The following is a 57671-nucleotide window of genomic DNA, read 5'->3' as shown; positions in this document are numbered from 1 at the left end:
TATACACAAATAAACATTGCTTTATGTTAAAATTAATTTTAAGTATATATTCAATTTAAAGATTATTACTAAGATATTAGTGAGGTTATATAAATATGAGAGAATTAAATTATAATAAATTGACTGGAGATGTAGTTCTTCAAAGTCATAAAGATTATAAGGAACATACATTAGCTTGGAATAGAGCTATTGAGAAATCACCTTTAGTTATTGTTTATTGTCACAATACAGTAGATGTGAGTAATGCAATAATGTGGTCAAAAGAAAATTCTATTCCTTTTAAGATAAGATCAGGTAGACATCATTATGAAGGGTTTTCAACTGGTGATGGGGTACTTGTTATAGATGTTAGTAAAATGAATAAGATATTTTTAGATAAAGATAAAAATATAGCAAGAATTGAAGGTGGAGTAAGAAATAGAGAACTATATGAAGCTTTAAATTCTAATAATTATCCATTTCCAGGTGGAGGTTGTCCAACAGTTGGTGCAGTAGGATATACTCTTGGTGGGGGCTGGGGGTATTCAGCAAGATATTTTGGTCTTGGATGTGATTATTTAATTGAAGCTGAAATTGTTGATGGGCAAGGTAACATAATAATTGCAAATGAAAAAATTAATAGTGATTTATTATGGGCTTTAAAAGGTGGAGGAGGAGGTAACTTTGGTGTAGTTACTTCAATGATATTTAAATTATTAGATAAAATAGAGAACGGAACTTTAGTAAGTATAGAATATAAGAATACTACAAAAGAAGAAATGATTAGTATTTTTGATATGGTTCAAAAGAATTTAAAGAAGCTTGATAGAAGATTAAATATTAAAATAGCTTTTTATAATTCAAAGATAAAAGGTATAGGAGCTTTAGTAACAGGTATCTTTTATGGTTCAAAAGAAGAAGCAGAAAATGTATTAGCTCCATTTAAGAATTTATCAAAAGAGATAAACTTTAATTTAAAATATATGAGCGTATTTGATATAAATAAAAAAATTCAAGATGATCATCCTGATTATGAAAAATATAAATCTACAGGAAGATTTATTGATAGAGAATATAATAAAGATGAAATTAGAACAATACTTGATATATTACATGAAGTAGCAGAAGGTTCAGAATATACAGCTTTTACTTTATATGGACTTGGTGGAGCAATAAAGGATAAAGCTAAGGATGAAACAGCATTTTATTATAGAGATGCAGAATTTATCTTAGGAATGCAATCAGTGTGGGAAGATTCACAATATGCAAATGAAAATAAAAAATGGATTGTAGATAAGTTTAAAATTATAAAAGAAATGACAATAGGTTCATTTATAGCTTTCCCAATAGCTGAATTAGAAAGTTATGAAACAGAATATTATGGGGAAAATATATCAAGACTTAGAGAAATTAAAAAGAAATATGATCCTAATAATATATTTAAATTTGAGCAATCAATAAAAATAGATTAAAAAATAGCTGTCTTTTTAAGGCAGCTATTTTTTTGATTTTCTTTTTATATGATTTTCTCCCCAATCATATAATGCATCAAATATAGGTTCAAGTGTACCTCCATATTCAGTTAATGAATATTCAACTCTTGGTGGCACTTCTGGATAAACAGTTCTACAAATTAAGTTATCTTTTTCTAGTTCTCTAAGTTGATTAGTAAGCATCTTTTGAGATATATCAGGAATTAATTTTCTTAATTCATTAAATCTTCTTGTTCTTTCTGTTATATGCCAAAGAATTAGAACTTTCCACTTACCTCCAATTACTCCTATAGCTTCATTAACATTTAGATAACAGTCAGTTTCTATTTCTTTTAAAAGATCATCATCATTTATATGTTTCATGGTATTTGCTCCTTTCTTTTATTAATTTTATATATAAACTATCACCCTGAGCTGGCTTAAATACATATTAGTATATAAAAGGTTACTAGGTGAAAAAAAAGTGCCTTCTTTTATTATATAACTTATTTAAATATAATTAGTTTAAGAAATAGAGACGAAGTATTGAGATAAACAAAGGAGAAATAGATATGAATTATAAGATAACAAATTTAAAAGATAAAGTAGTAGTAGTTGCAGGTGGAGCTAAAAATCTTGGAGGATTAATATCAAGAACATTTGGAGAAGAAGGAGCTAAAGTAGTAGTTCATTATAATAGCTCATCAACAAGGGAAGCAGCAGATAAGACAGTAGAGTATATTAATTCTAATGGTGGAAAAGCTTTTTCAATTCAATTAGATTTAAGCAATATAAATAATATAAAGAAGTTATTTGAAGAAGCAGAAAATAAATTTGGTAAAGTAGATATAGCTGTAAATACAGTAGGAAAAATAGTTAAAAAGCCTATTGATCAATTAACTGAAAATGAATATGATGATTTATTTAATATAAATTCAAAGATTGGATTCTTCTTTATTCAAGAATCAGCGAGACATATGAATAAGGGCGGAAAGATAATAAATGTATTAACATCACTTTTAGCAGGATTTACAGGATATTATTCATTATATGCAGGAGCAAAAGCTCCAATAGAACATTTTACACGTGCTGCTGCTAAAGAATTTGCACCTATGGGAATATCAGTTAATAGTGTGGCTCCAGGACCAATGGATACACCTTTCTTCTATGAACAAGAAACAGATGAAACAGTAGCTTATTTAAAGGCACAAAGCTTTAATGGAGAATTAACAAAAATTGAAGATATAGCTCCAATAGTTAAGTTCTTAGCAACAGAAGGTTGGTTCATTAATGGTCAAACAATATTAGCTAATGGAGGATTTACTACTCGTTAATAAGAGAATTAGCTAGTTAAATTAAGAAAGCCTTGTAGATATATAATTTCTACAAGGCTCTTTTTTATCTAAATTTAATTTCTTATATGATGTCCTATCATAAATATAGCAAAGTTAACAATAAAGTATAATAATATTATTGATATATAGAAGAAGTTTAAGTTTATCTTTTCATTTAAAGATTTCTTGAACTTTGTTTGTTCTTCTATAGCATTATCTTCTGTTGCCTTTTTCAATTGAAGGCTTGTAACAATTAAGTCGGATGCAGTAAGCATATATAACCCAATCAATATAAGGACTGTTTGGGTAACTGGGTGTAAAGCTGCCATAATATTTTATAACTCTCCTTAAAAAAATAACATATCTATATTATATCATTAAAAATAAACTTGAAAAAAATATTAAATAAATTATTTTAAATAAATAAATTATTCATTTTAAAATTTATAAAATATCATTTATATTTTTTACTCGCATAATATTAATAGCTAATATTTTTGATATTTTACTAAAGATAATTCAAATTTAGATTAAAGTTATGTAATTTAAAGGTAAAAATGTTCTAAGACTATACAAAGTATAATTGTTATATCTAGTAAGGAAATAATTATAGAGAAGTAAAAATTTAGAGTAATAAAAAGCTGTGTTAAAATTTCTTTTAACACAGCTTTTTATTATAATTTTAGATTATTAATTATTTGCTAAATCATTTATTAATGATTGATTAAGGTAATGAGTATTAAATTCTGTTATTTTATATTTTTGTATTCCATGAACTTTAAATGGTTCACTAGCTAAGTAAGTTTCTATTTTTTCACTAGATTCTGCTCTCATAATAAATAACCCACCGCTCATATCTGATTTTAATCCAGACATTAATATTAATCCATTATCCATAGCTTTTTGAGAATAAGCCATATGTTGTTTCATTATGTCATCATTTATTAAATCAGGATTTGTTAATATGCCTTCAACTATAAAATTCTTCATTTTAGTTCTCCTTTAAAAATATATATAAATAAAATTTTGTATATTTTTTATTTTAAAATTATGTTTATTTAATTTTATTATAGCATTTTTCGAATTTATGGTAATATATTATCTTAAATATAAATATTTAGTATTTAGGAAGAGGGGACAATGAGTATAATTTCAATTTTAGATTATATAAATTAGAAATATAGGTTTTACTACATAATTTTTTATATATAAAAGGACTAAATTTCTAAAAATTACTAAAATTTTAAAATAAAATCTCTACGAATGTCTAAAGACATTCGTAGAGAGAAATATATTAATATCTAAATCTAAATAAAAAGTAACTTCCCTAAGTTAACTTTCTAAAATTCAATATTAAACTCCACTACATTAGGAATATTCCAAAATCTAATAGGAAGACCTGTACTACCTATCCCTGTATTAACATAAAGCTTAATCTTATCTTGATTATTATCTCCAATAGAATGAAAACCTCTATCATATTTAACAGCACACTCAGTATTTAATATTGTTCCATACAAAGGAACATAAATTTGCCCACCATGGCTATGTCCAGCAACTGCTAAATCTATAGGTTGCCCCTTAAATTTATCTATTAAATCAGGTTCATGAAGCATTAAAAGATTAAAATCATTTTTATCTATATCTTTTGTTGTACTGTCTATGTTAATTTTACCTTGAAAAATATCATCAAGTCCCATTAAGTTGAGAGTTTTTGAACCTATTTTTATTTTTTTATTTTCATTTATAAGTAATGTAAAATTAGAATTTTTTATTATCTTAGCATAACTATGTCTATTCCCTGGATAAGCATCATGATTCCCGTATATAGCAAAATTTCCAAGCGTACTATTTATTTTAGATAAGACTTTAGGAATTTCTTCTTTATGTTGATAAAATTTCATTTTATCAACTAAATCTCCTGTAAGAACAACTATATCAGGATTTAATGAATTTATTTTATCCACAACTTTTTCTAAATCTTTTAAACTAAAGTATCTTCCAAGATGGACATCAGTAAATTGAACTACTTTTATTTTAGTATTGATATTTTGTATATTTTCTTTTTTTATATTAAATTTTTTACTTATTAAAAGCTTTCTTTCTATAAAAGTAGAATATATAATTCCACATAATATAAATGAAAAAAATATTATATCCTTCATTCAAATATTCTCCTAATTTTTTATATTTACTATTATATACATTAATTTAAACTTATAAGTTAAAAATTATTTTTTTATTGTTAAATTTATATTATTTTATAGTTAAATAAAAAAAGAGTATCTCAAAATAAAATTTCATTTTGAGATACTCTTTTTTTATTCTTTTTCGAAATCATCCTTACCAACGCCACATAGAGGACAAACCCATGTATCAGGTAAGTCTTCAAAAGATGTTCCTGGAGCTATTTCTTGTGTATCATCACCTATTTCAGGATCATAAATATAACCACATATTAAGCATACATACTTATCCATATAAACTTAGCCTCCTTAAATAATTAATATTTTTAAACTAGCTTTCCTTCATAAATATAATATTATTCAATATAGTTAAAAATACATTTTGGGGAGATTATTTTTTTATAATTTAAAGATATTTTTTTAAAGAAGAAAATTAGTCTAAGTAACTATCTATAACCACTTGATAAAATTGGATTATAATAATAATATTTCAAATTTAATAACTAGTTATTAGAAAATATACATAATTTAAGCTTATTGATTTTACCTTCTCATAATATTTGAATTACTAATATTTAATTATATTAATAAAATTAAAGGAATTTTAGCAAAGTCATTAAATTTTCTCAATTGACATAAAAAAATATAAAGTACACATTATATTAACAATTTGAAAATATAATATGTGTATACTTTGAAAAGCCGAATTAATAATATATATTAAGAGGATTTTTTAAAAATTTTAAAAAATTCTTTTTAATTAAGTAATAATTAATTTGGTGTAGAGAAAAATAAGATTAACTTAATTTTATTTGCCTCTATTTCAAAAAGGAGGGCTATACAAATGATGAAAAAAATAATAGGAATAACAGCTAATTTAGTAACTAGCGATAATATTCCATATTTTGATGACTGTAAAAAGATAAGATTATATACAGATTATCATGAATCAATTATTGATGCAGGGGCAGTACCAATAATTATTCCAGTCACAACTAATCAGGAGGTTTTAGATCAATATATAGAAATGATTGATGCTCTTGTTATTACAGGAGGATATGATATTGATCCACTTAGATATAATGAGGAACCTCATGAAAAATTAAGTGATATCTCACCAGAACGAGATGAATATGAATTTTATCTTGTAGAAAAAGCAATGGAGAGCAAATTACCTATACTGGGGATTTGTAGAGGTCATCAAGTTCTTAATGTTGCAAATGGAGGAACACTTTATCAAGATATTTCTCTTGCAGAAAATACTACTGGAGTAGTAGTAAAGCATATTCAACAAGCTTTATGTAAATATCCGACCCATAAATTAGATATTGAAGAAAATACAATGCTTTACGAAATTTTTGGTAAAGAAGTTTTAGTAAATTCATTCCATCACCTTGCAGTCAAGGATGTAGCACCAGGCTTTAAAGTAAGTGCTAGAGCCAAAGATGGAATAATTGAAGCAATAGAAAGTAAGGAAGGTCCATTTATGATGGGAGTTCAATGGCATCCAGAGGCTTTAAGTAAAACAAGAAAAGAAATGGCGAGATTCTTTGATTATTTTATAAAAAGAGTATAATTGAAAAATTTAATATAGAGAATATATAAAGTTAAGGGAATGTTTTAAGTTAGTATAGCTATTTTGTGGAATGGGAGATTATTTTAAACAAAAGAAAACCACAGGAGGTTATAGAACAACAATGGAAAAAAGTAAAAAAGCTAAAATAGGTTTTTGGAGTATAGTACTTCTTGGCTTTAATGCTATAGTAGGTTCAGGAATATTTCTATTACCTAACAAAGCAATGAAGCTTATGGGACCTGCAAGTATAGGAGTTATCATATTTGATGCAATTCTTGTAATTACAGTTGCCTTATCATTTGCAGAAGCAGGAAGTATTTTTAGTAAAAATGGAGGAGCATATGTCTATACCAAAAAGGCATTTGGAGAATTTGCAGCATTTGAAGTTGGAATAATGACATATGCTATCTGTTTAATTGCAGCTGCTACTATGGCAGTTGGGTTTACAACAGCATTATCAGTATTTTATCCAGCCGCAGCGACTGGTATGACAAAAGATATAATAGTAGTTTCAATTATTATAATATTAGCAATAATTAATTTACTTGGAGTTAATTTTACAAAGATAATTTTAAATATAGCGACAGTAGGAAAAATAATTCCTATAGCAATATTTATATTAATAGGTGTTTTCTTTATAAAAGCACATAACTTTACACCTGTTTTCCCACATGGAGTTTATACACCAGGTTCATTTGGTAAAGCAGCACTTTTAATCTTCTTCTCATTTACAGGATTTGAAAGTTTAGCACTTGGTGCAGAAGATATGGAAAATCCACAAAAGAATATACCAAAAGCAATAGTAACAGTTATGATAATAGTTGCATTTGTATATACACTTATTCAAGTAGTATCAATAGGAATGCTTGGACCAGGTCTTGCAAATGACTTAACACCAGTAAGTACAGCATCAGGTAAATTCCTTGGTTCATATGGAGCAGCATTTATAAGTCTTGGAATACTTGTTTCAATTACAGGAATAAATGTAGCTCAATCATTCTTTACACCAAGAATAGCAACAGCTTTATCAGATGATAGATTACTACCAAAGGTAATGTCAAAGAGAACTGAAAAAGGAGTTCCTTATGTAGCAATAATTGTTAGCACAATAATTATAATACCAATTGCATTATCAGGATCATTTACAGAACTTGCAGTAATCAGTTCAATATCAAGATTTACTCAATACTTACCAACTTGTCTATCAATTCTTGTTTTCAGAAGAAATCCAGAATTAAAAGGAACATTTAGAATTCCTTTCGGACCAGTTATACCAATAGTAGCAGCAGTAGTAAGCATCTGGTTACTTACACAATCAAGCCTTAAAGATATAATATGGGGACTTGGAGGACTTGTAATAGCAGTACCTCTTTACTTTATTATGAAATATAGTAATAGAAAAGAAGATGAAAAAGCAAGTTAACATAAATTTTGAAAAGAAAAACTGTCTCATATGAGGCAGTTTTTTTCGATGTGAGTAATTTTTATTATATGAAAAAAGGTTGTATCTATTGATACAGCCTTTTAAAAATAAAAAATAAAATATGATTGCTTATTATAAAAAATTAATTAAAAAATAAAATTAGTTTTCGAATGATTGTTCATAGAAATCTACTTTTTCACCACTTGGAATTGCGAATGATACTAATGCAACTACTCCTACTACTAATGCTCCTGTTACTAATGCTAACATAATAAATACCTCCCCTAATTTTTATGAATTTATTAATTTGATTTTTCTATATATATTAAAAGTTTTTGTTTTATTTATTAATTAGATTATAAACCATAAAGATTACAAAAAAGTAACTTTTAAATTAAATATTAATTTTATTTTTGAATATTATGTTGCCCTTAAACCGCTTTATGACTGGATAACCGTTTTCACAGGACTCTTTTATTTAATTGTACATAAAGTTTAAAAAAAGTTTACAATTACATTTTTTTAATGGATTAAAAGAAAAAAGTAGGATAAAATTTCCTACTTTTTATAAATTATTAATTTATTAATAAAATAATGGATTATTTATCATTTTGCGAAATGGAGATAGCTTTATCATCAACATTTACAGAATTAAGTGATTGTCCATTAATTTCAAGTAATTTAGAAGTTTTTAGGTTTGATGATGTCATATATATATTATTAGAAGTAGTCTTATAAATTATATAATCTTTATGTGTTATGAACTCTAAAACATCTTTTGCGATTAGTTCATTTTTGTAATGTAACTCTTTATTAGTATTTAGATAAACTAATTCATTATTAATAACTTCAGTATTAAATGGTGTTATATCTTTTGCAATTACTTCTTTATCAGAAGGATCGTTTAAACTTAATCTTAAAAGCTCTCCATTTGAAACAAAAGCAATTTTATCTTTATAAAGGTGATAGTCAACTATTTCACCTTCAGTATGCATTTCTGTTATTTTTTCATCTTTAAAGTTTAAATAATATAGATTTTTATCTTCAAAAACTATTCCTTTAGAATCATCACTTATTGAATATAGAGTTTTAAAATCAAAAGGTATAGTCTTTAAAAGCTTTGGCTCAGTATCTCCAACTTTTCTATATATATCAATATTTTCTGGATTATTATCAGAGTAGGTTGAGAAAACTATACTAGCATCTTTTAAGAACTCAGCAGTATATAATCTAGGATTATCTGATAATTTAACTTCATTATTTTTCTTTCTATTTATATAGTAAAGATATATACCATCTTCTTTAGGATATATAATCTTATTTTCTTGTCTATTAATTTTTATATTATCTTCAAAGGAAGCTGATAATTTAGTATCTACAGATAGAAACTCTCTACCATAAATCATAAATTTTAATTTATTATCTTCTGTTAAATAATAGAAGATGTCATCTTGAGAATTTATATTTAAAACTTTTTGATCAATAAAATCTGTTTCTTTATTCTTAAGATTATATTTATATAGTTCCGATTTTGAATTTAAATAATATATTGTATTTTGGATAACTTTAAAATCAATAATATTGTCTGCTATAAATCTTGTATTACCATTATTGTAAATTAGATTAAGTTCATTAGAATCAGGTGAGATTGCAAGATATCCTTTGAGACTATCATAATATTCAATCATATTTGGATAAATATCTTTTCCAAGTGATTTTATTTCTTTGTTATTTAAAACAAAGACTTCATTGTTCTCAGGATTTTCATTAGATACGATTTTACTTAAGTAAACTTTACTTTTAAAGTTACCATCAGTAAGTGAGGAATTAGCTTTAGTATTTTGATATAAAATGCTAAGTGAAGTTGTAGCTAAAACAACAGCAAATATTATTTTAATTTTTTTATTCAAGTTTATCACCCCTTAGTTTCATTATATAAGCCAAGTAAAAACAGGGTTTTAAATACTTGTTAAAATTTTATATTATAAGAAATTTTGGAAGATTAATTATTAAGAAATAATTAACATGTTTAAGAATTGATTGACAGAGTTAATAGAAAGAATTAAACTTAATTAGTCGACTAATTAAAGCGGGAGGGATTAATTATTTTGGATGAAAAAATTGATGATGAACTTTATCGTGAATTTCATAAAACTATGAAGTGTCATTTTAGATGTAGCCAAAAAATATTAGAAAAAGAAGGTCTATATGCAGGTCAACCTCCTTTATTGTTTGCTCTTAAACATGAAGATGGACAAAGACAAAAAGATATAGCAGAGAAGTTAAATATACAGCCTGCTACTGTTAATGTAATGGCTAAAAGGCTTGAAAAAGGCGGATTTATCGAAAAGAGGGAAGACTCAGAAGATAAGAGGGTATCAAGATTATATTTAACTGATAAAGGAAGAAAAACTTGTGAAAATGCAAAACTTGCAATGTTGAGTGTCAATAAAGAACTCTTTGATATACTCACAAATGAAGAAAAAGAAAATTTTAAAAATATCTTAAAAAAGATAAATGAAAATTTACATAGTTGTAATTTAAAAAAATAAGTTAAAACTATATGTATCTATAATATAGGAGGTTATTAAATGCTAAAGTTATATAAACACTTAAAGCCATACACAGTAACTCTTATTGGTATAGTAATCTTATTATTTATACAAGCAATAGCTAATTTATATTTACCAGATCTTATGTCTGACATAGTAGATAAAGGTGTTATAAATGGAGATAATGCTTATATATTAAAGGTTGGCGTATACATGATAGGTGTTACACTACTAGGTACGGCTGCAATGATAGCAGCAACGTATTTAATATCTAAGGTAAGTCTAGCTTTTGCTAGAGATTTAAGATCAAAAATATTTAATAGAGTTGAAAGCTTTTCACAAGCTGATATAGATAAGGTTGGTACATCATCTCTTATAACAAGAACAACAAATGATGTTACTCAAGTTCAAAATGTTACAGTTAGTGTGATGAAGCTTATGATTACAGCACCACTTATGATGATTGGTGGAGTTATCATGGCTATTAATAAAAATTCAAAATTATCTATGGTGCTTTTAGTTTCAGTTCCATTAATTATTATTGCAATTAGTATTATTGGAAAAATGGGAATACCATTATTTAAATCAATGCAAGGTAAACTTGATAGAATAAACCTTGTAATGAGAGAAAGATTAAATGGGATTAGAGTTATAAGAGCTTTTAATAAAAGTGAATTTGAAAGCGTAAAGTTTGAAGGTGCAAATGGAGATTTAACTTCTACAGCAATAAGAGTTAATAAAATTACAGCACTTCTTTCACCTCTTATGATGCTTATTATGAATTTAACAACAGTGGCTCTTGTTTGGCTTGGAGCAGTAGAAATAAATAATGGAAGTATGCAAGTTGGAGATCTTATGGCTGTTATGCAATATGCTATGCAAATAATGTTCTCACTTTTAATGATGGCAATGATGTTCATCCTTATTCCAAGAGCTGCAGCTTCAGCAGCAAGAATTAATGAGGTTTTAGCAATAGAACCTTCAATTAATGATAAAGAAAATACTAAAGAAAAATCAGAAGGTAAAGGAATGATTGAATTTAAACATGTTTCATTTGCCTATGCTGGAGCAGAAGAACCAGTTATAAAGGATATTTCTTTTGTAACAAGACCAGGAGAAGTTACTTCTATAATAGGAGGAACAGGTAGTGGTAAATCTACACTTGTAAGTCTTATTCCTAGATTTTACGATACAACAGAAGGAGAAATCTTATTAAATGGGGTTAATATAAAAGATATGACTCAAGAATCTCTTAGAGAAAAAATAGGATTTGTCCCACAAAAAGCTGTTTTATTTAGTGGAACTATAGAAGAAAATATTAGATATGGTAAAGAGGATGCTACAGATGAAGAAGTAAGACATGCTGCTAGCATAGCTCAAGCTACTGAATTTATAGAAAATATGGAAGATAAGTATAAACATCCAATATCACAAGGTGGTAATAATGTATCTGGTGGTCAAAAACAAAGATTATCTATTGCTAGAGCTTTAGTTAGAAAACCAGAAGTATATGTATTTGATGATAGTTTCTCAGCTTTAGACTTTAAAACAGATGCAAAGCTTAGAGCAGCTCTAAAAGATGAAACTAAAGAAAGTGCAGTTATAGTTGTTAGCCAAAGAATTAGTGCTGTTAAGGATTCAGATAGAATTATTGTTCTTGATGAAGGTAGAGCAGTTGGAATTGGTACACATTATGACTTAATAAGAAATTGTGATCTATATAAAGAAATTGCCTTATCTCAACTGTCAGAGGAGGAAATTGAAAATGAGCTCAAATAATAATTCTAATAAAGCTGGTATGGGTAGAGGCCCAATGGGTGGAAAAGGACATTTTGTTGCTACTACAAAGTCTAAAGACTTTAAAGGAACAATAAAAAGACTTTTCAAATATATGGCTCCTTATAAATACAGACTTATAGTTATTGTTTGTATGGCAGTACTTGGAGCATTATTCTCAGTTCTTACTCCTAAAGTATTAGGTCTTGGAATTACTAAAATAGCTGATGGAATGATAGCAAAATTTAGAGGAGTTCCAGGAGCTTCAATAGATTTTAACTATTTAACAAAGATAGTAATCTTCCTTGTTCTTTTATATGTATTTAGTGCATTCTTCACTTATCTACAACAATTCTTAATGGCAGGAGTTGCACAAAATACTATTTATAAAATAAGAAAAGAAGTAGATTATAAGTTAAATAAATTACCTTTAAAATATTTTGATTCTAACTCAAAGGGTGATATTTTAAGTAGAGTTACAAATGACCTTGATAATGTAAGTTCAACACTTCAACAAAGTTTAAATGAGCTTATAACATCAGTAGTTACTATTATAGGAGTTACTATAATGATGCTTACTATAAATGTTTGGTTAACTCTTATTTGCTTAGTAGTTTTACCAGTTGGTGTATTTTGTACAAGACCAATAATTAAAAAATCTCAAAAGTTCTTTGGAAGTCAACAAAAAGAGCTTGGTAAGATGAATGGTCATGTTGAAGAAGTTTATTCAGGTCATAAAATTATAAAAGCTTTTAATAGAGAAAAAAATTCAATAGAAGAATTCGAAGAAATAAATAAAAGACTTTATAATGCTGGATGGAAAGCACAATTTGTTTCAGGTATTATAATGCCTTTAATGCAATTTATAAATAATGTTGCCTATGTTGCAATAGCAGTTGCAGGTGGATTATTTGTTACTGGTGGAACAATAACTATTGGTGATATACAAGCATTTACAAGATATATAAGACAATTTACTCAACCAATAAGTCAGGTTGCTAACATTGTAAATATACTTCAATCAACAGCTGCATCAGCTGAAAGAGTTTTTGAACTTTTAGATGAAAATGAAGAAGTTAAGGAATCAGAAAATCCAATAAGTCTTGATAAGGTTAAAGGTCATGTTACTTTTGAAAATGTTAAGTTTGGATATTCAGATGATAATATTCTTATTACAGATATGAATATAGAAGCAAAACCTGGTGAAACTGTTGCAATTGTTGGTCCAACAGGTGCTGGTAAAACAACTCTTATAAATCTTCTTATGAGATTCTATGATGTAAATTCTGGAGCTATTAAGATAGATGATGTAGATATAAGAGAAATGACAAGAAAAGAATTAAGAAATACTTTTGGAATGGTTCTTCAAGATACATGGCTATTTAATGGAAGTATTAGAGATAATATAGCTTATGGTGTTGAAAATGCTACATTTGAAGAAGTAGTTGAAGCAGCTAAAGCAGCAAATGCTGATCACTTTATAAGAACATTACCAGAAGGTTACGATACAATTCTTAATGAAGAGGCCTCAAATATTTCACAAGGTCAAAAGCAACTTTTAACAATTGCTAGAGCAATACTTTCAAATCCATCAATACTTATCTTAGATGAGGCTACAAGTAGTGTTGATACAAGAACAGAAGTATTTATACAAAAAGCAATGAATAAGTTAATGGAAGGTAGAACAAGCTTTGTTATAGCACATAGACTTTCTACTATAAAAGATGCTGATTTAATTCTTGTTATGAAACAAGGAAATGTAATAGAAAAGGGTAATCATAAAGAGCTTCTAGAAGCAAACGGATTCTATGCAGATCTTTATAATAGCCAATTCGCAGAAGATGGGGAAGCTGTTTAAAATATAAATAAAAAAGGAACCTATATTATAGATATTGAAAGAGAGTCTATTTATATAGGTTCTTTTTTATATTTTATTTTCATAATTTATCCCCCTTAATAAATATTATAAAATTTATATAATTATACAATAAATAGATAAATTATGTGTAAATAAACTATGTATAATAAGTATGGTTTAAATATAAATTATTATAAAAATAAATAAAATTTATAGTTTATAAAACTTTATGATTCAAAATTAAATTTTTAAAGAAATAATAAGATTTTAAATTAAATTATATTATAATTTAGATAATATAATTTAAGGGGGATATTAATGAAGATTAAGAAATTTAAAAATTTTAAATATATAGTGTATGTCTTATTAGTAGTGATTAGTATTTTAATTTTTATTAATAATTTTATTTTTTATAAAAAAGATTCTTATACTTATACTGGTAAGACTTTAGAATGTTTCAATGAGTATAATGGGGATTTTAAAACAAGAAAAGATGATTGGTTTATAGATTTCACTATATTAAATTCTCATGAAGCTAAGATTATATTAAAATATAAAGGGAAAGCAAGATTTTTAGTAGAAACTAGAAGTCCTTTAGAGACTGCGCAGGAAGTAAATATTGATATTAATGATGGAAGTAATAGTTTATTAAAGATTGTAAGTAATAATTATAAAGAAACAGATAAGACTATTGAAATTAAAATAGGCTCAAAAGATGATTTATATGAAATATTTAATCCTAAAAAAGTGAGAAATTTAAATGTGAATTTAACTTTAAAGTTTAATAAGAGTATTTTCTTCCCTGAAGATAGAGATGTAGAAGAACGATATTGGGGAGTTATTTCTATAGCACCTATTAATATATTTAATTTTGAATATTTAGAGAAGCGTTATATAGAAGGAAATAAATTCTTTGAAAATAAGAGGGGTATATAAATAATAAGATGATATCTATGTTAATATCCCCTTATTTTAGAGTTAGGACATTATACTCTATTTAATCCTACTGTATGTAACTGCTGGAAACATAAAACCATAAATAGCTATACGGTCATCAATACTTTCTCCTTTAATAGACCATACCTTAAATGAGGAATTTTCTCCTTGAATCTTACCTATTTTCTTTTCTAATTTTAAATCTACTGAACTATCGAGTGATTCACCTTTATATTGTTTTTCTCCTAATGTTAATATTTCATTATCAGTATCCCATGTATAAGTATCAAGGTTTAAGTACCTTGCGTAGAAAAATACAGTAATTGATATAATGATTAATAATATTATAGATATTATTTTTAAGGCCTTTTTCATATCGTATTCCTTTCTAGGTATTACATTCAGATAATAATATAAGTGTTTTATTTTACTTATTGATATTTTACTATATATTTGAAATTTGAGAAATATTATATTATCTAATTTGGGTGAACTTCTTTTTAAAAGTGAAAACAATAGATATCTATGTGAGTTTTAAATAGTTTGAGTAATTTATATACTTTTAGATATAATACTCTTCTTATTTTTATATAAGTATCAGAAATATATAGTAATTTATGAGCTTTTAGTAATTTTTGATATGTATTTGTATTCTATTAGTTAATTAAATTAATTTATTAAAAGATTCATTATGTTTATACTATATAGATAGAACAAAAGATAAATAAAATGAAAGGAAGTGTACTAATGAATAAAAAGAGCATTATAAAAGTAGTTGTAATGTTTATTGTAATTGTAGCATTTATGAAGCTTGCAGGAATGGTACTTGGTAAAGAAAATGCTATTATGGGAATACTTATTGTGTTATCAACACTTATGCTTTTAGGTAAGGATTTAACTGCAACACCTTTTAAGAATTTTATAAAGCTGGCCTGTATAGGAATTATTAATGTAGTTTGTGCATATTTATCTGCCCTTAATCCATTTTTAAGTATAGTTGTTAATGGAATTTGGGTATTTATTTTAATATTTACAACAACATTTAACCTTAAAAAGCCTATGTATATTGGGTTTTTAATAACATATCTTATGCTTTTAACTTTCCATACAACAGCAAATGAGATTATTCCAAGATCCTTAGCTCTTGTATTTGGAGCATTTTTAGTAATTGTAATCCAATTAATAATTAGAGCTACTAAGATGAAAAAATATAAATATCCTAATGCCACAAAGTCAATAAATTCACTTGTTAGTGAGATAGCTAATATAGTAGATAAAAAAGACTTTAAAAAAGAGCAAAAAGCTTTTAGAGATAGTATAAAAACATGGAATTCTAGTATTTTAGAGAGAAAAGAAAATAATTTCTATTTTACTCATTCAGAAAATAGACAAATAGGACTTATAGTTCTTTTAGAAATATTAGAAAAACAAGTCTTAGAAATTAATGAGTTATATTTAAAAGATGAGGGGTATAAAAATATTCTTTCAGATATAAATGAAATGTTAAAGATATTTTCTAAGGAGCTAGTAGAGGGAGAGGATATAAAAGTTTTAGAGCAAAAGCTTGGAGAAATAGCTGAATCTAATAAAGAATTATCAAATAATTACTATGTATCTGGTGCTTTAAAGACTCTAACTGATTTAATTAAGGGATTTAAGGAAAAAGGATTAGATATAGAAGAAGAGGTTAACATAATAACTGAAAAACCAAGTTTATTTAAAATTTTAAAACATAGTTTTAGAAGAGATTCTTTAAGATTTACTTTTGCTGTTAGAATGAGTATTTTAGTTACTGTAATATACTTTATAGTTTCTTACTTTAATATACCAAATGGAAAGTGGATTCTATTTACTATAATGTCAGTTGCTCAACCTTATGTTGAAAATACTAAGAAGGCTGGAGTAGGTAGAATTTATGGAACTATAATAGGAGCAGTAATATTCTTTGTATTATTTGCTTTACTTCCTCAAGTACCTATAAGAATGGGTATTTTAGCTATTGGATTCTTTGTAATGCTTAATGCTAAAGATCCTATATATAAGGCAGCAGGTATTACTGTATTTTCACTTGGAATGGCAGCGATATCTATTGTAGGTATAAAGGATGAAAGTACTCTTATAATGTACAGAATAGGCTATACAATACTTGGGTATATATTAGCATATCTAGCTGGAATGTTTATATTTAAGTATGATTTAAATATAGAAACTAAATCTCTTATAAATAGATATTATGATATTAGTAGAAATAATATTAAGAGTATTATGGAAGCAAAAGATTTAAATAATATAATTCATAGAATAAATTCTTCTTTATTAATAACAAAGAGTATGGAAAATAAGATAATGATAAATAATACAGCTTTAAAAAATGAAGAGATAGATAATTTTATAGAATATACAAGAGAATTTACAGTTAATATGTATATAGCACTAGAAAGAGTTAATAGCCTTGGTAGTGACGAAGATTTAGAGCATATAAAGGGAAGATTAAAAGATATTTATAAGGATATTTATAATATTCCTGAAAGATCTGTAAAAGATAGATTAAAAGAAAACTTTGATTTAAATAAAAGAAGAATTGCATATATTTCTTTAGCAGAGCTTATTGAATCAATGATAGATGTAAATAACTCTAAAAAGAAAATAGATGAGGCATTAGCCTAAAATATAAAAAAAGGGTGGTCCCAGTTGGAGACTACCCTTTTAATGTATAGTATTTTGTATTTTACTTTCCCAATCTTTTGGTGGAACTACTTCCCAGTAAGTAACTACATATTCTTTAATAATATTTTTATCCTTATTACAATAGATATCTATTATTTGAGCTCTATTATAAACAAGTTTATTTAACCATTTTTCAATATCTATAGAATTTTTAATTTGTACTCCATCTTCTGCTATATCTCTTACTCTCATAAGAGTTCTATACATACCAGGGTTTCTTATTTCATCTAATGTAGCTTTTCTCATAAATCTTTTTAGCTTTTTTCTTCTTTCTTCTTCAGCTAATTTATCTTTATCAATTTCTTCTTTATTATCTTTAGAACCAAATATTTTTGTTAACATCTTTCCTCCTAATATCATGTTTTTAAATAATTTATTATATAAGTTTATTATTATTTTTTCATTTGTGATAAATTTCTAATTTAATTTAAATTATATTATAAATAAATCATCATTATTTATAATACAATTATAGCACTAAAATTATTCTCTAAAGTATATCTTTATTCTTACAATTAATAAACTTAATTTTAACTATTTGTAAAGATATATTACTTATTAGATATTTAATATATTTATTAGTTAGTTATGTAAAAATGGAACTATCCCTTTTGGGATAGTTCCATTTTATTAAGCTTCTAATTGAGCTTTTTTATTTAATTTTCTCCATGTTATAAATCCGTAGATTGCATTTGATGTGAATTGAATCCACATAACTGCTCCTGAGAATGCTCCTACTGTGAAGCTTCCTGATTCTACAATTTTAATTATAAATAATATTATTCCTATTGAATCTGATATCATCCACATATACCATTGTTCAACAAATCTGTTTGTTGCTAATATAACTGCTGAAACAGTTAAAGTAGCTGTTAGAGAATCTATCATGAATTGGTTATCCATTGGAATTGAAATTCCGAATAATGCATCTAGTATATTTGGTAAGTGATATACATATGTTGCATATAGTCCCCAGAATACACATACAAATATAGCAAACATAATCCAGTGTTTCGCTTTCATTGTCTTAGCTTTAACTTCATTACCATTAAGGTTCTTCTTCCATGAGTAGAATCCTACTATTTGCATTGGTAACATGTAAAGTAAGTAAAGTGAAACTTCACCATATAAATGTTGTGAGTATGAAACTATAATATATGTAGATACATTAAAAAATCCCCATACATAAGCTAGAACTTGTCCTCTTGCAGTGTAGATAGCTGCTAGTAGTCCAGTTAATGTTGAGATTAATGGTATAACTGAGCTCCATGTGAAAAGTTCACCAATACTTTCTTTTGATCCTGTGAAAGTTGGACTAAAGAATATTATAAGATTTAAAATTAAAAATGATACAAAATAAATCTTATGGAACTTAGAATAAGATTTGAAAAAATTCATGAGAATAATTCTCCTTTCATTTGGCTTTATCTTTTGTTTTTTGGTTTGGTTTTGTACTGAAGTACTTAATAAAATATTAATTAAAAGTTTATATCAAAACAATGTCATATGCAATGGGAATTTTAAATATATTGCAATAATTAAGAATTTTCTAATAAATATTTAAAAAAATTGTGAAATTTTTAATAAAAATACTACATTAAATTATCCAAAAAATAAAAAAGATAGAAATTTAGGAAATTACTATCTTTTTTTATGATATATTAAATTTTAAATAGAGTATGCTATATATTTCTAAAAAATTATTGTTTTTTATTGAGCCTTCTCCATACATAATATCCGTATATTGCATTAGTTGTAAATTGAATCCACATAATAGCACCAGATATTGCACTTATTGTTATGCTTCCAGATTCTATTATAGAAATTATAAATAATACTATCCCAATAGAGTCAGATATGATCCACATATACCATTGTTCAACGAACCTGTTTGTTGCCAGTATAACAGCTGAGATGGTAAGTGTAGCTGTTAATGAATCTATTAAGAAAGTTTTATCTGGTGGAATTACTATACCAAATATTGAGTATAAGATATTTGGTAAATGATAAACAAAAGTAGCATAAAGTCCCCAGATAATTATGAATAATATTACAAATATTCCCCAAGTTTTTACTGTCATTCTTTTAGCTTTAACATGACCACTTTTACTTTCTTTAGCACTTTTATACCAAGTATAATATCCTACAAATTGCATTGGTAGCATATATAGAGTATACAATATAACTTCGCCATAAAAATGTCTAGAATATGACACAAATATATATGAAACTACGTTAAAAAATCCCCAAACATATGCTGTGACTTCGCCTCTAGCAGTATAAATAGCAGCAAAAATTCCAGTGAGTGTTGATATTAGTGCAACTATTGATAATGGGGTTAAAGCACTACTCATAGGTGTTGTGTTATATATATTTCCAACAAATAAAATTATATTAAAAGTAAAGAATACTAAAAAATATATTTTATGAAATTTAGAAAATCTGTTGAAAAAACTCATGTACATCCCTCCTTTAGATAGAGATTTATCTTTCGTAAGTTTATGAATAAACCTTTTAATAGAAGTTTGCACATATAAGAAATTTTTATCAATAAATCTTAGTGGAAATAAATTCATAAAAGTATATTAAGTTGAACATAATAGATGTTTTTAAAGGATATATACATCTTAAAAAGAATATAGATTTATATAAAAAAAGTAAATTCATAGGGGGAATAAAAGTGGGGATTACAGGCTTTATAACTAAAATACTTAAAAGAGATTATAAGCAAACTAGCTACCTTATAATTTCACTAACTATAAGTTATATTATTGTTTTTAATATATTCAATATCTGCACTATAGATATTATGCAAGCTAATAATATACAAGAAAATATAGTGCTTGGAATGATTATATTATCTGTAACAGCAGTATCCATGTTTTTAGGATGTTATTTAAACCAAGTTTTTTTAGAACGTAGAAGAAGTGAAATGGCTATGCAAATGGTATGTGGAGTTTCTGTTGGACAAGTTTTAGGAGGCGTATTATTTCAAACTCTTATAATATCAGGAATATCTATAATACTAGGATTTGGTATAGGATTTTTGATATCTCCTATCTTTAATAATTTGGTTTATTCTATGTTGGGAGTTGCAGGAAGTCCCTATTTTATCTCAATAAAAGGCTTAGTAGTTTCTTTAGTAATCATTTTTATGTAAACAATAGTAATTATAATGATTAATATCAGTATTTGCTATAGAAATGAATTAGTTAATTTAGTTAAGTATTCTGGGAATAATTATATTCCAAAAAGAAAAATAAATAGGTTTCTATCTATTTTGACTATTATTTTTCTTCTTGCTCCAATAATAGTATTTTTTATTAGAGATAATAAAAGTAAAGATGAGATGTTCACTATACTTACATTTTTAAGTCAATATACATCAATAGCTTTAGTATTAGTCATAGGTTTTACTATTCCATGGATAATAGATATTCTATCAAAATCTAGGCTTGGAGTGAATAAAACATGTGTGGTTGTTGTAAGAAATTTTAGTTATATGCTAGAGAAAAGTGTTCCCATAGTAATAGCATATATTTTAATAGTTCAAGGTTATTTTGTTGTAGCTATTTCAAAGCAAGCAGATCCTAAAGCAGCTGTAATGGGACAAATTGGTTTTGGATTAGTACTTATATTATTAGCAATTAGTCTAGGATTTAAAGTAGTATATGAGGCTATAAGAAGAAAATCTAGTTTTAAAAATTTATATCTTTTAGGATATAAGAAATCTGAAATAATGAAGTTAATAAATATGGAAATGATATTATATTATTTACTTTTAATAATATTACCAACAGTTGAGTATGGAAGTATTATGATTAATTATATAAAACTAGGTTTTTTAAATGGGAGTTCAATGGTAGTATTTTTATCAGCTTATGTACTTCTTGGAACAGGAGTTATTCTAATATCAACAATTTTATATAGAAATATTATTAAAAAGCTTATGGATTAATATAGGGGGAGAGAAGATGAGTTCAGTTATAGTAGCTAAAAATTTAACTAAAGAATATTCTCAATATGTGAAAGGAGATTTATTTAAAATAGATGCAATTGTAAGGAAAAAATCATCAACTTTTGCTGTTGATTCAATTAACTTATCTATAGATGAAGGAGATTTTATTGCAGTAATGGGTCCATCAGGAGCTGGTAAGTCTACACTTATAAATATGCTTTCAACTTTAGATACACCTACAAAAGGGAGCGTATCTATATATGGGAAGTCTTTGAATACATTAAGAGAGAAGGATATTGCTGAGATTAGATATAAAACAATAGGATTTGTTTTTCAAGATTTTAATTTATTAGAATTACTTACATGTAGAGAAAATATAGCTATGCCACTTACCTTAAAAAAAGAATCAAAGAAAGAAGTAGATAAGAAAGTGGATGAAATAGCTAAGATTCTTGGAGTAGAAGATTTATTAGATAAATATCCAGCTCAGTGTTCAGGTGGAGAAAAGCAAAGAATTGCTACTGCAAGAGCATTAGTAGCAGGACCTAAGATTTTAGTAGCTGATGAGCCAACAGGAAATTTAGATAGTAAAAATTCCAAGGCTGTAATGAATTTCTTTAAAAATATAAATAATGAGAAAAATATAACTATTATTATGGTAACTCATGATGCAACTGTTGCTTCATATGCAAGAAAAGTATTATATATAAAAGATGGAAGGATAGGTAATGAAATAGATAAAGAAAATAAAACTCAAAAAGAGTTTTTTAAAGAAATACTTGATTTAGTTTCGGAAGAAAAAGAGTTTTAAAGCAATAAAATACTATATGATATAATTTAGATAATATAAGATTATACTGAAGATAAGGAGTGGTGATTAATGAATAAAATTATAATAGTTGAGGATTCAGAAACTATTAGATTAGAATTAAAAGAATTTTTAGAGAAATATGGTTATGAAGTTACTGCACCAGATGATTTTAATAATATAGTAGATGTAATTAATAAAGAAAATGGTGATCTAATTCTTTTAGATATAAATTTACCTGTTTATGATGGTTATTATATATGTAGAGAAATTAGAAAGATTTCTTCTGTACCTATTATTATAGTTACTAGTAGAAATAGTGAAATAGATGAACTTATGAGTATGAATATTGGAGCTGATGATTTTGTAACTAAGCCATATAATACTCAAATTCTTCTTGCAAGAATAGAAGCTATTTTAAAAAGAACTTATGGAAATAGAAGTACTAATGATGATAATTTAGAGCACAATGGATTAAAGCTCAATCTTTCAACTGGATTTATAGAAAATATTAAAAGTGGAAAGAAAGAGGAAATAACTAAGAATGAAATGAAGATTCTTTCATATTTAATGAAGAATAAAGAGAAAATAGTTTCAAGAGAAGACCTTATGAATTATTTATGGTCAACTGATTTCTTTGTTGATGATAATACTCTTTCTGTAAATATAACAAGACTTAGAAAAAAACTAGAGTTAATTGAAATTTATGATGCTATAGAAACTAGAAGAGGTCTTGGTTATATAATGCCATAGATTTATTTAACTTAAGATGAAAGGAGACTGCCGGTTGAGATTCGGAGCTTATATAAAAGAAAGATTATTCTTTATTATAATCAATTTAGTTACATTTTTATTATTTGCAGCTGTTATGGGGATTGCAAAATTTAGTTTAACAATAACTCTATGGATATTTATTATATGGTTTGCTCCTCTTTGTATTTATATATTATATGAATATTTTAAAGTAAAAAGATATTATTCAGATGTAGAGTCTGTTATTGATGGACTTGATCAAAAGTTTCTTATTTCAGAAGTTATAAAGGAACCTAATTTTTTAGAGGGAAAAATCTTACATGAAGTTCTTAGAGAAGCTAATAGATCGATGAATGAGAATGTTAAAAAATATAGACTTGATAGTGAAGAGTATAAAGAGTACATAGAAACTTGGGTTCATGAAATAAAAACTCCAATAGCTTCTGCAAAATTAGTTATAGAAAATCACAATGATGAAGTTACTAGAAAAATAGATGCTGAGCTTGATAAGGTTGATGGTTTTATAGAGCAGGTTTTATATTATTCAAGAAGTAAAGATGTAAGTAAAGATTATGTGGTTAAAAAAGTTCCTTTAAAACCTATAGTTATGAAGGTTGTTAAATCCAATGCAAGAGATTTTATAAATAAGAGAATAAGTCTTAGTCTTGGAGATTTAGATGAAGAGGTATTTACAGATGAAAAATGGCTTGGATTTATTATAAATCAGATAATCCAGAATGCTATTAAATATTCAAAATCTGAAGGAGCAAAAATAGAAATAAATTCTGAAAAGCAAAAAGAATTTATACGTCTTACTATTAAAGACAATGGAGTTGGTATATCAAAAAGAGATATAGATAGAGTGTTTGAAAAAGGTTTTACTGGTGATAACGGAAGAATTTTTGGTAAATCAACAGGAATAGGATTATATCTTTGTAAAAAGTTATGTGTAAAACTTAATTTAGGTTTAGATATAAGATCTACAGTAGGTGAAGGGACTGAATTAGAAATAAGGATACCTTTAGGGGGAACAACTAATATTTAGATATTTTATTGAGTATATCTTACGAAGTTGTAAGATATATGAAAGTTAAATCGATATTAGAACATATAAAAAAGGGGTAAACTATCTTTAGAGTAATAAGTATTTTATTAAAATGGAGGGGTTTATCATTGACGATATTAGAAATTAATAATATAGAAAAAAATTATATTAATAAGGGACTTGTTAAAGAAGATAAATCAACAGGTGAATTTTCTAGTGAAATAATAGAAGTTGTTACTCTATGCGGAGGGAATAGAGATGTACTTTAAGATTGCAAAAAATAATGTAGTTAAAAGTTTTAAAGACTATACAATTTATTTCTTAACATTAAGTTTTGCAGTTTGTATATTTTATGCCTTTAATTCAATAGGGGCACAACAAGCTATGCTTGATTTATCAAGGTCACAAAAGGAATATATTGAACTTATTCAAATGGTAATGTCTTATCTTTCAATATTCGTATCAATTATACTTGGTTGTTTAATTATATATGCAAATAATTTTCTTATTAAAAAGAGAAAAAAGGAACTAGCCGTTTATATGATATTAGGTATGGGGAAAACAAAAGTTTCAAGAATATTATTATTAGAAACTATCTTTATTGGCTTATTATCACTTGTTATAGGTATTGTTATAGGGATTTTTGTTTCACAAGGCTTATCAATAATCACATCAAATTTATTTGAAGTATCAATGAGTAGGTTTGAATTTATAATTTCAGGAGAAGCAATATTAAAAACTATAATATACTTTGCAGTAATATATTTACTAGTTATGATCTTTAATGTAGTGGTAGTTTCCAAATATAAACTTCTAGATCTACTTACAGCTGAGAGAAAAAATGAAAGTATAAAAATTAAGAATACAATAATTTCATTTATAGTATTTATTTTAGGAGTTGGAGCTCTAGTATCGGCTTATATAATGATAAGTCTTGATAGATTAGAGTCTGCATCTATATTTGGTTTAAGTATATTACTTGGTTTTGTTGGAACATTTTTATTTTTCTTTGGTTTATCTGGTTTCTTAGTATTTATCGCTAAAAGAAATAAAAAATTTTATTATAAGCGTTTAAATTCATTTGTTGTTAGACAAATAAACAATAGGATTAATACTAATTTTGTATCAATGTCATTAATATCACTTATGTTATTTATAACAATAGTGGCTCTATCAACAGGAGTGAGTTTTAAAAATTCTTTAGAACAAAGTTTAAAAAGATCTACTCCATTTGATGTAAGTTTATATGCATTTAATAATTCAGATAGTAAAATGATAACTGATACTAATACTATAAAATCTACATTAGAAAAAAAGCATTTTAAAGTAATGCCAGGAGATAAATATGAATATTTTACCGTATATAGAGCACCTATAGAGTTTGCTAATGAACAAGTTAAATTATCTTCATTTGGTGGAAGTGATATAGATGTTATGAGTCTTACAGATTACAATAAGATTAGAGAATTAGAAGGTAAATCTCCTGTAACTCTTGAAAATCAACAGGCAATATTATTATGTAATTTTGATCAAAATATAAAAATATTTAATAATGCTTTAGCAAAAACAAAGCAAGTAGAAGTTGGAAATAAAAAATATACTATAAAGAATGATAAAATTATTGATGAAGCGTTAATGTCAACACAGATGTCAATGAATACTGGAACTATAATAGTTCCTGATGCAGATACTAAGGACTTAGAATATAGTATGTCTGGTATTAACATAAATTATAGTTCCTCTGATATGCAAAAAGATGAAGAATATTATTCTAATTTTTTAGAGCATGTTAATGATAAGATAAATGGACAATATATTGAGGGAACAACTAGACAAATGGCTTATTCAGAAAACCAAGGTATAATAATGACTATTCTTTATATAGTTATCTATCTTGGAATTATTTTCTTAATAACATCAGCAGCAGTGCTTGCCCTTCAACAACTTTCAGAAGCTAGTGATAATGTTGAAAGATATTCAGCTTTAAGAAAGATTGGTGCAACTAATGAAATGATTAGTAAAACAATTTTTGAGCAAATATTTATTTATTTTATGACACCACTTATTCTTGCAATAGTAGATTCAATAGTGGCGATAAATGTTGCAAGTGAATTTATTAATATGTTTGGAGAAGCAAGTATATTTGTATCTTCAATAATGGTATTGATGTTAATAATAATAATATACGGAGGATATTTCTATTCAACATATGTTGGAGTTAAGAATATAGTTAAGGAAAAGTAATGGATAGAGTATTAGAAGTTAAAAATATAGAAAAATATTATGGAAACAAGAGTAATATAACAAAAGCTATAGATAATATAAGTTTTTCAGCTTATAAAGGTGAATTTGTTGGAATAATGGGTCCATCAGGAAGTGGTAAGACTACTCTTTTAAAATGTATATCAACTATGGAGAAAGTTAGTACAGGGGATATAATTATAAATGGTAAGGATATAACTAAATTTAAAGAAAAAGAAAGAGAAAAATTTAAGTCACAAGAATTAGGTTTTATATTTCAAGAATATAATCTTTTAGATACTTTAACAGCTCATGAAAATATAGCTCTTTCTTTAACTATACAAGGTAGAAATTATAAAGAAATAGATTCTCTTGTTAGTAATGCAGCAAAAATTTTAGGGATAGAAAATATAATAGACAAATATCCTTATGAAATGTCAGGAGGGCAAAAGCAAAGAGTTGCTTGTGCAAGAGCTATTGTATCAGATCCAAGTCTTATTCTTGCAGATGAGCCAACAGGAGCACTTGATTCAAAATCAGCAAATTCATTATTAGAGATGTTTAAAAATTTAAATGAAGAAATGAAAACTACTATTATAATGGTTACCCATGATGCTTTTACTGCTAGTTATGCAGATAGAATATTATTTATAAAAGATGGAAGAATATTTAATGAAATAGTAAAAGGTAATAGTAGTAGGAAAGAATTCTTTAATAGAATAATAGAAGTTGTAACACTTCTTGGTGGAGATGTAGAGCTATTTTAAAATATAAATAGTTGAATTCTTAAAAAAAGTACTAAGACTTATAAGTCTTAGTACTTTTTTATGTTAAAAACTCATTCCTATTCCAGTTACTGATGACTTAGCTCCTTTTAAGATTTCACTAAGCGTAGTTGTATTTTGCGAATTTATATCTTGCTTAATATTGATACCTAGTAAATAGCAGTTTGGAGCATAAATTGCATAAGCATAAGATGGCTTTCTATCTATGATAAAGTGTTTTATGCTTGTCTTACAAAAATGTAATGTAGTTGAAAGATAAATCGATACTAAGGATTACTCAAATGGGGTAAACTATGTTTAGAGTTAATGATTATTAAAAAAACGGAGGATTATCAATGGAAATATTAAAGGTTAGTAATATACAAAAAACATATGGAAGTAAAGAAAATAAAACAAAAGCACTTAATGGTATAAGTTTATCAGTAGAAGAGGGTGAATTTGTTGGGATAATGGGGCCTTCAGGAAGTGGTAAAACAACTCTTCTAAACTGTATAGCTACAATTGATAACCCAACAAGTGGAGACATAATAATAAACGGTAAAAATATAGTTGGAATGAAGGGCAGAGCCTTAGAAAGTTTTAGAAGAGATGAACTTGGCTTTGTATTTCAGGACTTTAACCTTTTAGATACTTTAACAGCTTATGAAAATATAGCTTTAGCTTTAACTATTCAAGGAAGAAAGCACTCAGAAATAGACGGGTTAGTCGTAGAAGCTGCTAAGAAGCTTGGGATAGAAAAAGTTTTAAATAAATATCCTTATGAAATGTCAGGTGGACAAAAACAAAGAGTTGCATCAGCAAGAGCGATAGTAACTCATCCAAGCATAATGCTTGCAGATGAACCAACAGGAGCTCTTGATTCAAAATCATCAGGAATGCTTTTAGAATCATTTGAAAAATTAAATCAAGAATTAAAAACTACTATATTAATGGTAACACACGATGCCTTTACTGCGAGTTATGCAAGAAGGATATTCTTTATAAAGGATGGACAAATTTATAAGGAAATTGTTAAAGGTAATAAATCAAGAAAAGAATTCTTTAACGAAATAATGGAGGTTGTTACTCTACTTGGAGGTAATTCAGATGTACTTTAAAATTGCTAGGAATAATGTAGTTAAGAGCTTTAAAGACTATACAATTTATTTCTTAACTTTAACTTTTGCAGTTTGTATATTTTATGCTTTTAACTCAATAGAAGCACAACAAGCTATGCTACAATTATCAAGTTCACAGAAAGAGTCAATGAAGGTTGTACAAAGTTCAATGTCATATCTTTCAGTGTTTGTATCAATTATACTTGGTTGTTTAATTATATATGCTAATAATTTTCTTATTAAAAAGAGAAAAAAAGAATTAGCAGTTTATATGACACTAGGTATGGGAAAAACTAAAGTATCTAGAATATTATTATTAGAAACTGTTTGTGTAGGTATTTTCTCACTTATAATAGGTCTTGTTCTTGGAGCAATAGTATCACAAGGATTATCAGTACTTACAGCAAAATTATTTACAGTTTCAATGACTAAATTTACATTTATTATTTCAGGAACAGCAATACTAAAAACTATAATATACTTTGCAGTAATATATTTATTAGTTATGATCTTTAATGTAGTAGTAGTTTCTAAGTATAAACTTTTAGATCTATTAGTTGCGGGAAGAAAAAATGAAAAAATAAGAGTAAAAAGTCCAGTAGTATCATTCTTAATATTTATTATAGGACTTGGAATGTTAATTGCAGCATATTTAATTATAGGTATAAATGGACTTGGAGATTTAGGTCTTCCATTTATATCATCAATAGTACTTGGATTTGTTGGAACATTCTTATTCTTCTTTGGAGTATCAGGATTCTTAATATTTATTATTAAGAGAAATAAGAGAGTTTATTTCAAAGGACTTAATATGTTTGTTGTTAGACAAATAAATAATAAGATTAATACTAATTTTGTATCAATGTCATTAATATCACTTATGTTATTTGTAACAATATCAGCTTTATCAACAGGAGTTAGCTTTAAAAATTCTTTAGAAGGTGGATTGAAAAAATCTACACCATTTGATGCTAGTTTCTACATATTTAGTAGTGATAGTAAGGCAGCTAAGCAAGAAAGTTTACAATCTTTATTAGCACAAAAGGGATTTAAGTTCTTACCAGATGATAAATATGCATACTATACTATATATCGTACTCCATTTAAGTTTATTGGATCAGATATTGATTTTAGTAAAGTTAATAATAGCGAATTAGAAGTTATGAGCTTAACTAATTATAATAATTTAAGAAAATTAGAAGGGAAAGCTCCTATAACTCTTAAAAATGGTCAAACTTTATTATTAGCTAATTTCTCAAAAAGTATAACAGCACTTAATAATGCACTTTCAGAAACAAAGCAAATACAAATAGGAGATAGAAAATATACTGTAGAAAATAGTAAAGTTATTGATGAGGGGCTTACAACATCAGGAATAACAGATAATATGGGAACAGCTATAGTACCTGATTCAGATGTTAAAGGTTTAAAGTTTAGTTCTTCAGGAGTAAATATAAATTATGGAAATGCTGATAAGGAAAAAGCAGAACAAAAATATGCTAATTTCTTAAATACAGTTAATAATAGTGATGATGATCATTCTCCTTATATATTAGGTGCTACTAGAATAGAAGCTTATGGACAAATGCAAGGATTAACTATGGCAGTTCTTTATATAGTTATTTACTTAGGTGTTATATTCTTAATAACATCAGCTGCAGTACTTGCGCTTCAACAACTTTCAGAAGCTAGTGATAATGTTGAAAGATATTCAGCTTTAAGAAAGATTGGTGCAACTAATAGGATGATTAATAAAACAGTATTTAAGCAAATATTAATTTATTTTGCTGCACCACTTAGCTTAGCAATAGTAGATTCAGCAGTTGCAATATATGCTATAAATAAATTTATTAGTACTTTTGGTGAAGCAAGTATATTTACATCATCATTAATAGTTTTATTATTAATAGTAATAATATATGGAGGATATTTCTTCTCAACATATGCTGGTGTAAAAAATATAGTTAAAGAAAAAAATAAAAAATAAAAAAATTAAAATATAAATAAAAAGTCAATAGATAAATTCATTTAGTTCATTGTTAAAAATAGAAAAGGCTATCCTATGTAGGATAGCCTTTTTATTGTATTAATGTATTTAAAATAAATAATTAATATATAGTTCTTAAATATAAGTTATTTAGATGTTATAATTTATATGGTGAATTTTGGTTAAATTAATTTAGTGTAATATTAGGGGGATAATATGATAGATATACATAGTCATATAATTTCAAAAATAGATGATGGTTCAAAAACTGATGTTATGAGCATAAGTATGTTAAAAAGAGCAGCAGATTCAGGAACTAAGAAAATAATAGCTACTCCACATTATTTTACAGGAAGATTTGAAAAACCTTTAGTTGAGGTAAAGAAAAGAGTAGAAGAACTAAGACAATTAGCAAAAGAAAATAATATAGATTTAGAAATTTATGCTGGTCAGGAAGTATATTTTACTAGATCACTTCTAGAAGATTTAGATAATGGAAATATAGGTACTTTAAATGATTCAAGATACATGCTTATAGAATTTAATATGGCAGAAATGGATAAGGAGATATTTAATATACTTTATGAGCTTAAGATAAAAGGAATCAAGCCTATAATAGCTCATCCAGAAAGATATAGAGTATTTAATGAAGACCCAAGTAAAATAAATGAATTTATAGATGAGGGTTATCTATTCCAAATGAATGCAAATAGCATAGAAGGTAGAATGGGAAAAGAAGCAAAAAAGACTGCTGAAATATTTTTAAAGAATAATATCTATAGTTTTATTGGTTCTGATGCTCATAGTGATAGATCAAGAAATACAGATATCACTCAGTATAAAGATTTAATAGAAAAAATAAATCCAAGCTTCTTAGAAGATTCAATAAGTAATGGAGAAAAACTACTGAATAATAAAGAAATAATATTTAATGGATATAAGGTTAAAGAAAAGAAGAAAGGATTATTTTCTTTCTTTAGGAGATAGATAATTAAGCTTTTTATGTAGGTTTAGAAGAAGAGTATTAATTGAATGAATAAATAATTGTAATAAAATATATAATAAATATAAATTAATATGAAAAGGAGATATTTAATTTGAAGGAGAATTCCAAATGGATTCTACTTTTAAGATTGATTCTTTTTTGTATAGTAATAAGTGTATTATTTAATATGCCTATTAAGGATATATTAGGGATAATATATTTACTGTTTGAAATTGTTGAATTAATTAAAAAGCAGAATAGAAAAAAGTAATGAATTTAATTCATTACTAGGGATTCAAATAAAAACAAATTAAATATCTCAAATAAATATTAGCTATATTAGACTTTTAGCTCTAATATAGCTTTTTTATTGTTTTTTTATAATAAAACTTATTTATTTTTAATTTTATAATAAGCTATTTAAAAGAAATATAGTGATAAAAGGACTTATATTTGAAAGAATTATAGATTTTAAGCGATAGAATTGATAAGAATACTAAGAAGTAGTTCTTTAAAAACAAATAAATATATAGTACATTAAGAGATAGATTAACTAAGGAGGAATTTTTTATGAGAGCGATACTTTTAGCAGCGGGGATGGGGACAAGACTTAGACCATTAACTTTAGATACACCTAAGTCATTAATTGTGGTTAATAAGAAACCATTACTTGAAAGACAAGTAGAAATGCTTAGGGAAAAAGGTGTAGAAGAAATAATAGTGGTAACAGGATACTTAAATGAAAAATTTGAATATTTAAAAGATAAATATGGAGTAAAGCTTATTAATAATGATAAATATGATAAATATAATAATATTTATACTATGTATTTAGTAAGAGAATATTTAAAAGATACATATGTAATAGATGCTGATATATATATAAATGAAAACTTTATTTTAGAGAGTCCAGAGACTTCAACTTATTTTGTAGCAAATAAGAAGGGATTTAAAGATGAGTGGAAGGTTTATTATGATCAAAATAATAAGCTTACTGAAATAAGAGTAGAAAGTGGAGAGGGATATATACTTTCAGGTGTTTCTTATTGGAGTGAAGTTGATGGAGAGAAAATAGTTAAGAAACTTGAAGAAAAAGTATCAGGTGAAGATTTCAATAATTTATATTGGGACGATATAGTTAAAGAAAATATAGATATATTAAACATAAAGGTTAATATGGTTAATGAAAATAGTGTTTTTGAGATAGATAATTTAGATGAATTAGCTACAGTTAAAAAAATAGTGGAATAAAATTTAATTTTATATTAAAAATAAGGAATAAATAGACAAAAACAACAGAGCATTTAATTTTATATTTAATAGCACTTAAATAATATTCGTAAAAATAAAATAAATTTACAATTTGTTTAAAAGATAACCATTATTTATTTAAATTTATATATTATAATAATATTTGTAAAGAGGTTCAAATATATTTGATGTTCAGTGCTTTGGTGAAAGGCACTTATAAATAAGAATATTTAATTATAAGGGATTAAATGTTTTTAGTATAAATTTAAAAAGTGTAAAATGTGAAGTGTAAATTATAAAGTTTAAAGTGTAAATCAAAAAGTGTGAATTGTAAAGTGTAAGGTTAAGGTTAAAGTGTAAAATAAAAAGTGTGAATTAAAAAGTTTAAAATAAAAGAAGTGTTATATTAAAGTGTAAAGTTAAAAAAGTGTGTTGTATTTGGCTCGTATAGTGAACGGAAAGTTAGGGCTCCGTATGGGTTCTAAAAAGTATTTATTATAGATTTAAATATTGATATTGATTTAGTAAAAGGTTAATTGGGGAATTAACCTTTTATTTTTTTAGCATTTTTAACTAGAAAGGTAACAAATACGTGCACTAAAGTTTCTGAATTTTAACTTAAAATGACTTTTTCTCTTTTTTACTATGTATTATGATTTATATATTGAAATTAAATTTTCCTTGGTATAGTGAAGTGAAACAGGTAAATTAAGAGCTTATATGCTAATTTACAAAATATTTATTAAGTGCTAAAATGAATTAAAATTAGATTTAGATTTAAACATATAAAAATAAAATAATCGGCATTATGTAACCAAGGAGGAAAACAAATGAAGAAGGCAGTTATAGTAGGTATTATTGTAGTAGTTGTAGCAGCAGTAGCTGGAGGAGTTTATTTTGCAAGTAGTAAAAGCAAGATTACAGATTCAACAAAACCAGCTGTTGTAACAAACAATGATAAAAACAAAACAGATCAGGTTAAGGGAGATAATGTAGATAAAAATGTTACTGCTCCTGATTTAAAAAATAATACAGCAAAACCAGTAGAAGTTAGTAATAATGCACCAGAAAAGGTAGCTCAAAATAACACAAATGCTGGACAAGCAGTTTCTACTAATAGTACTCAAAAACAAAATACTCAAATTAATAATAATAGCAATAATAATAACAATAATAGTAATGTACATCAAAGTGGTAATCAAAATCAAAGTGAACAAAGTACAAATAATAACACAGTAGCTAATAATAAAGCTAATAATACATCTAATGTAGTTACAAATAGTACAGAAGCAAGTAATAGAGTTATGAGCTATTATGCTGATAAATATCCTATGCTTAATACAAGTAGCTGGTCAACAGATGTAAGCAAAATGACTATGGATGGAAAAAGTGGTTATTTAGTAAAGGTTTATAATTACATGAATAATCATTCTAACAATATAGCTTGGGATTTTATTTTACCAGATGGAACTTTATATAGTGTAGGAACAGATGATAACAGCCTAACTAAGATTAACTAACTATTTATTTTAGGAGGAATTTTAATATGGATGGAAAACTAAAGACTATTATATTAGTAGCTTTATTAGTTATAATAGGGGGAGCTGCTATATATCAAACTGAAAAATCTAAGGAAGCTAGAGAAAAGGCATTAGCTATTCAAGAAGCTCAAGAAAAAGCAGCACAAGAAAAACCAGTTCAAAAATATGTACCGCAACCATCACAAGCAACAGAGGTAGTTGGAGCAACTAGTTATTCAAATGCAGAACTTTTAAATATAGCTAATGAAAATTATGCTGCATATATAAATAGTAACAATACTTATAATTTCCAAAGTGTTATAAGTAAATCAACAAATGGAAATGAACTTACAGCTACATTTGCAGCAACATGTAATGGAAATCCACAAAATATAACAATTGATTTCAAACAAGTTAATAATGTTGTAACAATAGTAGGTACATCAGCTTAATATATATTTTTAAAGACTTATTTCTAAGAAATAAGTCTTTTTTTTATTTAATTTTTGAAAAAAATTTATAAAGAGGTATATATATTTAGTAGAAATAAATTTCCAAATAAATACATTTTATACCTTGAAAACGAACATATGTTCGTATAAAATGTACTTATAAAGTAGGGGGAGTGGAATAAATGGGAAGTAAATTTAGAGAAATTTTATTAAAAGCTAAAAGTGGTGATATGAAGTCTACAGAGTATATTTTAGAAAAATATAACCCTCTTATTATAAAAAGAGCTATGAGTTATTTTATTAAGGGATATGAAACAGAAGATTTAATTCAGATAGCTAGAGTTACAGCACTTAATTCAATTGATAAATATAATTTTGAAAGTAAAAGTAGTTTTACAGCATATCTTGATGGAGCTATAAGAAATAATTTTAATAATATGATTAGGAATACCATGAGAAAAAGTTATGAAAGTAGTTTAGATGCACCCGTTGCAGATGGTATGTTTGCTTCAGATTTTATTTGTGATGATAATTTAACAGAAGAAATTGTTGAAAAAGAATTTATGCTAAAAGAACTTTTAACTGCTTTAGAGGAATTGAGTGCATATGATAGGGAACTTATTTTATTTTTATATTCAAAAAGTTCTGGAATGTTAACCAGATGGTCTAATTTGAAAGGAGAAAGTTATTCTAAAGTTAGAAGAAGGAGAGAAGAGATATTAGAAATACTTAGGGGAAAATTTGATATTAAATAAAATTTACAATTGATAATTATTATTTAACTATATGCTATGAATTCTACATTATTTTTAAAATTAAATAACATTAAAGAATAAAACTTTAATAAAATTTAAAAATAGTAGTTAAATGATTACATTATAGATATTAAATGTTTTTTTATTGAATTTTAATATAATGGTATAATCTTTTAAAGTATATTAATGATTTATTTAACAATATTTAATAAAATATTATTTTATTTAGACTTGAATATAGAAATTAATAAAGGAGATATAAAATTGATTTTAAGAGATGCACAAATGATAATGGTTGAAATGATGTTTGAAATAGATAAAATCTGTAAGAAACATAATATCGAATATTATTTAAGTGATGGAACTTTACTTGGAGCTATAAGGCATAAGGGGTTCATTCCTTGGGATGACGATTTAGATATTTCTATGACTAGAGATAATTATAAAAAGTTTGAGAAAGTAGCGCAAAGTGAGTTAGGAAGTAAATATTTTGTTCAAACAATTGATACCGAAAAAACATATGGTGTAAATGGTTGTCCAATGAAAATAAGACATAACAATAGCTTATTTAAAGAAAAGGGAAGAGATAAGGTTAACTATAATGAAGGAATATTTATAGATGTTTTTCCAATGGATAGGGTACCTAAAAGTAAGCTTATAACAAAACTTCAAAGAGTAATAGGACAAGGACTTATACAGGTTAAGGAAGAAACAAATAAGACTAACCCTATTAAAAAGTTTATTGAGTTTATTTTAAAACCTATAAATTATAAATATTTTCAAAGACTAATAAGAAGTACTATTTGGATAAATGAGAAGTTTGGAACTGATAAGTATACTTACGGGGTAGATACTTATTTTTATAATCAGTTTATTTATGAGGAGAAAAATCTATTTCCTTTAAAGGAAGCAGAATTTGAAGGTTATAAATTTTCAATACCTAATAATCCAGATATAATTTTGAAAAATCTATATGGTGATTATATGAGAATACCTTCTGTTGAAGAGAGACATACTCATGCAACACATATTGAAATTTATGAGGAGAGTAATAATGGCAGAGAAATCCTTATATAAAAATACTATTTTTAAGATAATACTTAATTTATTTAAAATAATCTTACCTGTTCTTATAGGACCATATGTAATGAGAGTTCTTGTTCCAGATCAAGTAGGTAGTTTAAATTATGCACAGAGCATATTTAACTATTTCTTTATGTTTGGGACATTTGGAATACTTCAGTATGGTGTAAGAGAAATTAGTAAGATTAAAAATGATAAAGAACAGCTTGAATCGAAATTCACATCGTTATTTATTATTACTTTAATTACTAATATAGTAGCTCTTATAATTTTTGTACTTATTTTATATTTTACAGTAAGAGGTACAGAAGTTTATTGGATTTGTATGATTTTAAATATTCAATTTATTTTTAATGCATTCCAGATAGATTGGATGAATGAGGCATTAGAGAATTTTGGATTTGTAACTATAAAAACAGTAGTAGTTAGACTAATTTACTTTTTAGCAATTATTTTACTAGTTAAAGGACCTGAAGATTTTAAAACTTATGTCTATTTAAATTCTTTAGCAACAGTTGCAACAAGCGTAATTAGTTTTATTTATATAAAAAGAAAAGTAAAATTTTCATTTAAGAATATTAAGATTTTAGAACATATATGGCCAATGATTTTAGTTGTTATACTATCAAATGCTAATGTTCTTTATACTCAATCAGATAGATATATGCTTGGATACTTTAGTGGAGCAGTTGTACTTAGCTACTATGTAGTAGGTCAAGGAATAATGTCAGTACTTAATACTTTTATGATGTCAGTAATTCAAGCAATAGCCCCTAGACTTCATGCTTATGTTGAAAAAGATGATAAAACAGAATACATAAACCTTTTAAATAAGGTTACTAAAATTTATTTTATGCTTATTTTCCCAGCAGTTATGGGAATGATACTATTTTCTTCAGAGCTTTTAAAACTTTATGCTGGAAGTCAGTATACAGAAGGTTTTGGAGTATTAGCTTGTTTTGGAATATATATGGTTACACTTGCTTTTGATGAAATTGCAGGAAACCAAGTTATTTATGTATATAAGCAAGAAAAGAAACAAGTAAAAATATTATTTATAGGTGGGATTATAAATGTAATTTTAAATGCACTACTTATAAAGTTTGGCTACTTTAGTGTTAATACTTCTATTTTAAGCACAGGTATAGCCAATATAGTAGTTATAATTTATCAATATTTATATATCAAAAATAAGCTAAAATTAAAAATTAATTTATATAGTAGGGAAATTTATAGATATTTATATGTTTCGCTCATATTTATCCCAGTAGTTTATATAATAAAGAAAATGATAGATGTACCATTTATACAGTTAATGATATCATCAATAATTTGTTCAGTTATTTATTTTGGGGTCTTATTTATTATAAAAGATGAAAGTTTCTTAGTTATAGTTAGACCTATTTTAGCCAGAGTAAAATCAAGATTAGGAAAATAACAACTTAAATTTTAATTGGAGAAATATATGAAAGAAGTTATAAACAATAAGATAAAAGAAGCTGTTATATTAGCAGCTGGAAATAGAAAAGATTTTGATAGGCCAGTTGGTTTTTTAGAAATTGAAGATTTTAAAGTCATTGAAAGAATAATAAAGATACTAAAACAAAATGGAATTGAAAAAATAGTTATAGTAACAGGGTATAAGTCAGAATATTTTGAGCAACTTAAGAGCTTTGATAATACAATTCGTATTGTTAAAAATGATTATTATAAATGGACAGGGAATATGGCATCTTTAGCGTTAGCAGAGAAAGAATTAGATGGAGACTTTCTTATCATAGAAAATGATTTAGTATTTGAAGATGTAGCAATTGAGAGAATTATAAATAGCAGTTATAAAGATTGTGTTTTAATTACTAATGAGTCAGGTTCAGGTGATGAAGCCTTTGTAGAAATAAGAGAAAATTATCTTTACAAGATATCAAAAGACATTCATCAATTTAATAAGATAGATGGAGAAATGATAGGTATAAGTAAGATTTCTAAAGAATTCTTTAAACTTATGTTAGAAGAGTTTTCCATGAATATGAATCCATATGTTAATTATGAATATATAATACTTGATATTTCAAGGGAGCATAAAGTTGGAGTAGAAAAAATTATTGATCTTGTTTGGGGAGAGATAGATAACAGGAATCAATATGAGATGCTTATAAAAAATATTATGCCAAGACTTAGAAGAAAAGAAATTTCTACAAGAATAGAAGAAGTTAAAAATGTTCTAATTAATAATCTTGATATAAAAAGAGATGAAATTAGCTTGGTTTATCCTATTGGAGGGATGACTAATAATAATTATAAAGCAAAAGTTAAAGAAAAAGAGTATGTTATTAGGATACCAGGAGCTGGAACAAATGAGATGATTGATAGAAAAAGCGAAGCTATTAATTCTAGCTTAGTTGCTAAAGCTGGAATTGATGCTGAAATATTATATTATGATGTCAATACAGGTACTAAAGTTTCAGCTATGATTGAAGGAGCTGAAACTATAAATCCAGCTATGGCAAAGATGCAAATAAATATGAAAAAGATAACTGATATTTTAAGAAGGTTACATAATTCTAATTTGGAAATGAAAAATGAATTTAATGTATTTCAGTATATTAAGGAATATGAATCTTTACTTAATAAATTGAATGGTAAATATTATGATGGATATTCAGAAGTTAGAGAAAAGGTAATGTCTTTAGAAACCATTCTTAAGAATAATGGTGCTTATTTAACACCTTGTCATTGTGATACTGTTCCAGAAAATTTTATTAAAGATAAGAATGGAAAAATGTATCTTATAGATTGGGAATATAGTGGCTTAAATGATCCGATGTGGGATTTAGCAGCTCATTCAATAGAATGTGAATTTTCACAAGAAGATGAAGAATTAATGCTTAAGATGTACTTTGAAGGCAAAGAGGATAAGAACTCTAAAAAGAGATTAGAAATTTATAAGATATGCCAAGATTTACTTTGGAGTATTTGGACAAGGATAAAGGAAGAACAAGGTGAAGAGTTTGGAACTTATGGTTTAGATAGATTTAATAGATGTAAAAAAGCTCTAAATAAGGTCTTAGGTGAAAATATATGAATAAAGAATTCTATTTAGGTATAGCTAAAGGAGCTACATCAGCTGCTGCATGGGGATTTTATACTGTTTTATCAGGAATATTACTTAGTATGGCTCCATTTATAGGAGATAAGCAAGTATTATTCCTAGCTCCATTTGTAAGTGTCTTTATTTATGATTCATTTTCTGCTATCTGGATTATAGCTTTTTTAGCAGTGAAATCAAATTTAAAAGATTTCTTTAAAGTGATAAAAACAAGGAGTAGTAAATTTGTTATTTTAGGAGCACTTATGGGGGGCCCTATTGGAATGACTGCTTACTATATGTCAATTAAATTTTTAGGAGCACCAACAACTGCTGCAATTTCATCTGTTTATCCAGCAGTTGGAGCCTTATTAGCCTCAATAATTTTAAAAGAAAAAATAACAAAAAAAGCTTGGACTGGTTTGGCAATTATGATTATAGCAATTATATTATTAGGATTTACAGGTGGAAAAGCTAGTTTTAATTTACTAGGAGTTATTTTTGTTATTATAAATGTTTTAGGTTGGGGAAGTGAGTGTGTTATTTGTGGATATGGAATGAAAGATGAAGAAATATCACCAGAGCATGCTCTTTTATTAAGGCAAATAACATCATCCTTAGTTTATGGAATAATTATAATACCTATTATTTCAGGAGTAGGTTTAGTATTAAAAGCTTTATCTAATTCACAAAGTATAGGAATGCTAATAGTTATGGCTCTTTCAGGTGCTATATCATATTTTTGCTATTATGCTGCGATACATCAAATTGGAGCAACTAAAGCAATGGTACTTAATATTGGATATTCTGTTTGGTCAATGATATTCTCATGGGCTATGTTAGGAACAAATATAAGTATAAAAATGTTAATATGCACTTTACTTATAATAGCAGGATCAATAATGGTATCAATGCCCAAAAAAGAGAAATTTAATCCTTAAAGTATATTACTTTAAATTTAAAAAAAATAAATTAATAAGCATTTTAAAATATGTAAAATAAATCAAATGTAACATTTCTTTAGTTATTTGTTAACCTTTAATTAATAAAATTTACATGTTATAATATGTTGTATTATTTTGAAAAGGAGAGAAATATGAAGAAAGAACTATATACATATAGGGACTTTTCTGAAACTATTAGTAGATGGTGGATTATTTTATTAATAGGCGTAATTTTAGGAGTACTTACTTCTTTATATATAGTTAAACCAAAGTATAAGGCAGAAGCAACAATACATATTCCGTATATAGAGTATTCTTCTGATTCTGCAAGAGAACTTGCTTTATATAAATTAAGATTAAATCAAATCGCAATTATAATGGATAGTAAAGCAGTTGATAAGGCGATGGACAATCTTGGACAGCCTGATATGAAGTCTAAAGTTAGTAAAAATTTAAATGTTCTTTTTAATATGAATAAAGGTGACATAAAATTAGTGTATTCATCAAATAATAAAGAGGAAGCTTTACCTACTGTACTTGCAGTTGCTAATGCGGGGATTTATTATATGAAATACTATCAGCCTAATACTATATTTGAATTAAATTATAATGTGAATGTTACAAAGAACTTTACAATGTCAGATAGAATAACATGTTCAATTATCGGAGCTTTAATAGGGTTTATAATAGCTTTTGGTTTTTCATTATTTATAGAAGTTATTTTAGAAGTAAGAAATAAATACTTTTAATTTGATAAAGAAATAGGAAATAAACAAATGATAAAAAACAGGAGGTATTTATGAATTATAAAGAAGACAGTATAGAGAATTATGATGAAGTAAATATAGCGGTTTATGATGAATTTAAAGTATCACATTTTTATTTATTTCTAAAAAGAAGCTTTGATATTATAGTAAGTTTAATTTCTATTTTAATTGTATGGCCACTGCTTTTAATTGTTTGTATAGCAGTTAGATTAGAAAGTAAGGGAAATCCTATTTATGTTCAAAAAAGATTAGGTGTTAATAATCATGAATTTAATATATATAAAGTAAGATCAATGGTTAATAATGCAGAAGCAAATGGTGCTAAATGGGCAGAAAAAAATGATGCTAGAATTACAAAGGTTGGTCATTTTATTAGAAAGACAAGACTTGATGAAATTCCTCAATTATTTAATATCTTAAAAGGAGATATGACAATAGTAGGACCAAGACCAGAAAGAGAAATCTTTTATAAAGAATTTGAAAAGACTATACCCAATTTTAGAGTTAGAGCTTTAATTAAACCAGGTCTCACAGGATATGCACAAGTTAATGGAGGGTATGATATAACTCCAAAGGAAAAATTAGATTTAGATCTTTATTATATGAAACATAGAGGGATAAAAATGGATTTAAAAATAATTTTTAAAACTATATTTATAGTATTTTCAGGAGAAGGTGCAAGATAAATTTAGTTTTAGCCCATGCAATATGTTTAAGAAAATAGAAGGAGGGCATTAATGATATATTATTTTATACTAATATCTCTCGCTGGATTAGCTTTTATAGACTTTATACAATCAGATAAATATGAAGATGGTACTAAAGCTTATAAATACAAACCATATTTATATTGGGTTGTAATTGCAGGACTTATTATTTTTGCTGGATGCAGATATTATACAGGACATGATTATTATTCATATGTAGAAGTTTTTAATAGAATAAGTCTAGGGATTAAAGTTACAAATATGGAGTGGGGATATCAGCAACTTAATTATATTTTAGGCTTTATATCAGATAATTCATGGATAGTATTTTTTGTAGTATCACTACTTACATTAGTGATAAAAGGTATTGCAATTCAGAAAGAAAGTAAATATATATTCTTCTCACTATTTATATGTTTTTGTCTATATTATTTGATAGGAGATATGGGGCAAATAAGAAGTACATTAGCTCAATCACTTGATTTAGCTGCAATAGTACTATTTATTAAAGGAAGAAAAGAATTTAATGTAGCTTCGTTAATACTTATATTATTAGGAAGCTTATTCCATATATCTTCTTTATGTGTCTTAGTAATATTTATAGTCGGTGCTAGAAAATATAAAGTAAGAACTTTTATCATTACATATATAGTCTTAACTATTTTAGGTCAGTTTTTAAATATGGCTATATTAGGAGAAATAGGTAAGCATGTAGGTGGATTTATAGGAGATAAATTATATGAATACACTTTAGGTAAAACTTTTGCTCAAAAAGTAGGACTTAGTTTTAATGTTATATTTGATTTCTTTATGCTTATTTTTATCTTATATATGAGAGAAAAATATGATCTTGCAAGTAGAAAATTTAACATATTATTTAATACTTATTTCATATCAATATGTTCATATGTATTATTAAATAATTATTTTGTATTTGCAGTAAGGTTTGCAAATTACTTTAGATTATCATTAATTTTATTAGTTCCTATGTTAGTTAGCAAGATTAATAATAAAAAAATAAGAATGTTTGTCTTAATGATATTTATTGGTATATTTGCAATGATGGTAGTCAGAATACTTATGGTCAATGCTGTATTCTACATTCCATATAGAATCAATTTATTTGGAAACATAATTGGAGGATAAAATGAAGAAAAAAAGATTAGCAATGATAGTGCCATCTTTATCTGATGGTGGAGCAGAAAAAGTTGCGGCTAATTTATCTATTATATACAAAGAACTTGGTTATGAAGTTTATATAATTCTTTATGAAAATAGGGTGAGTTTTGATTATGAAGGAGAAATAATAGACTTAAACATAGCAAGAAGGCAAGGAATAAACAAAATTTTTAAAGATTATGAAATATATTCTAAACTTAAAAAAGTAAAAAAAGAGTATAATTTTGATGTAGTAATCAGTCATCTTCCAAAGACTGATCTTATGAATTGCTTGACTAAGCAAAATGAAAAGGTAATTACTACTATTCATAATAATATAGATATAGATTATCCAACTTATATGAAAAAAATGCTTCCCTATATAATAAAAAAATCAGACCTTATTGCTTCAGTTTCTAAGGTTGGAGAAGATTATTTAAGAAATAATTATGGAGCTAGAAATGCTAAGACTATTTATAATCCTCAAATTCTTGATAATATACAAAATATATCTCTAGAGAAAGTTACGGAACTTCCTCTAGAGACTTTTGAAAATGAGGTTCTTATAAATATAGGTAGACTTAATGTTCAAAAAGGTCAATGGCATCTAATAAGAGCTTTTAAAAAAGTAGTTGAAATTAAGAATAATGCAAAGCTTCTCATTGTAGGAAGGGGAGAGCTTGAAGAAAGATTAAAAAATCTTGCTTTAAAGCTTGGTATAGAAAAGAATGTTATTTTTGTTGGGTTTAATAAAAATCCATATAAGTTTATAAAATATTCTGATTTATATGTAGGTACTTCTTTATATGAAGGTTTTGGAATGACTATAGTTGAAGCAATGTCATTAGGAGTTCCAGCTATATCAACTGATTGTATTTCTGGACCAAGGGAGATTATAGCACCAAGTCTATTTGGAAAAGAGATAAATTATTCTGATATTCAGGAATATGGAATGCTTATAGAGGATTTTGGCAATAATGATTCAATAGATGATACAAATATTAATGAATATGAAGAAAAGTTAGCAAAAGATATTATAAGACTTTTAGATGATAAGGATACTTATAATGAGTTATCTAAAAAATCAAAAGAAAGAAGTCAGGTATTTGATTATAAGAATATTAAAGAACTTTGGAAGAAGGAATTAGATTTATTATTAGGAGAAAAATAGATGGAAAAGATATTAGCAGTTGATTTATGTAATACTCTTTATGATTCTAATACAACTCAAGATTTTCTTAACTATAGTTTTGCAGAAGATAAAAAATATTTAAATATCAAAAGAAAAAATTCAAGTTTTATGTTTAAAGTTATTAATAAGTTTAGTAATAAGTTGTTTAAGTATGATATGAGCAGAGCTTTAATAACACAGATTCTTAAGGATAAAACAGATAAAGAAATAAGAGATTTAGTTGATAGATTTATAGATGATTTTTTATCAGAAAAAAAGATAGAAAAGACTCATTCTATAATAGAAGAGTATAAGAAAAAAGGATATAAAGTTATTATGATTTCTGCATCTTATGGATTTATTGCTGAAAGAATAGCAGAAAAATTGGATATAGATGGTGTGATATCTTCTAAAGCAGAGCTTGTGGATAATAAGTTCACAGGTAAGGTTGAGGAAGATATTTTATATACAAAATTCTTAAAGTTTAAGAATCAATTCTCAAAATATAATGAACTAGTTATGATTACTGATAATGAAACTGATTATAGTTTTGTTAAAGAAACTAAAAAGTCTTATATAGTTATTAATAAACATAATAAGGCCTTTTGGGAACAAAGAAAAGAAGAAAAATTTATATTTTTGGAGGATTAGGAGATGACAAAATATATAATTCCTTTTTTGTACACATTTTATACAAGAACTAAAGGAAATTCTAAAAAAGTAGCATATCTATTTACTTTTATAATACCAGTATTTTTATTTGCTTATGCAATGTTATATAAAAGTAATATATCACCAGTAACTATAGGAGTAGGAGTTATAGTAGCTCTTATAGGAACTATGTCTATATATGAAATTGGTTATATAAGAAATGATGTCTTTACTATAAAGACAGAAAAAAATCCAACATTGAGATTGAGTAAGGATGAACTCACCTATGTTGAAAAAAATATAACTACAATTTTAATTGTTAAATATATAATAGCAATTTTAAGTGTAATAATAATTTATTTCTTAAAGTTAGAATATATTCAATTTTTAATAGCTTTAGTATTAATAGAAATATTCTATTTTATGCATAATAAAGTTAGAGGAAGGCTATCTATATTAAGCTTCTTTATCCTTAGTACACTAAGATATATAACAGCCTTAATGATTTTCAAAGGAAATGTGCTTTTAACTATAGCTGTATTTATAGTAGCAATATCAATTCCTAGAACATTTGAAAAGGCTTCAGAAAAGAAGTTTAATATAAAATATCTTGCCTTTATGAGAGATGGAACAGTAGAACTTAATTTAGTTAGATTCTTATATTATATAGCTTTACTCATTAATGTATTAGCTGAATATATGATGCTCCATACAGGTATTATATTTATAATACTGACACTTTATTATTTAATTTACAGAGGCTTAATAGCCTTAGTTATTTTTATGAAGAGTAGAAGAGATTAGTTTAACAAAAGAAAAATTAACAAAAGAAGGGAGAGTAACAAATGAAGTTTTCAGTACTTATGTCTGTTTACTATAAAGAGGACCCAAAGTATTTGAAAGAAGCAATTGAAAGTATATTAAATCAAACTGTAATGCCAAGTGAAATAGTAATCATTAAAGATGGAAAACTTGGTGATAATTTAAATAATATTTTAGATCAGTTTGATAAAAATTATAAATCTCTATTCAAGTTTATAGAATTTGAGGAAAACCAAGGTCTGGGTATTGCGCTTAGAAGAGGCGTTGAAGAGTGTTCTTATGAAATAATAGCAAGAATGGATACTGATGATATAGCCGCTAAAAATAGATTTGAAAGAGAGCTTGCTATAATGCAAGAAAAAAACTTAGATATGGTTGGAAGTAATATTGTAGAGTTTGATGGTAATATCGAAAATATTATTTCTAAAAGAAATGTTCCAGATACAGATGAAAACATAAAATCATATGCTAAAAAGAGAAATCCTTTTAATCATATGACTGTTATGTATAAAAAATCAGCAGTTCTTAAAGCCGGAAATTATAAGAATTTTTTATGGTTTGAAGATTATAATTTATGGATAAGAATGATTATGAATGGAGCTAAAATGTACAATATTCAAGAAAATCTTGTATATGCGAGAACAGGAGCTAGTATGTTTGAGCGTAGAGGTGGAGTAAAGTACATAAAAAGAGAATATAAAATGCAAAAGGAAATGTTAAAGATTAAGTTTATTTCATATAAGGAATTTATATTTAATATTTTAACAAGAAGTGCAGTTAGAATAATGCCTAATAAACTTAGGGGATTTGTCTATATGAAAATGTTAAGATAATTTAAAAGATTATTTTAACCAGTAAACCTAGAATAGAAGCAGTAAGGATGGTTTTTATGGCAAATGAATCGTATTCTAATAACATGAAAAAAAACCTTATAACTCAAGCTGTAAAACTATTTATAACAGCTATAAATACAATATTATTTGCTAAAGTTCTTGGAGTTGAAAATAGAGGTCTGTATAGTTATATAGTTCTAATAATAGGTCTAGGCTATGACTATGGCCATTTTGGAATTAATATAGTTAGTTCTATATATTTAAAAGATAAGCGATTAGATAAGAAATCTGTATTTAATACTAATTTTAAATTCTTAATAATTAGTTCAGGTCTTATTTCTCTAGTATTGTTTATATTAAGAGTATTCAATATATTTCTACTTGGATACTCTATTATTACAGTTTTAGCAGGTGGATTATTGATAATAACAACAATGCTTAGTTATTACATAATCAATTGTTATATAGCAGAGGAAAAGCTTTATTATGTAAATAAGTTTATGATAATACAGGTGGTAGCTGAATTTATAATTAATATAATCATGATATTCTTAGGTAAGTTTACTATAGAGAGTATTATAGTGAATAGATTTATTACTTACTTTATTATGCTTATTGTTATTACATATAAGCTTAAGGCTAATACATCACACCATTATAGTTTTAATAAAGAATTTAATTTTAATATTTTAAAGATAGAGTTTTCTAATAGTATTGCAGCATATACAGCAGCAATATTAGTTTATTTAAATTATAGAGTAGATCAATTTATGATAAAGCCAGAACTTGGAATTGTACAACTTGGTATTTATACACTCGGAGTTAGTTTAGCAGAGATGGTGTTTTTAATACCTAATAGTATAGGGAGTGCTTTTCTTGGAAAACTTGTTAATTGTAACGAAGAAGAAAAGCATAAACTTACGGTAACTACTATGAAAATTAGTTTTTACTTAAGTTTAATAATAGTTATTGTAGGAGTTATAGGATCACCACTTATACCATTTATTTATGGTAAAGCTTATACAGAAGCTGTAGAAGTTACAATAATTCTTTTACTTGGAACTGTTGTAGCATCTTTTGGAAAAGTATTATCAAATGTTTATATGTCTAGAGGTCTTATGAAGGTAGAATTACTCTTTGGATTTCTAAGTTTTATTATTAATGTAGTATTAAATATATTTTTAATACCTAGACTTGGAATAATTGGCTCAGCAATAGCATCAACAATTGCTTATATTATTTATGGAGGCCTTTATTTAATTAAGTATTCTAGGGAGTGTAAAGAGGATATTTTTTCATTAATAAAAATAGAAAAAGAAGAGTTAATTTATATAAAAAGATATTTTAAAAAAAATTAATTTACACAAAAGAAAATTAATAAAGTTAAACTTTATGTTTAATTTAGAATTGGGAAAAGGAGACTTTTTATGGATAATGCAAAGAAGCCATCATTTAGAAAGAAAATTTGGATAACTGTTCTTGTATTAGTAGTAATACTAGGGGTTGGAGTTGCTGGAGGATACTTTGTTGTATCAAATTATCTTAATAAGGTAAATAGAGTTCAATTAAATGACAAAGATCTTGGAATAGATAGTCAAGTAGAAACAAAATTAGATAAATTTAAAGGTATAACAAATATAGCTATCTTCGGTATAGATGAGCCTAAAGGAACAGCAGGAAGATCAGATACTATAATGATAGCAACTATAGATACTAACAATAATACATTGAAGTTAACATCAATCATGAGAGACTCATATGTTAATATTCCAGGATATGGTATGAATAAGATTAATGCAGCTTATGCTTTTGGAGGACCTCAATTAGCTTTAAGAACAATTAATGAAGATTATCATATGAATATTAAATATTACGTTGCCGAGAACTTTACTTCTTTACCAAAACTTGTTAATATGTTAGGTGGGATTACTGTTAATATAAATGCAGATGAGATTAAAGCTATGAAGGCACCTTTATGGCAATTAAATCAAATTTATCACACTAATGTTCCATACATAGAACAAACTGGAGAACAACATTTAAATGGATTACAAGCTTTAGCTTATTGTAGAATAAGACACTATACAGGTGGAGATTATGCAAGAACATATAGACAAAGAGCTGTTATGCAACAATTATATACAAAGATAAAAGCTCTTCCTATGACAGAATATCCAAAATTATTAGATGAGATGTTACCAACAGTTCAAACTAATTTAAGTAATTCTGAAATAATTTCTTTAGGAACAGAGATCTTAAAGATGAATACAAGTACTATAAAACAAGCTAGATTACCTTTAAATAACGATAGTTATGGAAAGATAATTAATGGTGAATGGTTCTTAGTATTTGATCAAGCTAAAACAAATCAAGAATTATATAACTTTATATTTGAAAATAAAGATTTACCAAATGAAGAGTTTGATGATTAGTGTGATCTAAGAATAGGAGATAGGAGATTATTATGGGGAAAAAAATAAGAAAAGCTATTATTCCAGCAGCTGGTCTTGGAACTAGATTTCTTCCAGCTACAAAGGCTCAACCAAAGGAAATGCTTCCAATAGTTGATAAGCCAACAATTCAATATATAATTGAAGAAGCTATTGCTTCAGGGATAGAAGAAATACTTATAATTACAGGTAAAGGTAAGAAGTGTATAGAAGATCATTTTGATAAATCATTAGAACTTGAAATGCAACTTGAGCAATCAGGTAAAACTGAACTTTTACAAATGGTAAGAGAAATCTCAGATATGGTTGATATACATTTTATAAGACAAAAAGAGCCCAAAGGTCTTGGTCATGCTATAAGCTGTGCTAAAACTTTCGTTGGTAATGAACCTTTTGCTGTACTTTTAGGTGATGATATTGTTTATAATGATGAAAAACCTTGTTTAAAACAATTAATTGAATGTTTTGATGAGTACAATACAAGTGTACTTGGAGTTCAAACAGTTCCAGAAGAAGATGTTTCAAAATATGGAATAGTTGATGGGGTTCATATTGAAGATGGAGTTTATAAGGTAAGAAATCTTGTAGAAAAACCATCTAAAGAAGAGGCGCCAACAAACGTAGCTATTCTTGGAAGATATATAATAACTCCAACAATATTTGAAATATTAGAAAACACTAAGCCTGGTAAAGGTGGAGAAATTCAATTAACAGATGCTCTTTTAACTTTAATAGGCAATGAGGCTATGTATGCTTATAACTTTGAAGGTAAGAGATATGATGTTGGAGATAAACTTGGATTTTTAAAAGCAACAGTAGAGTATGCTTTAAGAAGAGATGATTTAAAAGATAGTTTTAAAGAATACTTAAAAACTATAGTGGAATAATTAATAGGAGTTATCTTAAATTAAGATAACTCCTTAATTCAAATATAAGTAAGAAAAAATAGATATACAATAAAATTAGTTATAATTGTAATAGAGAGAGGGGAAAAATATGAACGTTTTAGTAACTGGAGGAATGGGTTATATAGGAAGCCATACATGTGTGGAACTTTTAAATGAAGGACATAATGTAATAGTTATAGATGACCTTAGTAATAGTAAAGAACTTGTTAAGGATAGAATAAAGGAGATAACAGGTAAGGAAATTAAGTTTTATAAATACAATCTTCTTAATGCTAGTGATGTTGAAAAAGTTTTTGAAGAAAATAAAATTGATTCAGTAATTCATTTTGCGGCTTTTAAAGCTGTTGGAGAATCAACACAAAAACCTTTAGAATATTATCACAATAATATAACAAGTACATTAGTATTACTTCAAATTATGAGAAAGTTTGGAGTAAAGAATTTTGTATTTAGTTCATCAGCAACTGTTTATGGACAAAGTAAGATAATTCCTATACATGAAGGATGTGAGCTTTCAGCTACTAATCCTTATGGAGCTACAAAGCTTATGATAGAAGATATTTTAAGGGATTTATATAAATCAGATAGTAGCTGGAATATAGCTCTTTTAAGATACTTTAATCCAGTTGGGGCTCATGAAAGTGGATTAATAGGTGAAGACCCAAGTGGAATACCAAATAATTTAATGCCTTATATAACAAAGGTTGCTATTGGTGAACTAAAAGAACTTAGTGTATTTGGAAATGATTATGATACTAAGGATGGTACAGGAGTAAGAGATTATATCCATGTAGTTGACCTTGCTATTGGACATATAAAAGCTTTAGATAAATTAAATGAAAACTCAGGACTTGTTACTTATAATCTTGGAACAGGAAATGGATATTCAGTATTAGAACTTGTAGAAGCATTTTCTAAAGCGAGTGGTAGTCCATTACCATATAAAATAGTTGATAGAAGACCTGGAGATGTAGCTGTATGTTATGCAGATCCAAAGAAAGCTAATGAAGAGCTTGGTTGGTTTGCTACAAGAAATCTTGATGATATGTGTAGAGATTCATGGAATTGGCAAAGTAAAAATCCAAAAGGATATAATTAAAAATTATATTTATATATGAAAGAAAGCTATCTTTTTTAGATAGCTTTTTTATTTACTGTACTTTATTTTATATTATAGTGAATTATATTTATAAGAATTATATTTAGTTATTACTAAAAAATATATTATAACGTGTAGTATAGCAAATAAGGGAACTATTAAGGATAACCATTTAATGACTATGTCTATTAATTGACATAGTCATATATTGAGGGTAGAATTATTTTTAGATAAGGCATAGTAGAGCTAGGTAAATAGTATTTTGAGTATTTATTTAGCTAAACTATTTTAAAGGAGATGTAAATCAAATGAAGAATAAATTATCTTCAAGGGAATTTAATTTTGTTTTGGTTCTTGCTATAGCTCTTGGAGTTCGTCAATTGTCAATGAGTATTATAGTTCCTTTTGTTTCTACTTATACACAAAGTTTAGTTTATGGAACTTTAGCACTTGGAGGAGTTGCTTTAGGAATTTTTAGTTTAAGTCAGGGAATATTTCAAATACCTTTTGGAAATTTAGCTGATAAAATAGGAAGTAAGAAAGTTATTTTAATTGGACTTGGACTTTTAATTTTAGGCTTACTATTAGCTTGTATTTCTAATAATGCTTATGTGTATCTTTTATCAAGGGTATTGCAAGGTAGTGGAGCTATAACATCAGCAGCTTATGCTTGGGTTTCACAAAAAGTTGAAAAGGATAAAATAGCAGATTCTATGAGTTTAATAGGAACTGTACAAGGAATTGCTTATATTTTAGCTTTAGGGGGAGGACCTCTAATTATTAGCTTTATAGATGTAAAGGATCTTTATATAGCTTCAACAATACTTGTAAGTATAGTCTTTTTAAGTGTTTTAGTATTTTTAAAATCAGATGAGTCACAAAAGATAGAAAAGAAAAAAGAATCAGTTAAAACTGAATCTACTAAAGCTTATCTAAAAGCTTTAATAGCAAATAAATCTTTTATAGGGCTTATTTTATTAGCTTTTGTAACTCCTTTTATAGGAATGTCTGGATTTTTTATAATTCCAAATCATTTAGATAAAACTATAGGTCAAAGTAGACTTTGGGAAGTATTAACTCCATCTGTTTTACTTGCTATAGTGTTTATGAAGATTTCTATGAAATTTGTTAAAAAAGGCTTTGCAAAACAAATTATTATAATATCTTGTACTAGCTTATTTATAGGAGTAATAATATTATTTATAAATGGAAATATATTTGTTTCATTAATTAAGTCAATATTTATATTCACAGGTTATACTATTTTATCAACATTAATACCAACAGTAGTAAATCAAATGATTAATTCTGAATTTACAGGAGCAGTAAATGGGTTTATAAATGCTTTCATATATATAGGAAGTTTTTTAGGAGCAGTTTTAACAGGAGTGCTTTGGAAAAGTCATAGTAATATTGCTTTGATTATAATATTTATTTTAAGTATTATAGCTTTAGGTATAGCACTTTTAGGAGTATCAAAAAATAAAACTCAAGTTTTAAATTAATGATATAATTAAGATTATATTTATTTATGAGGTAGAGTTTATGAAAAATGAGATTTCTTTTGATATACCTAGTTTTTCTATAGAAAATTCCTTAACTTTAAGTAAGGATGAAGAAAAACTTTTAAAGATATTTGTACGATTTGTAAATGTAGAAGAGAATTTTATAAAATTTAAATTAAGTAAATTAAGCAAAGCTTTAGATTTAGATAATGAGAAATTAGTGAAAGTTTTAAAGGATTTTAGTAAGAGAGTTTTAACAGTGACAACTTCTGCGGGGAGTATATTATATCTAAGTATAATTTCTTCTATAGAAATTAATGAGAAATATGATTTTGTTAATATAAAATATGAAGAGGCCATTGAAGGCTTATTTGAAAAAATAAAGTTGGTTTTTGAAAAATATAATGCAAGTAGGATTTTAAACTTAAAAGGAAAGTATTCATGGAAGATATATTCTCTTTTAAAAGAGTTAGATTTAGAAAAAGAATATTATGTTTCTATAGATTATTTAAGAGAAGCTTTTGATTTAAGAGAAAGATATAAATTATATGCTGATTTAAAACGGAAGGTTATACTTTATACAGAAAATGAATTTAAAGAAAGTAGTGATATATACTTTACTTTTACAGAAAAGAAGCAGGATAAAAAAACTATAGGTTTATATATACAAGCACATCAAAATCCTAATTTTAAAAATGAAGCTTTAGGATTAGATAAAATAGATATTTCAGATATTTTATTTTAATTAAGATTTATATTTTTATATTAAGGATATACTAAATTATTTTAGTATGTCCTTTTTTGTTTTGCTTGATATAAAGATATAAATAATGGGAAAGATTAAAATAAGAAGATATATTCTTAAGTAGTCAAAGTTTAAGAATTGACAACTAAGGTAAAAGTATTTAATATAAAGTTTTGAGAAGAGTTGTACAAAGTGTAAATTTTGTAAATAAAGTATGTTTTGTAAAGCTGTTTTCAAAGAAGAAAATTAAAACAAAAGAGGGAACATACCTAAAGAGGAGGAATTTCTATTAACGTTAAGAGTGCATCGAAGGGAGTTTTAGTACTTACATTTACTAATATACTCTCAAAGATATTATCATTAATTTATATTCCACTATTAATTAGAAATATAGGTGGAATAGGATATGGAAATTATTATTCAGCATATAATGTATATACATTTGTTTATATGGTTACTATAGCAGGATCATCAAGTGCTATACCAAAACTTATTTCAGAATATAGTCAAAGTGGTCATGAAAAAGATGCTATGGCAAGTTTTAAAATGGGAAGAAACTTTCTTTTTGTAATGGGATTAATAATGACAGTGTTATTAGTAGTTCTAACAAAACCAATAGTTGATTTCACAGGATTTAATAATAGTTATTTAGCTATTCTATTTTTAGCACCTGCTATAATTATTACAGCTATAGGTAGCGCATATAGAGGATATTTTCAAGGAAGAAATAATTTAGTTCCTCTTGGAATATCACAATTTATAGAACAAGTACTTAATACTATTTGTAGTTTAGTATTTTCATACATATTTATGAAACATAGTCTTGGACTAGGGGTTGCTGGTGGGGCAATAGGTACAGCAATAGGTGCTTTAGCTTCATTAATATACTTAAAATATAAATATATTATAGATATAAGAGGTAGAAGAGGAGTAAAATCCTTACCAAGAAAACATCATAATAAATATATAGTTTCTTATATATTTAAATATTCAGTACCTCTTCTAATATCAGCATTAATACTTTATGCAGGAAGTAACCTAATAGATCAAGCAGTTATAAATAATTCATTAAGAAGTATTGGATATAGTGAAGCAAAAGTCAGTGGATTATATGGAGACTTTGGTAAGTATATGCAACTTATAAATGTTCCAATGATTATTATAAGTTCACTTGCACTTTCAGTATTCCCATTAATAGCTAGAGAAAATGTTTCTGAAGATAAGACAAATCTTAGAGTAGCTATAAATAAGCTTGTTAAAATAGGATTTATAATAGCTTTACCTTCAGCAATAGGATTATCAGTATTAAGTTCATCAGTATTTAGAGCTATATTTGGAACTAGCCAAATGGGTGGATCAAAGATTATGCTTTATGGAGCTTATGTATTTATATTCTCAGCAATTTACCAATTAAGTAACACAATGCTTAATAGTTTAGGTAAGGTAACTGAAGGAGCGGTAACTTCATTTATAAGTGTTGCTATAAGAGTTATTTGTAGTTATATATTTATAAGAATATCAGTTATAAATATATATGGTGCAATAATTGGGCTTTTAGTTTCAAACTTTGTAGCTATGGTTATAAATATGTTTATAATAGAAAAGCATATGCAAGCTAGAGAATCAACATTAAAGAGTATAGTAAAACCAACAATTGCTGCAGTAATTATGGGAATTGTTGTATACTTTATAAATCTAGGATTACAAATGACACTAGTATCTGTAGCAGGATATATTGGTAATGTAATATCTCTTATGATAACAGGATATATAGGTGCTATAGTTTACTTACAAGTGATGGTAAGAATAAAGGGAATAACAAAAGAAGATATGGATATATTCCCAGCAAAATTAAGAAGATTATTCTTAATAAGAAATTTAGCTTAATATTGTAGATTAAGAAAAAAGAGATGTCAGTAAGACATCTCTTTTTTTGCTTTTAAAAAGTAAAGGACTTTATATTTAGTAGCTAGTTTATAGTTTATTGAAATTATAATTGAGTATCTAAAATTTAATTAATAAATATCGTAATATTTCAACTGAATAATTTAGGAATATATTTCTATATAAGGATTTTTATTTGTTAATTTTAAAAGAAATTGAAATTTAATCGTAATAGATTATTAATTATAAAACATTTACTTTGAAATATTTACATAAATAATTTGGTTTTTATAAAATTTAGTATTTTTACAGAAAAAGATAAATATATACAGAATATAGCCTAATTGTTAAATGGATGTTGAATAAATCTCTTATTTTGTAAAAAATATTTTATTATTTACTGAAAATTGCAACTTTTTTAATATATTTTGGAATTTGATATAAATAATTGCTTTAAAATATAATAATTTTAGATTTACAAAAGACGGAGGAAAGGACAATGAATAGAAAATTTTTAACTAGTTTAATAAGTATAGCAGCTATAGGAGCAACAGTTGGAGCTGGTAGTGCAGCAAACTCCAATATACATAAAAATATTAATCATAATAATGTTAAAAATGTAATATTACTTTCAAATCACGAAAACAACAATAACAATAATGCTAATAGCAATAGTAATTCTAACTCTAACAGTAATACTAATGCTACTAAGTATAAAGTTGGAATAACTACAGCATTTATAGGTATACCTCAACAAGATAATGGATTTGCAGCTGATCCTAATTTTAATCCAAATGGATTTGCGTCACCTTTAAATAAGAAATTATATGAATATGAAAGTGTACCTGCTAATCAAAATGCAGCTATGGATGAAGCTATAACACTTCATGGAGGAAATCCAGAAGATACATGTGTATTCTTCCAATCATCTGCTTTAAGAGCCATTGGAGTTCCAGTACCAGATAGTATAGGATATACTTTAGATTTAGAAAGGTTTTTAGGCAATAATGGATGGCAAAGAGAAACAGACTTTAATTACATTCAAAAGGGTGATATCTGTTTTGCAGGACCATATCATACATTCTTATTTATGGGATGGAAGGATAAAGCAAAAGGTATTGCTTATGTAATGGGAGACGAAGCTTATGTTTCAGGTCAAAGTTATAGAAATAGAAATTTAGATGGTCAATCAGCAAATGCAAGTGATGGATGGAATAATCAATATCAAGCAACATGCTATTGGAAATATACAGGTAATTATACAGGCAAAACAGTACAAAATGCAGCAAGTGAAAAGTTTATAGGTAGAGTAGCAGTACAATCACCAGTAGGTTTATGGATGAATAGTGCACCAAGTATACACAGTAATCAATTACAATGTATTGGAGATAATATAATATTAAATGTTATAGCACAAAAGAATGGTTGGTATGAAGTTTATTATAATGGACAAACAGGTTGGGTAGATGGACAATACACAACAGTATTAGCAAATGCACAAGAAAATAATAATAAAGTTGTACAAAGCCAAAATATTTCTGGAAGTTCTAATTATATAGGAACTACAACTACTACTGCACTTGAAGGATTAGATTTAAATTATAGTCCATCATTTGATTCAGGTGCTATAACAACAATACCTTATGATACAACATTACAAGTATTTGCTCAAAATAATAATGGTTGGTATAAAGTTTATTACAATGGAAATTATGGATGGATATATGCAGAAGATACAAATGAATTAACACCTTCTCAATCAGGTTCAACTGGAAATACATCATCAAATAATAATTCTAAGGTTTTAGGACAAGTAACAGTAACATCACCAATAGGATTATGGATGAATAACGGGCCATCAACAACTAGTGGAAATATAGTATGCTTAAATTATAATACTACAGTAAATGTAATTGGACAAAAGAATGGATGGTATGAAATTCAATATAATGGACAAACAGGTTGGATAGATGGAGAATATACAACAGGATTAAATCAACAAAATCAAGCTCCATCACAAAAACAAGTAAATAATAAGACTTTTACAACAACAAGTGTTAATGGAACTGTACAAATTACAGCAGGATCTGGATTATATATGAATAAAAAGCCATTTGTTAATGATGGAAATATATTAATTATACCTAATGGAACTAAACTTCATACAACAGAAAAAAGTTCAACAGGTTGGTATAAAGTAAGTTATAAAGGTCAAACAGGATGGATCGGTGGAGCACCATATTCTAAGTTTATACCAGCAAGTAATCAACAAAAACCATCAAATCCAAGTAAGAAAGGAAGTACTCCACAAAAACAAGATCAAAAAGGAAGTACTACTAAAGTATTAGGACAAATAACAGTAACATCACCAATAGGATTATGGATGAATAATGGGCCATCAAC

At 26.2% G+C, this 57671-nt stretch carries 53 protein-coding genes; 43 read left to right on the top strand and 10 right to left on the bottom strand.

What is annotated here, in order from left to right:
* The first annotated feature begins 95 nt into the window (after positions 1 to 95).
* Entirely contained in the window at positions 96 to 1451 is a 1356-nt protein-coding gene (locus tag BN8917_RS13535) for an FAD-binding oxidoreductase (protein WP_066875225.1), read from the top strand.
* A 24-nt stretch (positions 1452 to 1475) separates the two neighbouring features.
* Here the strand turns inward: BN8917_RS13535 and BN8917_RS13530 are convergent, their stop codons facing one another.
* Positions 1476 to 1835 (bottom strand): winged helix-turn-helix transcriptional regulator, encoded by a 360-nt coding sequence (locus tag BN8917_RS13530; protein WP_084748672.1) that lies wholly within the window; start codon positions 1833 to 1835, stop codon positions 1476 to 1478.
* Positions 1836 to 2023: 188 nt separating this feature from the next.
* Here BN8917_RS13530 and BN8917_RS13525 point away from each other — a divergent pair, with 188 nt between their 5' ends.
* Positions 2024 to 2785, top strand: coding sequence for an SDR family oxidoreductase (locus tag BN8917_RS13525; RefSeq protein WP_066875223.1), 762 nt, complete (start codon positions 2024 to 2026; stop codon positions 2783 to 2785).
* Positions 2786 to 2859: 74 nt separating this feature from the next.
* On the opposite strand, the gene BN8917_RS13520 is transcribed toward BN8917_RS13525, so the two are convergent.
* From BN8917_RS13520 to rd, 4 genes are all read right to left on the bottom strand, one after another.
* The gene (locus BN8917_RS13520) at positions 2860 to 3075 is read right to left on the bottom strand and encodes a hypothetical protein (RefSeq protein WP_207644774.1); all 216 of its coding nucleotides are present in this window, start codon (positions 3073 to 3075) and stop codon (positions 2860 to 2862) included.
* 400 nt (positions 3076 to 3475) lie between these two features.
* On the bottom strand, positions 3476 to 3775 hold the full coding sequence (locus tag BN8917_RS13515) for a YciI family protein (protein WP_066875219.1): 300 nt from the start codon (positions 3773 to 3775) through the stop codon (positions 3476 to 3478).
* A gap of 350 nt (positions 3776 to 4125) precedes the next feature.
* Entirely contained in the window at positions 4126 to 4950 is an 825-nt protein-coding gene (locus BN8917_RS13510) for a metallophosphoesterase (RefSeq protein WP_066875217.1), read from the bottom strand.
* A gap of 156 nt (positions 4951 to 5106) precedes the next feature.
* Positions 5107 to 5265, bottom strand: a complete 159-nt coding sequence (gene rd / locus BN8917_RS13505; protein WP_066875215.1) for a rubredoxin — start codon at positions 5263 to 5265, stop codon at positions 5107 to 5109.
* A gap of 550 nt (positions 5266 to 5815) precedes the next feature.
* On the opposite strand from rd, the gene BN8917_RS13500 reads away from it, so the two are divergent.
* Together BN8917_RS13500 and BN8917_RS13495 are read left to right on the top strand one after the other, a co-directional pair.
* Positions 5816 to 6547 carry a gamma-glutamyl-gamma-aminobutyrate hydrolase family protein gene (locus BN8917_RS13500; RefSeq protein ID WP_066875213.1) on the top strand — a complete coding sequence of 244 codons (732 nt, stop codon included), beginning with the start codon at positions 5816 to 5818 and terminating at the stop codon, positions 6545 to 6547.
* A gap of 121 nt (positions 6548 to 6668) precedes the next feature.
* Positions 6669 to 7970 carry an APC family permease gene (locus BN8917_RS13495; RefSeq protein ID WP_066875212.1) on the top strand — a complete coding sequence of 434 codons (1302 nt, stop codon included), beginning with the start codon at positions 6669 to 6671 and terminating at the stop codon, positions 7968 to 7970.
* Between the two features lie 599 nt (positions 7971 to 8569).
* Here the strand turns inward: BN8917_RS13495 and BN8917_RS13490 are convergent.
* A complete protein-coding gene (locus BN8917_RS13490; RefSeq protein WP_066875210.1) occupies positions 8570 to 9880 on the bottom strand; it encodes a hypothetical protein in 1311 nt (436 codons plus the stop codon).
* 198 nt (positions 9881 to 10078) lie between these two features.
* On the opposite strand from BN8917_RS13490, the gene BN8917_RS13485 reads away from it, so the two are divergent.
* The 4 genes from BN8917_RS13485 (at position 10079) to BN8917_RS13470 (ending at position 15092) form a co-directional block, all read left to right on the top strand.
* A complete protein-coding gene (locus tag BN8917_RS13485; protein WP_084748670.1) occupies positions 10079 to 10522 on the top strand; it encodes a MarR family winged helix-turn-helix transcriptional regulator in 444 nt (147 codons plus the stop codon).
* A gap of 39 nt (positions 10523 to 10561) precedes the next feature.
* Complete coding sequence (locus tag BN8917_RS13480; RefSeq protein WP_066875208.1) at positions 10562 to 12301, top strand: ABC transporter ATP-binding protein; 1740 nt, start codon at positions 10562 to 10564, stop codon at positions 12299 to 12301.
* Complete coding sequence (locus BN8917_RS13475; RefSeq protein ID WP_084748668.1) at positions 12288 to 14156, top strand: ABC transporter ATP-binding protein; 1869 nt, start codon at positions 12288 to 12290, stop codon at positions 14154 to 14156. Before BN8917_RS13480 ends, BN8917_RS13475 begins: the two co-directional genes overlap by 14 nt.
* A gap of 318 nt (positions 14157 to 14474) precedes the next feature.
* Entirely contained in the window at positions 14475 to 15092 is a 618-nt protein-coding gene (locus BN8917_RS13470) for a hypothetical protein (RefSeq protein WP_066875207.1), read from the top strand.
* 57 nt (positions 15093 to 15149) lie between these two features.
* On the opposite strand, the gene BN8917_RS13465 is transcribed toward BN8917_RS13470, so the two are convergent.
* Positions 15150 to 15467 carry a hypothetical protein gene (locus tag BN8917_RS13465; protein ID WP_066875204.1) on the bottom strand — a complete coding sequence of 106 codons (318 nt, stop codon included), beginning with the start codon at positions 15465 to 15467 and terminating at the stop codon, positions 15150 to 15152.
* 372 nt (positions 15468 to 15839) lie between these two features.
* Between BN8917_RS13465 and BN8917_RS13460 the strand changes: the two genes are divergently transcribed.
* The gene (locus BN8917_RS13460; RefSeq protein WP_066875202.1) at positions 15840 to 17759 is read left to right on the top strand and encodes an FUSC family protein; all 1920 of its coding nucleotides are present in this window, start codon (positions 15840 to 15842) and stop codon (positions 17757 to 17759) included.
* A gap of 39 nt (positions 17760 to 17798) precedes the next feature.
* Here the strand turns inward: BN8917_RS13460 and BN8917_RS13455 are convergent, their stop codons facing one another.
* The 3 genes from BN8917_RS13455 to pnuC (BN8917_RS13445) form a co-directional block, all read right to left on the bottom strand.
* Entirely contained in the window at positions 17799 to 18161 is a 363-nt protein-coding gene (locus tag BN8917_RS13455; protein ID WP_066875199.1) for a hypothetical protein, read from the bottom strand.
* A 288-nt stretch (positions 18162 to 18449) separates the two neighbouring features.
* Complete coding sequence (gene pnuC, locus BN8917_RS13450) at positions 18450 to 19217, bottom strand: nicotinamide riboside transporter PnuC (RefSeq protein ID WP_066875198.1); 768 nt, start codon at positions 19215 to 19217, stop codon at positions 18450 to 18452.
* Positions 19218 to 19519: 302 nt separating this feature from the next.
* Positions 19520 to 20278: a nicotinamide riboside transporter PnuC gene (pnuC, locus tag BN8917_RS13445; RefSeq protein ID WP_066875196.1), complete on the bottom strand. Its 759-nt coding sequence runs from the start codon at positions 20276 to 20278 to the stop codon at positions 19520 to 19522.
* A gap of 221 nt (positions 20279 to 20499) precedes the next feature.
* On the opposite strand from pnuC (BN8917_RS13445), the gene BN8917_RS13440 reads away from it, so the two are divergent.
* The 34 genes from BN8917_RS13440 to BN8917_RS13280 form a co-directional block, all read left to right on the top strand.
* Positions 20500 to 20979 carry an FtsX-like permease family protein gene (locus tag BN8917_RS13440; RefSeq protein ID WP_066875194.1) on the top strand — a complete coding sequence of 160 codons (480 nt, stop codon included), beginning with the start codon at positions 20500 to 20502 and terminating at the stop codon, positions 20977 to 20979.
* A gap of 15 nt (positions 20980 to 20994) precedes the next feature.
* Positions 20995 to 21777 carry a hypothetical protein gene (locus BN8917_RS13435; protein WP_066875192.1) on the top strand — a complete coding sequence of 261 codons (783 nt, stop codon included), beginning with the start codon at positions 20995 to 20997 and terminating at the stop codon, positions 21775 to 21777.
* A gap of 16 nt (positions 21778 to 21793) precedes the next feature.
* Complete coding sequence (locus BN8917_RS13430; protein WP_066875190.1) at positions 21794 to 22588, top strand: ABC transporter ATP-binding protein; 795 nt, start codon at positions 21794 to 21796, stop codon at positions 22586 to 22588.
* A gap of 69 nt (positions 22589 to 22657) precedes the next feature.
* A complete protein-coding gene (locus BN8917_RS13425; RefSeq protein ID WP_066875188.1) occupies positions 22658 to 23338 on the top strand; it encodes a response regulator transcription factor in 681 nt (226 codons plus the stop codon).
* A gap of 34 nt (positions 23339 to 23372) precedes the next feature.
* On the top strand, positions 23373 to 24383 hold the full coding sequence (locus tag BN8917_RS13420) for a sensor histidine kinase (protein WP_235830017.1): 1011 nt from the start codon (positions 23373 to 23375) through the stop codon (positions 24381 to 24383).
* 128 nt (positions 24384 to 24511) lie between these two features.
* On the top strand, positions 24512 to 24652 hold the full coding sequence (locus BN8917_RS14460) for a hypothetical protein (protein WP_159426755.1): 141 nt from the start codon (positions 24512 to 24514) through the stop codon (positions 24650 to 24652).
* Complete coding sequence (locus BN8917_RS13415) at positions 24642 to 26627, top strand: ABC transporter permease (RefSeq protein ID WP_066875184.1); 1986 nt, start codon at positions 24642 to 24644, stop codon at positions 26625 to 26627. Before BN8917_RS14460 ends, BN8917_RS13415 begins: the two co-directional genes overlap by 11 nt.
* Positions 26627 to 27391: an ABC transporter ATP-binding protein gene (locus BN8917_RS13410; protein ID WP_066875182.1), complete on the top strand. Its 765-nt coding sequence runs from the start codon at positions 26627 to 26629 to the stop codon at positions 27389 to 27391. Before BN8917_RS13415 ends, BN8917_RS13410 begins: the two co-directional genes overlap by 1 nt.
* 353 nt (positions 27392 to 27744) lie before the next feature.
* A complete protein-coding gene (locus BN8917_RS13405; RefSeq protein WP_066875180.1) occupies positions 27745 to 28506 on the top strand; it encodes an ABC transporter ATP-binding protein in 762 nt (253 codons plus the stop codon).
* Positions 28496 to 30493, top strand: a complete 1998-nt coding sequence (locus tag BN8917_RS13400; protein WP_066875178.1) for an FtsX-like permease family protein — start codon at positions 28496 to 28498, stop codon at positions 30491 to 30493. Before BN8917_RS13405 ends, BN8917_RS13400 begins: the two co-directional genes overlap by 11 nt.
* A 216-nt stretch (positions 30494 to 30709) precedes the next feature.
* The gene (locus BN8917_RS13395; protein WP_066875176.1) at positions 30710 to 31480 is read left to right on the top strand and encodes a tyrosine-protein phosphatase; all 771 of its coding nucleotides are present in this window, start codon (positions 30710 to 30712) and stop codon (positions 31478 to 31480) included.
* 568 nt (positions 31481 to 32048) lie between these two features.
* The gene (locus tag BN8917_RS13390) at positions 32049 to 32729 is read left to right on the top strand and encodes a sugar phosphate nucleotidyltransferase (protein WP_066875174.1); all 681 of its coding nucleotides are present in this window, start codon (positions 32049 to 32051) and stop codon (positions 32727 to 32729) included.
* A gap of 830 nt (positions 32730 to 33559) precedes the next feature.
* Positions 33560 to 34249 carry a hypothetical protein gene (locus tag BN8917_RS13385; protein WP_066875172.1) on the top strand — a complete coding sequence of 230 codons (690 nt, stop codon included), beginning with the start codon at positions 33560 to 33562 and terminating at the stop codon, positions 34247 to 34249.
* A 26-nt stretch (positions 34250 to 34275) separates the two neighbouring features.
* Positions 34276 to 34701 (top strand): hypothetical protein, encoded by a 426-nt coding sequence (locus BN8917_RS13380; RefSeq protein WP_066875170.1) that lies wholly within the window; start codon positions 34276 to 34278, stop codon positions 34699 to 34701.
* Between the two features lie 182 nt (positions 34702 to 34883).
* Positions 34884 to 35456, top strand: a complete 573-nt coding sequence (locus BN8917_RS13375) for a sigma-70 family RNA polymerase sigma factor (protein WP_066875169.1) — start codon at positions 34884 to 34886, stop codon at positions 35454 to 35456.
* Positions 35457 to 35720: 264 nt separating this feature from the next.
* The gene (locus BN8917_RS13370) at positions 35721 to 36533 is read left to right on the top strand and encodes a LicD family protein (RefSeq protein ID WP_159426754.1); all 813 of its coding nucleotides are present in this window, start codon (positions 35721 to 35723) and stop codon (positions 36531 to 36533) included.
* Positions 36511 to 37977, top strand: coding sequence for an oligosaccharide flippase family protein (locus tag BN8917_RS13365; RefSeq protein WP_066875167.1), 1467 nt, complete (start codon positions 36511 to 36513; stop codon positions 37975 to 37977). The genes BN8917_RS13370 and BN8917_RS13365 overlap by 23 nt, the downstream gene beginning before the upstream one ends.
* A 27-nt stretch (positions 37978 to 38004) precedes the next feature.
* The gene (locus tag BN8917_RS13360; RefSeq protein WP_066875164.1) at positions 38005 to 39621 is read left to right on the top strand and encodes a phosphotransferase; all 1617 of its coding nucleotides are present in this window, start codon (positions 38005 to 38007) and stop codon (positions 39619 to 39621) included.
* The gene (locus BN8917_RS13355; protein ID WP_066875162.1) at positions 39618 to 40565 is read left to right on the top strand and encodes a DMT family transporter; all 948 of its coding nucleotides are present in this window, start codon (positions 39618 to 39620) and stop codon (positions 40563 to 40565) included. Before BN8917_RS13360 ends, BN8917_RS13355 begins: the two co-directional genes overlap by 4 nt.
* 155 nt (positions 40566 to 40720) lie before the next feature.
* Positions 40721 to 41317 carry a YveK family protein gene (locus BN8917_RS13350; RefSeq protein WP_066875160.1) on the top strand — a complete coding sequence of 199 codons (597 nt, stop codon included), beginning with the start codon at positions 40721 to 40723 and terminating at the stop codon, positions 41315 to 41317.
* A 50-nt stretch (positions 41318 to 41367) separates the two neighbouring features.
* A complete protein-coding gene (locus BN8917_RS13345; protein WP_066875158.1) occupies positions 41368 to 42021 on the top strand; it encodes a sugar transferase in 654 nt (217 codons plus the stop codon).
* A 51-nt stretch (positions 42022 to 42072) separates the two neighbouring features.
* Positions 42073 to 43188: an EpsG family protein gene (locus BN8917_RS13340; RefSeq protein ID WP_066875156.1), complete on the top strand. Its 1116-nt coding sequence runs from the start codon at positions 42073 to 42075 to the stop codon at positions 43186 to 43188.
* A 1-nt stretch (position 43189) separates the two neighbouring features.
* Positions 43190 to 44371: a glycosyltransferase gene (locus tag BN8917_RS13335; RefSeq protein WP_066875154.1), complete on the top strand. Its 1182-nt coding sequence runs from the start codon at positions 43190 to 43192 to the stop codon at positions 44369 to 44371.
* Positions 44372 to 45022: an HAD family hydrolase gene (locus BN8917_RS13330; protein ID WP_066875152.1), complete on the top strand. Its 651-nt coding sequence runs from the start codon at positions 44372 to 44374 to the stop codon at positions 45020 to 45022.
* A 3-nt stretch (positions 45023 to 45025) separates the two neighbouring features.
* The gene (locus tag BN8917_RS13325; RefSeq protein ID WP_066875150.1) at positions 45026 to 45826 is read left to right on the top strand and encodes a hypothetical protein; all 801 of its coding nucleotides are present in this window, start codon (positions 45026 to 45028) and stop codon (positions 45824 to 45826) included.
* A gap of 41 nt (positions 45827 to 45867) precedes the next feature.
* Positions 45868 to 46677, top strand: a complete 810-nt coding sequence (locus BN8917_RS13320; RefSeq protein ID WP_066875148.1) for a glycosyltransferase — start codon at positions 45868 to 45870, stop codon at positions 46675 to 46677.
* 56 nt (positions 46678 to 46733) lie between these two features.
* Positions 46734 to 48035, top strand: a complete 1302-nt coding sequence (locus BN8917_RS13315) for an MATE family efflux transporter (protein WP_066875146.1) — start codon at positions 46734 to 46736, stop codon at positions 48033 to 48035.
* Positions 48036 to 48104: 69 nt separating this feature from the next.
* Positions 48105 to 49109: an LCP family protein gene (locus BN8917_RS13310; protein WP_066875143.1), complete on the top strand. Its 1005-nt coding sequence runs from the start codon at positions 48105 to 48107 to the stop codon at positions 49107 to 49109.
* Positions 49110 to 49141: 32 nt separating this feature from the next.
* The gene (galU, locus tag BN8917_RS13305) at positions 49142 to 50014 is read left to right on the top strand and encodes a UTP--glucose-1-phosphate uridylyltransferase GalU (protein WP_066875141.1); all 873 of its coding nucleotides are present in this window, start codon (positions 49142 to 49144) and stop codon (positions 50012 to 50014) included.
* 109 nt (positions 50015 to 50123) lie between these two features.
* Positions 50124 to 51134: a UDP-glucose 4-epimerase GalE gene (gene galE / locus BN8917_RS13300; RefSeq protein WP_066875140.1), complete on the top strand. Its 1011-nt coding sequence runs from the start codon at positions 50124 to 50126 to the stop codon at positions 51132 to 51134.
* A 308-nt stretch (positions 51135 to 51442) separates the two neighbouring features.
* Positions 51443 to 52639 (top strand): MFS transporter, encoded by a 1197-nt coding sequence (locus tag BN8917_RS13295; RefSeq protein ID WP_066875138.1) that lies wholly within the window; start codon positions 51443 to 51445, stop codon positions 52637 to 52639.
* 40 nt (positions 52640 to 52679) lie between these two features.
* Positions 52680 to 53384, top strand: a complete 705-nt coding sequence (locus BN8917_RS13290) for a replication initiation protein (protein ID WP_066875135.1) — start codon at positions 52680 to 52682, stop codon at positions 53382 to 53384.
* Between the two features lie 282 nt (positions 53385 to 53666).
* On the top strand, positions 53667 to 55271 hold the full coding sequence (locus BN8917_RS13285; protein ID WP_321220970.1) for a putative polysaccharide biosynthesis protein: 1605 nt from the start codon (positions 53667 to 53669) through the stop codon (positions 55269 to 55271).
* Between the two features lie 496 nt (positions 55272 to 55767).
* Positions 55768 to 57671 (top strand): SH3 domain-containing protein (locus tag BN8917_RS13280; protein ID WP_147590192.1); only part of this gene is annotated, 1904 nt, incomplete at its 3' end.

Origin of the sequence: Clostridium mediterraneense, from assembly GCF_900091705.1 — a bacterium.
Lineage (GTDB): Bacteria > Bacillota > Clostridia > Clostridiales > Clostridiaceae > Sarcina > Sarcina mediterraneense.
The sequence above is the reverse complement of the archived record's forward strand: the minus strand, read 5'-3'. Positions and strand labels throughout refer to the sequence as shown.

Coding starts and splice junctions, on each gene's coding strand:
- BN8917_RS13360 (WP_066875164.1), top strand. CDS start 38,005: ATGAAAGAAGTTATAAACAATAAGATAAAAGAAGCTGTTATATTAGCA.
- BN8917_RS13355 (WP_066875162.1), top strand. CDS start 39,618: ATGAATAAAGAATTCTATTTAGGTATAGCTAAAGGAGCTACATCAGCT.
- BN8917_RS13430 (WP_066875190.1), top strand. CDS start 21,794: ATGAGTTCAGTTATAGTAGCTAAAAATTTAACTAAAGAATATTCTCAA.
- BN8917_RS13460 (WP_066875202.1), top strand. CDS start 15,840: ATGAATAAAAAGAGCATTATAAAAGTAGTTGTAATGTTTATTGTAATT.
- BN8917_RS13350 (WP_066875160.1), top strand. CDS start 40,721: ATGAAGAAAGAACTATATACATATAGGGACTTTTCTGAAACTATTAGT.
- BN8917_RS13510 (WP_066875217.1), bottom strand. CDS start 4,950: ATGAAGGATATAATATTTTTTTCATTTATATTATGTGGAATTATATAT.
- BN8917_RS13395 (WP_066875176.1), top strand. CDS start 30,710: ATGATAGATATACATAGTCATATAATTTCAAAAATAGATGATGGTTCA.
- BN8917_RS13340 (WP_066875156.1), top strand. CDS start 42,073: ATGATATATTATTTTATACTAATATCTCTCGCTGGATTAGCTTTTATA.
- BN8917_RS13310 (WP_066875143.1), top strand. CDS start 48,105: ATGGATAATGCAAAGAAGCCATCATTTAGAAAGAAAATTTGGATAACT.
- BN8917_RS13465 (WP_066875204.1), bottom strand. CDS start 15,467: ATGAAAAAGGCCTTAAAAATAATATCTATAATATTATTAATCATTATA.
- BN8917_RS13535 (WP_066875225.1), top strand. CDS start 96: ATGAGAGAATTAAATTATAATAAATTGACTGGAGATGTAGTTCTTCAA.
- BN8917_RS13345 (WP_066875158.1), top strand. CDS start 41,368: ATGAATTATAAAGAAGACAGTATAGAGAATTATGATGAAGTAAATATA.
- BN8917_RS13385 (WP_066875172.1), top strand. CDS start 33,560: ATGAAGAAGGCAGTTATAGTAGGTATTATTGTAGTAGTTGTAGCAGCA.
- BN8917_RS13415 (WP_066875184.1), top strand. CDS start 24,642: ATGTACTTTAAGATTGCAAAAAATAATGTAGTTAAAAGTTTTAAAGAC.
- BN8917_RS13455 (WP_066875199.1), bottom strand. CDS start 18,161: ATGTTAACAAAAATATTTGGTTCTAAAGATAATAAAGAAGAAATTGAT.
- galU (WP_066875141.1), top strand. CDS start 49,142: ATGGGGAAAAAAATAAGAAAAGCTATTATTCCAGCAGCTGGTCTTGGA.
- BN8917_RS13335 (WP_066875154.1), top strand. CDS start 43,190: ATGAAGAAAAAAAGATTAGCAATGATAGTGCCATCTTTATCTGATGGT.
- pnuC (WP_066875198.1), bottom strand. CDS start 19,217: ATGAATTTTTTCAAATCTTATTCTAAGTTCCATAAGATTTATTTTGTA.
- BN8917_RS13425 (WP_066875188.1), top strand. CDS start 22,658: ATGAATAAAATTATAATAGTTGAGGATTCAGAAACTATTAGATTAGAA.
- BN8917_RS13320 (WP_066875148.1), top strand. CDS start 45,868: ATGAAGTTTTCAGTACTTATGTCTGTTTACTATAAAGAGGACCCAAAG.
- BN8917_RS13475 (WP_084748668.1), top strand. CDS start 12,288: ATGAGCTCAAATAATAATTCTAATAAAGCTGGTATGGGTAGAGGCCCA.
- BN8917_RS13400 (WP_066875178.1), top strand. CDS start 28,496: ATGTACTTTAAAATTGCTAGGAATAATGTAGTTAAGAGCTTTAAAGAC.
- BN8917_RS13405 (WP_066875180.1), top strand. CDS start 27,745: ATGGAAATATTAAAGGTTAGTAATATACAAAAAACATATGGAAGTAAA.
- BN8917_RS13500 (WP_066875213.1), top strand. CDS start 5,816: ATGATGAAAAAAATAATAGGAATAACAGCTAATTTAGTAACTAGCGAT.
- BN8917_RS13390 (WP_066875174.1), top strand. CDS start 32,049: ATGAGAGCGATACTTTTAGCAGCGGGGATGGGGACAAGACTTAGACCA.
- BN8917_RS13315 (WP_066875146.1), top strand. CDS start 46,734: ATGGCAAATGAATCGTATTCTAATAACATGAAAAAAAACCTTATAACT.
- BN8917_RS13295 (WP_066875138.1), top strand. CDS start 51,443: ATGAAGAATAAATTATCTTCAAGGGAATTTAATTTTGTTTTGGTTCTT.
- BN8917_RS13525 (WP_066875223.1), top strand. CDS start 2,024: ATGAATTATAAGATAACAAATTTAAAAGATAAAGTAGTAGTAGTTGCA.
- BN8917_RS13365 (WP_066875167.1), top strand. CDS start 36,511: ATGGCAGAGAAATCCTTATATAAAAATACTATTTTTAAGATAATACTT.
- BN8917_RS13330 (WP_066875152.1), top strand. CDS start 44,372: ATGGAAAAGATATTAGCAGTTGATTTATGTAATACTCTTTATGATTCT.
- BN8917_RS13380 (WP_066875170.1), top strand. CDS start 34,276: ATGGATGGAAAACTAAAGACTATTATATTAGTAGCTTTATTAGTTATA.
- BN8917_RS13515 (WP_066875219.1), bottom strand. CDS start 3,775: ATGAAGAATTTTATAGTTGAAGGCATATTAACAAATCCTGATTTAATA.
- BN8917_RS13290 (WP_066875135.1), top strand. CDS start 52,680: ATGAAAAATGAGATTTCTTTTGATATACCTAGTTTTTCTATAGAAAAT.
- rd (WP_066875215.1), bottom strand. CDS start 5,265: ATGGATAAGTATGTATGCTTAATATGTGGTTATATTTATGATCCTGAA.
- BN8917_RS13480 (WP_066875208.1), top strand. CDS start 10,562: ATGCTAAAGTTATATAAACACTTAAAGCCATACACAGTAACTCTTATT.
- BN8917_RS13375 (WP_066875169.1), top strand. CDS start 34,884: ATGGGAAGTAAATTTAGAGAAATTTTATTAAAAGCTAAAAGTGGTGAT.
- pnuC (WP_066875196.1), bottom strand. CDS start 20,278: ATGAGTTTTTTCAACAGATTTTCTAAATTTCATAAAATATATTTTTTA.
- BN8917_RS13325 (WP_066875150.1), top strand. CDS start 45,026: ATGACAAAATATATAATTCCTTTTTTGTACACATTTTATACAAGAACT.
- BN8917_RS13530 (WP_084748672.1), bottom strand. CDS start 1,835: ATGAAACATATAAATGATGATGATCTTTTAAAAGAAATAGAAACTGAC.
- galE (WP_066875140.1), top strand. CDS start 50,124: ATGAACGTTTTAGTAACTGGAGGAATGGGTTATATAGGAAGCCATACA.
- BN8917_RS13470 (WP_066875207.1), top strand. CDS start 14,475: ATGAAGATTAAGAAATTTAAAAATTTTAAATATATAGTGTATGTCTTA.
- BN8917_RS13410 (WP_066875182.1), top strand. CDS start 26,627: ATGGATAGAGTATTAGAAGTTAAAAATATAGAAAAATATTATGGAAAC.
- BN8917_RS13495 (WP_066875212.1), top strand. CDS start 6,669: ATGGAAAAAAGTAAAAAAGCTAAAATAGGTTTTTGGAGTATAGTACTT.
- BN8917_RS13435 (WP_066875192.1), top strand. CDS start 20,995: ATGATTAATATCAGTATTTGCTATAGAAATGAATTAGTTAATTTAGTT.